Genomic DNA, 53277 nt, shown 5'->3' on the forward strand with positions numbered 1-53277 from the left:
CGGGCGGAGCCCTCCCTGCCGATGACCGTATCCCCCATTCGGGTGCGTTTGGACAGTATGAGCAGCCTTCCCCGGGGCACCGCGCGCCAGCTTCATGGATCGCGGCCGGTCTCCGGAATCGGGCGCGACAAAGGGACGAGGGCTTATGTCGACAGCAACCGGCGAGATGGAATTTGCGCGTGCAGAAGCAGGCTTCGACCCTGTCCATGGGCCGATCGAGCGCGCGGCAGGACGTTGGCCCCACGCCGTCGCCGCGCGTCTAGGCGAGCAGTCGCTGAGCTACGCCGAGTTGAACCGGCGGGCCAACCGCCTGGCGCGGCGGCTGCGCGCCTTGGGTGTCCGGGAGGACGTGTGCGTGGGCGTGCTGATGGAACGCTCGCTGGACCTGCCGGTGGCCTTGCTGGCGGTCTTGAAGGCGGGCGGGGCCTTCGTCCCGCTGGATCCCGGCTATCCCGAGGAGCGGCTGGCGTACATGCTCGCCGACACGGCCGCGCCGGTCGTCCTGACGCAGTCGTGGCTGCGCGAACGGGTGCCGGCCGACGGCCTGCGCCTCGAATGCGTGTGCGTCGACACGGTGTGGGACGCACTGGCGGCGCTGGCGACGACGGATCTCGATGGCGACGTCTCGGCCGAGCACCTGGCCTACATCATCTATACCTCCGGCTCCACCGGTCGTCCCAAAGGGGTCGAGGTATTGCACAGGGGGCTGGCCAACCATACCGCCTGGTTGCGCGACACCCTGGGCATGGGCCCCGACGACCGCATCCTCCAGTGCAACTCGATCAGTTTCGACGGGACGCTGGTGGAATTCTTCGGCCCGCTGCAGAGCGGCGCGACGGTGGTGCTGGCTGCTCCCAATCGCCAACTGGACCTGCCGTACCTGGCGGATCTGGTCGTGCAGGAGCAGGTGACGCTGTTGAACTGCGTGCCTACCCTGCTGCGCGGCCTGCTCGCCCAGCCCGCGCTGGCGGCGGGACGCGTGCGTTACGTGGCCTGCGGCGGCGAAGCGATGACGACGGAACTGGCCCGCCGCCTGCGCGCCGTCGTCCCGGGCGTGCGCCTGGGAAATTTCTACGGCCCCACCGAAACCACCCTCAACGCGACCTACTTTGAGGTGCCCCTCGAGCCGACGCCCGGTGCGATGGTGCCGATCGGTCGGCCCATTCGTAACGCATGGTGCGAGGTACTCGATGACAATCGCCGCAGCGTGCCGCCGGGTGTGGTCGGGGAGTTGTACCTGGGCGGTCCAGGCGTCGCTCGCGGCTACCGCAATCAGCCCGGCTTGACCGCCGAGCGCTTCATCGATCACCCCTCGCGTCCCGGCGTGCGCATGTATCGCACCGGCGACCGGGTGCTGCAAAGTGAGGACGGCCAGCTTCACTTCCTCGGCCGCACCGATACGCAGGTGAAGGTCCGGGGGTATCGGATCGAACTGAGCGAAGTGGAAACCGCGCTGACCGCGATCGAAGGGGTTGCCGAATGTGCCGTGGTGTTGCGCGAGGACGCCCCGGGACAACCCCGTCTGGTGGCCTACGCGTGCGGGCAGCACCTCACGGTCGACGCGCTGCGCGAATCGCTACGGCAGCGGTTGCCCGACCACATGATGCCCGCGGCGTTCGTGTTGCTGCAGAAGCTCCCCCTGTTGACCAGCGGCAAGATCGACCGCAACCGACTGCCGGAACCTTCGCGCGAATTCATCACCGAACGCGCCTTCGTCGCGCCGCGCGGCGAACTGGAACAGCAGCTGGCCGGGATCTGGCGGTCTCTCCTGGGTCTGGAGCGGGTTGGTCGCGACGATCGCTTCTTTGAGCTCGGTGGCGATTCCTTGACGGCGATGCGGACCGTCACCCGGATCGAAGCGCTGACCGGCGTCAGGCTCACGCTGCGGCAACTGGTCTCCGGCAGCCTGGGTACGCTGGCGGAACACGTGGTCGAGAGTTTGCCGGCCTCGCGCGGCGTGGGATTTCTGACCGCTCCGGGGTGAGCAGCCACGGCCCCGGGACGTACGCGAGGGCCAGGCACGTGCGGGGGTGGCGATCCATTTGCAGGAGCAGGCGCACGCTCCACAAGAATCCATCGCACGCGCTTCCCGGTGCCGCCGGCGAATCGATCGCTAGCTTCCCCGATGCTGGGGCAAGGCCAGTTTCCAGCGGATCGCGGCGCCACGCAGGGCGAACCCGACGGCCACGCCGACGGCGGAAGGCCACGGGGGCGCGATCCCCGACGCGTTCAAGCTGACGTAGAGCGTCGCCGCCACCAGCGCTGCGGTGACGTACAACTCGTGCCGCATCAGGATCGACGGCACGCCCACGGTGATGTCGCGGATGACGCCGCCGACGCAGGCGGTGATCACGCCCGCCGCCACCGACGACACCGGGGCGACGCCGAACTGCAGCGCCTTGCTGGCGCCGTACACCGCGTATGCGGCCAGCCCTGCCGCGTCGAACCACTCCAGGGCGCGTTCGGGCCACCAGCGCAGCGGGATCAGCCATGCGGCGACGGCCACGGCGAGGCAGATCAGCACCGGGGTGTGGTCGGTCATCCAGAACACGGGCGCGCCGATGAGCAGGTCGCGCAGGGTGCCGCCGCCGACGGCGGTGACCAGTCCGAAGAAGCACGCGCCGACGAAATCGTTGCGCTGGCGCACCGCGACCAGCACGCCTGACACCGCGAACACCGCAAGGCCGGCGGTGTCGAGCAACGGCAGCAGCGGGCCGAGGTTGTTCATCGGGGCATCCTATCGGGCCGACGTCGCGATGTCCTGCGGAGGTCCAAGCAGCCGTGGGCGTAGCATCGGGGGGCAACAGGAGTCCTGCCATGCCATCGATCACGGCCCTCCTCGGTGTCGAGCTGCCCGTCATCCAGGCGCCCATGGCGGGCGTGCAGGACGAGGCGCTTGCGATCGCCGTCGCCACGGCCGGTGGCCTGGGTTCGATGCCTTGCGCGCTGCTGGCCCCGGCCAGGCTGGAGACGGCGTTGCAGCGATTCGCGTCGCTGGACGTACCCGTGAACCTCAATTTCTTCTGCCATCAGATGGCGGAGCCTGATCCGGTCGAGGCGGCGCGATGGCGTGAGGCGCTGATGCCGTACTACGACGAGCTGGGAATCGAGCCCGCCGAACCCGGTACGGCCGGCGCACGGCGGCCTGTGGATGCCTCGACGGTCGAGCTGCTGGAGCGCTTCCGTCCACGCGTGGTCAGCTTCCACTTCGGGCTGCCGGCCCCGACGCTGCTGGCGCGGATCAAGGGGTGGGGCGCCACGGTGTTGGCATCGGCAACGACCCTGGAGGAAGGCCTCTGGCTCGAGCGCCACGGCGCGGACCTCGTAATCGCGCAGGGGGTCGAGGCGGGCGGGCACCGCGGCCATTTCCTTTCCGATGACGTGGGGCGACAGCCCGGGACGCGGGCACTTGTCGCCGCGCTGTCGAAGGCGGTGCGGCTGCCCATCATCGCCGCCGGCGGCATCGGCAGCCGGGCGGACGTGGAGGTGATGCTGGGCGCGGGCGCGGCCGGCATCCAGGCGGGCACGGCCTACCTGCTCTGTCCCGAGGCGACCACGACCGCCGTGCACCGACGCGCGCTCCAGGAGCACGGTCGGCCCGCGGCCATCACCAGGCTTTTCAGCGGTCGTCCCGCGCGCGGGCTGGTGAACCGGCTGATGCGCGACCTGGGGCCGATGTCGGAACTCGCCCCGCGGTTCCCGTGGGCTTCGCAGGCACTCGAACCGCTTCGGGCAGCAGCGCAGGCCGCCGGCGCGGATGACTTCACTCCGCTGTGGAGCGGCACCAGGCCGAACACCTTCCCGGGCTGTGACGCTGCCCGGATTACCCGCCTGCTGGCAGGCGTTGCCTGACGAGGGCTCCAGCGAAGCCTGCAGTCGGCCAGAAGCGCACATCGCCACCTGCCATGGCGCCGGCGGCCCGGATCTGTGGGCAGCGCCTTGCAGCCCGTGCCGATGCCGACGCCTGGTACGGGTCGATCACGTGGCGTCCTGCGCCGACAGCGCGCGCAGCAGGGCCGCGTGGTACAGCGGGTCCTTGTCGCGGAACACCGCCAGGCCTTCATCCAGGTCGAGGTTGAGGTAGGCCTCGGCGGCGTCCTCGCCGTCGTCCGCCTCGAAGATCAGCCGCAGGCGCGCCGGTTCACTGCGCAGGCGCGCGGGGTCGCTGTCCGTGCCGGCGATGGTCATGGCCACCTGCGCCACCATCGGGCCGGCGTCGTCCAGGCCGTAGGCGCTGGCGAGCAGGGCGAGGAAGGCGTCGCTGTCCTCGCCGACGCTGCGCAGGCAGCCGCCGCCCCAGTAGAGCGTGCGCTCGCTGTCGTCGAGCAGCTGCGGCGTCCAGGCCGGTTCCAGGTCCACGGCGAAGGCGCGCACGAGGCCGTGCACGCGGCCGCGGGCGATGACGGTCAGGCCGCCATCGTCGCGCCGGAAGGCGTCCTCGATCGGCAGACTGAGGTCGACGAAGTCCTCGTCGCGCTCGAGCACGCCGGCGCCGGGCTCGTCCTGCGGGGGCAGTGGCGAGTTCATCGGACGGTGGACGCTGGGTTCGCCCGCATCACAGGAAGCCGAGCATGCGCGGCCACAGCCAGGCGTTGGCCGCCAGCACCAGCAGGCCGATCACGGTCCAGCCCAGCGGGCCGATGCGCACGGGCTTGCCGGGCGGCGTAGGGGCGCCGGGATGCTCGTACGGGTCGTTGTCGCTCATGACGCCGGCCGCCTGCATTTCACTATGGCGGTGATTCCGATGCAGGCCATGGGAAGCGCACCGCCGCCAAGCCCCAGGATGCACAGGATCCGTCCCCAGCCGTGCGGATCGTCCACGCTGCGCCACAGGCCGAAGAGAAACAGCCCGCCGAGCAGCAGGCTCCAGCCCAGCACGATCCAGCCCAGGTAAAACCACAGCCGCGTCCAGCCGCTGCGCGGGTCTTCGGCACTGCCGCGCCAGGTGGGCGGCAGTGCACGCGATGGAATGGAATAGGGATCGGGCGCGTTCATTGCCTGTGCGGCGTTGGTGAGGCCCGACTCCCGCTGCGCGTGGCCCGGGTGCGCTGCGCTTACCCGGGTTACCGCTTGTCCCGCGGAGCCCGGGTTACCCGGCGGCCGCATCGGCAGCCCTTACCCGAACGTACTCAGCACACCCGCGATCGTCGCCGTCATGAACGTGGCGATCGAACCGCCGAGCACGGCGCGCATGCCGAAGCGGGCCAGGTCGTGGCGGCGTTCGGGGGCCAGGCCACCGATGCCGCCGATCTGGATCGCGATCGAGCTGAAGTTGGCGAAGCCGCACAGCGCGTAGGTGAGGATCAGGCGGGTATGGGCGCTGATCGCCGCGCCGCCTTCGCCGACCGGGACTTCCGACAGCTGCAGGTAGGCGACGAACTCGTTGAGCACGATCTTCTGGCCGATCAGGCCGCCGGCGATGACGGCGTCCTCCCACGGCACGCCGATCAGCCAGGCCACCGGCGAGAGCAGCACGCCCAGGATGCTGCCCAGGTTGATGGCGATCGGCGTGGCGCGGCCGGTGTTGATCCAGGCGGTGAAGTGGGTCGCGTCGGCGAGGCCGGCGATGATCCAGTTGAGCATCGCGATCAGGGCGATGAAGGCCAGCAGCATCGCGCCGATGTTCAGCGCCAGGCGCAGGCCGTCGGCGGCGCCGGCGGCGGCGGCGTCGATGATGTTGGCGGTGGTCTTCTCCACGTGCATCTTGACCGAGCCGCGGGTGAGCGGCTCGCCGGTTTCCGGGATCAGGATCTTGGCGATCAGCAGCGTGGCCGGCGCGGCCATGATCGACGCGGCGAGGAAGTGCTTGGCGTACACGGCCTGCGCGACGGTGTCGGGGCCGCCCAGCAGCTGGATGTAGGTGGCCATCACGCCGCCGGCGATGTGCGCCATGCCGCCGATCATCATGGTCAGCAGTTCGGACTCGGTCATCTTGGGGATGTACGGGCGCACGGTCAGCGGCGCCTCGGTCTGGCCGATGAAGACGCTGGCGCACACGCTGGTGGTTTCCGCGCCGGACACGCGCATGACCTTGGTGATAGCCCACGCCATGCCCTGCACGATCTTCTGCATGACGCCGACGTGGTACAGCACGCCCATGAAGGCGGCGAAGAAGATGACGGTGGGCAGGACCTGGAAGGCGAAGATGAAACCCAGCTTGCCCTGGTTGGTGAGCTCGCCGAAGATCATCTTCGAGCCTTCCATGGTGAAGCCGGAAATCGTCACGAAGCCCTTGGCCGCCGCGTCGAAGCCTTCACCGAACAGCGGGATCATCAGCACCGTGCCCACGCCAAGCATGGCCAGCGCCACGCGGCGGAGCAGCGCATCGTTGGCCCGCGCGTAGCGGCTGTGCGCGAGTACCAGCAGGCCCAGGCCGGCGATCAGCAACGACCACACCAGCGGGCGCCAGACCGGCGCGAAGCCGGGCAGGTTGGCTTCGATGGCGGGCACCTGCTTCGGCCCGAGCAGCACGGCGGAGGCAAAGGCCACCTGCAGCGCGATGCCGGTCAGGACCAGCCGCCAGTCGACCGCCTTCTTGTTGTTGGAGAACAGCCAGGCAATGCCGATGAGAACGGCCAGGCCAAACAGGCCGAAGCCTACGCGCGCGAATGCTTCCACAAAGTCCCCTATATGCCGTGGCGGCATGAAGTCGCGGCAGGGTAGCGTGCAGGCGCGGTGCCGTCACCCCGGCGCCTCGCGGCTGCGGCTGGCGGGGATGAAGGGCTCAGCGCGGGGAGCCTGGCGCGGTCGGGCGATGGCTTGACGCGGCGAGAGTCGCGCGGGCAGGGCGGGGGGGCCGCGAGGCGATCGTCGGGCCCGCGGCGATCGGAGGTCCGGGCCGGTGCGCCGGCCAGAAACGTCGCCGCCTCAGACGTCGCGGGCCACCGCGCGGTTGCGGCCTTCGCGCTTGGCCTGCTGCAGGCGCTGGTCGGCGCGGCGCAGCAGGCGCGACAGGTCGGCGCCCTCCTGCGGGTAGGTGGCCAGGCCGGCGCTCAGGCTCAGGCGGATCGCCTCGCTGCCGCGTTCGACCTCGAAGGGATGGTCGAGCAGCCGCCGGCGCAGGGATTCCACGCGTTCCCACGCCGTGCCGATCGGCTTGCGCATCACCAGCACGAACTCCTGGCCGCCGATGCGCACCAGGTTCTCGTTGGGCTCGATGGCGTCGCGCAGCGTGGCCACCACGTGGCGCAACGCGCGGTCGCCGGCGCGGTGGCCGGCTTCGTCGTTGACGCGCTTGAAGTTGTCCAGGTCGATCAGCGCCAGCGACAGGCTGCCGCCGTCGCGCTGCGCGGCGTCCATCAGGCGCGGGATGCGGTGCGCGAGCCAGATGCGGTTGGGCAGGCCGGTGAGGCCATCGGTGCCGGACATCTCCACCACGCGCTGCATGCGGTAGGTGACCATCGCGGTGATCATGGTCACGATCACGATCAGCACCAGCCGCTGGATCTGTGCGCCGGGCGTCACCGAGCCGTAGTCGAGCGAGATCAGCTCCTCCGGCGAGGACGCCATCGCGAACACGATCAGGATCAGCAGCCCGTACTCCACCAGGGCCAGCGCGCCGGCGAACAGGGTGACGCGGCCGTCGCTGCGCAGCGCGGTGAGCACGATCGCCATCAGGTAGCCGCACCAGACGACCATGCTGTTCAGGCCCGAGGGCAGGTGGTTGATCGCCAGCACGACCAGCACCAGGGTGGCGGCGGTCACGTCGAAGGCCGCACTGGCGAAGGGCAGCCAGCGATGCTGGCGGCGGCGCCGGGCGAGCACCAGCCAGACCTGGGCGAAGGCGTTGACGAACACCGCGCCGCCCAGGCCGATCATCGTCTCGGTGACCGTGCCGCCGGTGACCGCGTTGATCAGCGGCAGCAGCAACAGCAGCAGGGCGATCACCGCGCGCAGCTGGGCGACCAGCAGTTCGCCGCCGGAGCCCACCTCGAGCATGATCTCGTCGGGCTGCCGCAGCAGCAGGCGGGTGATGTCGCGGATCTGGCGGAGCAGGGCCTGCACGGAGACTCACCACGCGGAAGGGGCCGGGGCGGGTAGCATGCCAGCATCTTCACCAGGCCATTCCATCAGGCCCTTTCACCAGGACCCTCCCCATGATCTACCGTCGCCTTGGCGCTTCGGGCCTGCAACTGTCGGCCCTGTCCTTCGGAGCCTGGCTCACCTTCGGCGCCCAGGTGGGGCGCGGGACCTCGCGCGACCTGGTGGCCGCGGCCTGGGACCACGGCATCAACTTCTTCGACAACGCCGAGGGCTACGCCAACGGCGCCGCCGAACAGGTGATGGGCGACGTGATCGCCGACCTGCGCCTGCCGCGCGACGGCTTCTGCGTATCGAGCAAGGTGATGTTCGGCGCCGCGTCCGATCCGCGGCCCACGCAGAAGGGCCTGTCGCGCAAGCACGTCACCGACGCCTGCCACGACGCACTGCGCCGGCTGCGGGTGGATTACCTGGACCTCTATTACTGCCACCGCCCCGATCCGGACACGCCGGTGGAGGAAACCGTGTGGGCGATGGACACCCTGATCCGGCAGGGAAAAGTGCTGTACTGGGGCACGTCCGAGTGGCCGGCCGCCCTGATCCGCGAGGCGCACAAGGTCGCCCGCGCCAGCCACCTGCACGCGCCGACCATGGAGCAGCCGCAGTACAACCTGCTGCACCGCGAACGGGTGGAACTCGAATACGCACCGCTCTACAGCGAGTACGGCATGGGCACCACGACGTTCTCGCCGCTGGCCTCGGGCCTGCTCACCGGCAAGTACGCCGCCGTCCAAGAGGGCGCTGCCGAAAGTCCGGCGCGGCTGGAGCGCGAGGGCATGGGCTGGCTGCAGCGCATCGTGGTGGGCGACAGCGGCGATCGCCGGCTGGAGCGCGCGGCGAGGTTCGCCGCGACGGCGCGCGAGCTGGGCCACGCGCCGGCCACGCTGGCCATCGCCTGGTGCCTGCGCAATCCGCACGTCTCCAGCGTGATCCTCGGCGCCAGCCGCGTCGAGCAGCTGCTGCAGAACCTGGATGCCCTGACGCTGCTGCAGCGGGCCGACGAGACGCTGTGGGCGAAGGTGGAGGCGGCGGTGGGATAACTCCCGGCGGCGGGACGCGTCGGTGACTGTCGCGGCGCCGATTCGCCATCGCAGTGCGATCAGCCCGGGTCGTTGCCGCCGCCATCGCCGCAGTTGCCGATCGGGCGGCTGAAGCGGCCGATGATGTTAATCCTGGCAAGGTCCGTTCGTTGCCCGAGCAGCCGATGCCCGTGCTGCATGCCGCGTCGTCATCGGAAATTGCCCGACATCCGGCGGCTCGCGATGTCGTGGTTCCGGGCCCGCGCGCGAGCCCGGCCATGCGCCTCGCTTGACGGACAAATGAGAACGATTATCATCTGGAGCACACCCCGACCGAGCCACGTCCATGTCGCTGCGCCCGATCCTGCATGTCGCTTCCCGCCCGGCCCCGCCGGTCACCACGATGTCTTCCGCGGCACCGCAGCAGCCTTCGATCGAAAGCAACAAGCTGCTGCGCGGCACCCGCGAAGTGCTGATCCGGCACGGCGGTGAAACCTACCGACTGCGCCATACGCGCAACGACAAGCTGATCCTGACCAAGTGACTGTGACCAGGTGACTCTGACCAGGGGACTGTGACCAGGTGTTCCTGATCAAGGGATCCCGATCGAGGGATCCTGATGGAGCGCTTGTGTTGGAGTGCTCCTGGAAAGGCAGCACCTGTGCGACCGGCCGCCGCCGTGCGGTTGTCATCGCGCCATAGGGCGGGTCTTGACCCGCCACTCCGCGACGTCCGCCACCGGCGGGTCAAGACCCGCCCTATGAAATGCGCGCGTCGGCCGGCCTGTGGCCCGCCCGCCCGCGCATGCCCGCCACCAAAAACACAACGCCCCGCGACAGAGATGTCGCGGGGCGTTGTGTTGATGCGGACCAGGATCCTCGGGGCCCGGGCGACGCTGCGCCGCGTCGATCCGGGAGGACGCATCACAAACCGGGTTGCGTCAAAGCAATGTGTCCGACGGCGGTGGCGGGGCCGCTGGCGGTTCCGGCGGTGCGGGCGGTGCGGCGGGAGCCGGCGGCGGTGACGGCGGGGCGACCAGTGCGCGCGGCGTCGCATGCGCACGCGGTGCCGCCGGGGGCGCCGGCGGGGTGGGCGGCGCGGGCGGCGCGGCCAGCGCATGCGGTGCGGCGTGCGCGCCCGGCGCGGGTGGCGCGGGCGGTGGCGTCGGCGGCGTGGGCAGGCGAAGCATGCGGCGCTCCGGCATGGTCATCGTGGTCGTGGCGCGGCGACGATCGCGCAGGTATTCCACCGGCACGGCCGAGCCCGGCTTGTGCGTGTGGGCGGCCGACATCACTTCGCGTGGCGTGTTGACGTCCTTGCCGTCGAGCTTGAGGACCACGTCGCCTGGCTGCAGGCCGCCCATGCTGTCGGGCAGGCTCAACACCAGCACCCCGCGGTCGGTGCCGAAATAGCGGCCCAGGACGGGGTCGACCGAAGCCAGGTTGAGGCCGTTCCAGCGGAAGGCCTCCTCGAGCAGATCCATCCGGCAGTCTTCATCGCGGCAGGGTGCGCCGCGGTCGAGGCGGACGATCTCGCGATGGACGTCGGGGGCCACGCCGGCGGGCGCGACGCGCACCATCTTCGCCGACACCATCCGCTCGCCGTCGGCCGAGAAGCTCACCTGCGGCTCGCCGTGGAAAGACATCATCTGCTCGCCGTCATGGACCATCAGCATGTGTTCGCCCATGCGCGGGGTGACGTTGACCTTGGCCGCGCGTCCGTCGCGCAGGTAGCCGATCGCCACCGGCTTGCCGGCTTCGATCCGGCGCAGCCGGGCGCGGGCGTCGGCCAGCCGGGCCTGGCCGGTGGCACCGGCCAGGGACTTGCCGTTGATGGTGGTCAGGCGGTCGTCGGCGCGCAGCCCCGCGGCATGCGCGGCGCTGTCGGGCGTGACGGCGGCGATCTGCACGCCCTCGCCTTCGACGGGTTCCAGGATCACGCCCAGCACCGGGCCGCGCATCATCTGGCTTTCGATGACCATGTCCGGCTCCTGGCCCACGTGCTTGGACAGTTCGGCCACGCGCGCGGCGGCGCGATGCAGGTCGGCGCGGGCGGCTTCCAGTTCGGCTTCCTGGGCGGCGTCGGTGGAGGCCGCGTGGACCGACGCGCCGCCGACCGCCAGGACGATCGCGAGGGCCAGTGGGGCGATTACAGGCAGGCGTTTCATGTGGGGAGCTCCGCGTGGTGGCGTTCGAATGCGAGTTGCAGGGGACGTCTGAAAAAGGTGTTGGTCTAGTCGACGCTGACCAGGCCGGTGTCGAGCAGCATTCCCTGCGCGGCCAGCCAGCGTTGCGTGGATTCCAGTCCGGCCAAGTGCTCCAGCGCATCCACGCGCTGCTGCCACAACGCCACGCGCCGCGTGTCGTCCAGTCCGGGGCGCTGCAGTTCGGTGTCGAGCCGCGCGAGGGTGTCTTCCAGTTCGCCCGAGATGAACGCGCCGGCCGGGCTGCTGACGCGGTCATCGCGGGCCAGTGCGACCAGGGCCTGGAGTCGCTGCGAGCGCAGCCGCAGTTCCTCGAGCGTGTCGGCGGTCGACGGGACGGCCGGAACCTGTGCGATGCGGGCCAGGTCGAGGGTGGCGACCAGCTGGTCCGTGGCGCGGCGCGCGCGCTGGCGGTCCACTGCGGACGGTGCGATCTCCAGGCCGGGCAGCGCGCGCTGCGCCAGTTGCAGCTGGGTCGGCGCCGGGGCGTCGGCCGCACGGGAGGCCGGTGACGTCGTCGGCGTCCGGGCCTGCGTCGCGGGTGCGATCGTCGCTGCCGGCGTGTGCGCATCGACCGCGGTGGCAACGCGCGGGCCGGGCGTGGGCGTCGCCGGTGTCGCGCTGCCCCGCATCGCGTCGTTCAACATCGGCGCGACGATGACCAGGGCCAGCACGGCGGCGCTGGCGAGCCCGACCGCCCAGGTGCCGCGACGATCGCGGCGCGGGGCATCGGCCTGGCGCGCGCGTGCCTGCAGGGCCTGTTCGAAACGGCGCCGGCTGTCGGTGGGCGGCGCTTCCAGCGGCAGCTGCGCGAAGGCCTCCGCCCAGTCCATCGGGGCACCTTCGCCGCGGCGGGGATTGGAGGAATCAGGCATGTCGGATCTCCCACGCGGCGCCGCCGGCGGTGGCCGGGCGGGTCGCGTCGTGTTGCGTGTTCGTCGGTTCCAGCAGGCTGCGCAGGCGACGGCCGCCGCGCGCGAGCTGGGACTTGGAGAAGCTCGTCGTGCGTTGCATCAGCGCGGCGATCTCCTCGTGCGTGTAACCCTCGGCGTGGTAGAGCCAGAGCACCGAACGGGTCACTTCGGGCAGCTGTGCCAGCGCGCGCTGCAGCAGCGCGGCATCGGCCGCCGCGGCGGGCAGGGGGGCGTGGTCGGCCAGTTCGTGCTCGTCGTCCAGCGCCACCTCGGCGCCGTGCGAGCGCCGGCTGCGCAGGCGCATCAGCGCCTCGTTCACCGCGATCTGCCGCAGCCATGCCCAGAACAGCGATGCACCGCTGCCATCGGCGCGCGGGCCGCCGCGGAACTCGCCGATCCGGTTGAGCACCTTGAGCATGGTGTCCTGCAGCACGTCGGCGGCCTCCTCGCGAGCGCCCAGCATCCGCACGGCGAGGGTGAAAACCGGGCGCTCGAACCAGCGGTAGATCTGTTCGAAGGCCGCCGCTTCGCCGGCGCGCGCGCGGGCCAGCAGGCTCTCGGGGACATCGATGGCGAAGGCGGAGGTGGGCGTCATTACCCCTACAGGATGCACCCGGCGCCAAAAGGGTCGCAGTGCCGTCCGACCGGGTTCCGATCCGCGGTCGCCGGCGCCCGCGCGGGCCGGGGGCGGCGTCCTATACTCGGGCCATCAAGGGAAAGGGGAATGCCATGACGTTGGGGACAATGCTGGGCCTGGTGCTGCTGGTGGCAGGCGTGATCATCCTGTTCAAGGCCGTGCGGATGGTGCCGCAGGGCTTCGAGTGGACGGTGGAGGCCTTCGGCAAGTACACCCACACCCTGACGCCGGGCCTGCACTTCCTGGTGCCGATTTACCAGGGCGTCGGCCGCAAGATCAACATGATGGAGCAGGTGCTGGAAGTGCCCAGCCAGGACGTGATCACCAAGGACAACGCCGTGGTCAAGGTCGACGGCATCGTCTTCTTCTCGGTGCTGGATGCGGCCAAGGCCGCCTACGAGGTCGCGCAGCTGGAGGTGGCGGTCCTCAACCTGGTGATGACCAACATCCGTACCTCGATCGGTTCGCTGGACCTGGACGAGTCGCTGTCCAAGCGTGACGAGATCAACGCCAAGGTGTTGCTGGCGGTCGATGCGGCGACGCATCCGTGGGGCCTGAAGGTCAACCGCATCGAGCTCAAGGACATCCAGCCGCCCCGTGACCTGGTCGATTCGATGGCGCGCCAGATGAAGGCCGAGCGCGAAAAGCGCGCCAACATCCTCGAGGCCGAGGGCTTCCGCCAGGCGGCGATCCTCAAGGCCGAGGGCGAGAAACAGTCGGTGATCCTGGAAGCCGAAGGCAACAAGGAAGCCGCCTTCCGCGCCGCCGAGGCGCGCGAGCGCCTCGCCGAGGCCGAAGCCAAGGCGACCCAGCTGGTGTCCGAAGCGATCGCCAACGGCAACGTGCAGGCGATCAACTACTTCGTAGCCCAGAAGTACATCGAGGCGTTCAAGGCACTGGCCGAGGCGCCCAACCAGAAGTTCGTGATGATGCCGATGGAGTCGGCCGGCGTGATCGGCTCGCTGGCCGGCATCGCCGAGCTGGCGAAGGAAGCGCTGGGCCGGCCGGACCGCATGCCGCCGCCGGTGCCCGCCGCGCGGGGGAGCTGATCGATGCACTGGGACTTGCCAATGGTGGTGTGGGGCTCGGCGGCGCTGGCGCTGTTCGCGCTCGAGGCGCTCGTGCCCGGCGCATTCATGCTGTGGCTGGGGCTCGCGGCGGCCGTGGTGTTCGTGCTGGTGCTGGTGTTCGACCTGACGGTGCTGGCGCAGATCACGCTGTTCGTCGGACTGAGCTTCGCCTCGATCCTGGTGTACCGGCGCTGGTTCCGGCGCGCGCCGCAGGCGAGTGACCAGCCCACGCTCAATCGCCGCGCCGACGCACTGGTGGGCCGCGTGGTGCCGCTGGAGCGGGCGATCGTCGCCGGACACGGGCGGGTGCAGATCGCCGATGCGTACTGGGACGTCACCGGACCGGAGCTGCCGGCGGGTGCGCCCGTGCGGATCGTGGCCGCCCGCGGCATGACGCTGGTGGTGGATCCGGCGTGATCTGAAACCGCGCGCGCCCCGGGCCGTCGACCGCGGCGCGGGCGCCGGACGCGCGGATACGCCGGGACGCGGCGCCGGCCTTTCGTTCGCCGCCGTACGCCGCCGCGCGTCGCCGCCCGCCGCGGTCCAGCCCGACCGTAGCGGGCATAACCAGTCGTCATACGTCCCCGCCGCGGGACATCTGGAATAATGCCGGGCTTCCCCTCCCGCCCGGCCATTTCCCCATGACGCTCAAGACCGTCCTCAACGACACCCACCGTGCGCTCGGCGCCAAGATGGTCGACTTCGGCGGCTGGGACATGCCGATCCACTACGGGTCGCAGCTGGACGAGCACCACCTGGTGCGGCAATCCGCCGGTATGTTCGATGTCTCGCATATGACCGTGGTCGACCTGCGCGGCGAACGGGTACGCGAGTTCCTGCGCCACCTGGTCGCCAACTCGGTCGACAAGCTCAAGACCCCGGGCAAGGCGCTGTACACCTGCATGCTCAACCCGCAGGGCGGGGTGATCGACGACCTCATCATCTATTACCGCGCCGAGGACTATTTCCGTCTCGTCGTGAATGCGGCCACCCGCGAGAAGGACCTGGCCTGGATCAACCAGCAGGCGCAGGCCTTCGGCGTCGCCGTCACCGAGCGCCCCGACTACGGGATGATCGCCGTGCAGGGGCCGCAGGCCCGCGAGAAGGTGCTCGGCCTGCTGCGCGAGGAGGACCGCAAGGCGATCGGCAAGCTCGGCAAGTTCGTCGCCGGCGAGGCGACGACCACCGACGGCATCGAGGTGTTCGTCGCCCGCACCGGCTACACCGGTGAAGACGGCTTCGAAGTGATCGTGCCGGAGGCGCAGACGGTGGCCTTCTGGAACGCCCTGCTCGCCGCCGGCGTGAAGCCCGCCGGCCTGGGCGCGCGCGACACGTTGCGCCTGGAGGCCGGCATGAACCTCTACGGCCAGGACATGGACGACACGGTGACCCCATACGAGGCCGCACTGGCCTGGACGGTCGCGCTGGACGAAGGTCGCGACTTCATCGGCCGCGACGTCCTGGAACGGCAGAAGGCCGGCGGCGCGCCGCGCCAGATGATCGGCCTGGTGATGGACGACAAGGGCGTGCTGCGCCATGGCCAGCGCGTGATCACCGCGCACGGCGACGGCGAGATCCTCTCGGGCACGTTCTCGCCGACGCTGGGCAAGGGCATCGCCTTCGCGCGCGTGCCGGCCGGCGAGATTCCGCTCGGCGCCGCCGGCAACGTCCGCGTGGACATCCGCGGCCGCGAAGTGCCGGTGCGCGTCGTGAAGTTTCCGTTCGTCCGCGACGGCCAGCCGCAGGAAGGCATCTGACCCGCGGGATGCGCGGGGCTTGCTACCGCACGCCCGCACTTGGCTACACTTAACCCGTAATCCCCCTCACACGTTCGACCGCATATACGGAGCCCCCCATGAGCGAGATCCCCGGCGACCTCAAGTTCCTCAAGTCCCACGAATGGGCACGCGTCGAAGGCGACGGCAAGGTCACCATCGGCATCTCCGACCACGCCCAGGGCCTGCTTGGCGACCTGGTCTACGTGGAGCTGCCCAACGTCGGTGACCGCGTGGAAGCCGGTACCGCCTGCGCCGTGGTCGAGTCGGTCAAGGCCGCTTCGGACGTCTACGCGCCGGTCAGCGGCAAGGTCACGGCGGTGAACGCCGCGCTGACCGACAAGCCGGAGACGATCAACGAGGACGCCTACGGCGAAGGCTGGATCTACACCGTCGAACTGGAGGACGCCGAGCAGTTGAACGAGCTGCTGGGCCCGGACGACTACGCCGAGCTGCTCGAGGACGAGGATCACTGATCCCGCGCCGGCCTCGCGCCTCACCCGATGCACACACGACCCGCGCCGGAAACGGCGCGGGTTTTTTCTTGCCCGCGCATCGGGCGCGCATGCGCTGGTCGGCCGTCGGCGCCGTCGCCGCATGCCGCCGCAGCTCGCGCAGTTTTTGCGCAAATCGACTTGTGCGACGCGAAATCGGCGGTCCGGCCGGCGGAAATTTTCATCCGCCGCTCAGGGCCGCCGAGCGCCGCGCCGGGATGGGGTCGAGTGCATCGCGGTCGCCACCGACAATCGCGCGCTCGCTGCGAGGCTTTCGCAAAACACCTTTTTTTATGCAGTTTGATAATCGGCCGCGCGCGAGTGGCGGGCATGCGGACAAGTTCGGCGGCGCGCGGGGTCGCGGCATGGCGCGCACGCATCGTGCTCGGGCGCGCCGGGCGGGTGGAAAATAATTGCGCCGGAATGTTGACATGCACAAAAAGCGTGATTAGGTTTCGCCCAGCAGACGTTTCCTGCGGAAGAAAGTGAGTAAAGCGATCGCGACAACGCGCAGCATCGAACGGACCTCCGCCCGCAACATCAGAACGGTGGACGTTGGCGCTCTGTCCTCTGCGAAAACGCAACTCACCCTTACGCAAACGAGTGGTCGCACCCAGCCCGGTTCGCAGCGCGGATCGGGTTTTTGTTTGGGCGGCGATCACCGATGGCCGCCGCACGCCCCCGGGCGTGCTGGCGGACCTGCCCACCGGGGGCCTCCCGGTGGGACATCGAGCATCCGCTTTGGTGCGCCTGGCGCATCGGCGGTTGGTCGCGGGTTCGCCCGCGGCGGTTTCTGCACTGGGCAGTTGTTACCCCGAAAGACCGAGTACCACCACTGACGAGGAGCCATACCATGGCCATGAAGAAAGCTGCGAAGAAAAAGCCCGCCGCCAAGAAGGCTGCGAAGAAGGTTGCGAAGAAGACTGGCGCCAAGAAGGCTGCCAAGAAGGTCGCGAAGAAGGCTGGCGCCAAGAAGGCTGCCAAGAAGACCGTCAAGAAGGCCGCTGCCAAGCGTCCGGCGAAGAAGGTAGCCAAGAAGGCTGCGAAGAAGACCGCCAAGAAGACCGCGAAGAAGGCTGCCAAGAAGACGGCTCGCAAGGCGACCAAGAAGACCGCCGCGCGCAAGACCGCCAAGAAGGCCGCGACCAAGCGTCCGGCCAAGAAGGCTGCGAAGAAGACCGCGAAGAAGGCCGCCAAGAAGGCTGCCCGCAAGCCGGCCGCCCGCAAGCCGGCTGCCCGCAAGGCCACCAAGAAGCGCGCGTCGAAGAAGAACGCCGCCCAGGCCATGCCGGCCACCCCGGCGCCGATGATCTAAAAAAACTAGAAAGTCCCGGTTACCGAAAATAAGCTCTCTCCCCGCAGCCCAGGCGGGGGGAGAGTTTTTTTTTGGGCCGCATGGCGGGTGCCGGCCGGCCGTCGAACGCGTGTCGCGGACGGAAAGGCAGGGGCGGGCAGTCCCGCATTGCTCAGCCGTTGTCGAGCGCCTGGCAGGCGCGTCGTGGGCCGCCGGCCCCGCGGGTCGTCAAGCCGCCAGCGCGCCCACGTGCGCCACGCTGCTGTGCGCCAGCGCGGTCAGGTCGTAACCGCCTTCCAGCATCGACACGATCCGTCCCTGGGCGTGGCGGTCCGCGAGGCCGACCAGTTCGCGGGTGAGCCAGGCGTAGTCGTCGGCCTCGACCTGCAACTGGGCGAGCGGATCCAGGCGGTGCGCGTCGAAGCCCGCCGAAACCAGGATCATCTGCGGCCGGAAATCGTCCAGCACGGGCAGCAACCCGTCGCGCCAGGCCCCGCGGAAGGCATCGCCGCCGGCGCCGGGACGCAGCGCGGCATTGTGGACGTTGCCGACCCCGCGCTCGGACTCGTAACCGGTGTCGGGGTACAGCGGCATCTGGTGCGAGCTCAGGTACAGCACGCGCGGGTCGTTGGCGAAGATGGCCTGGGTGCCGTTGCCGTGGTGCACGTCGAAATCCACCACCGCCACGCGAGCGAGCCCGTGGGCGTCGAGTGCGTGGGCGGCGGCCACGGCGATGTTGTTGAACAGGCAGAAGCCCATCGCCACCTGTGCGGTGGCGTGGTGGCCGGGCGGCCGTACCGCGCAGAAGGCGCGACGCGCATCGGCCGCGGCGTCGCGGGTGGCCGCCATCACCGCATCGACCGCCGCCACGCCGGCGCCGGCGGCGCGCAGCGCGGCTTCGGCCGAATGGGGCGAGAGCACGGTGTCCGGGTCGAGCGCGATGAGCTGTTCGGCCTTCGTGTCCAGGACCATCTTCAGCAGCGCGTCGTCGTGCACGCGCAGCAGCTGGCCACGCGATGCGCGCGGCGCCTGCTGCCACGCCAGTTGGGGGAAGGCGTTGCCCAGCGCGTCGAGCACCGCCTGCAGGCGCGCAGGCCGCTCAGCGTGGGCCGGACCGGTGTCGTGCTGCAGGCAGGCGGGATGACTGAACAGTTGCACGGGATTGCTTCTAGCGCGCCGTGGGTGGACGTCGGGTCATGTCCGTCGCGCACCGGGCCATCGCGGGCAGGGCGGACATCGGCTCAGCGCCGCTCGTGGTTCCAGAGCACCTCGCCATGGCCGCTGGCGCGGGCCAGCACGCGGGCGAGGACGAACAGCAGGTCGGACAGGCGGTTGAGGTAGCGCACCGCTTCGGGGCGGACGGCATCGTGCCGCGCCAGGGTGACGGTCTCGCGCTCGGCGCGGCGCACCACGGTGCGCGCGATGTGGCAGCGGGCCGCGGCTTCGCCGCCGCCGGGCAGGATGAAGTCCTTCAGTGCCGGCAGCGGCTCGTTGAAGGCATCCAGTTCGGATTCCAGCCGCTCGATGTCGGCCTGGAAGATGGCGGCATGACCGGGGATGCACAGCTCGCCGCCCAGGTCGAACATCTGGTGCTGCACGCGGGTCAGCAGCGCGCGCACGTCGTCGGGAAGCTCGCTGGCCAGGACCAGGCCGATGCAGCTGTTGGCCTCGTCGACGGTGCCGTAAGCGGCGACGCGCGCCGAATCCTTGGCCACGCGGCTGCCGTCGCCCAGGCCGGTGGTGCCGTCGTCGCCGGTACGGGTGTAGATCTTGGAGAGGCGGTGGCCCATGCGTCCGTGGGGCGGGCGGCGGATGCCGCGCGCCCGCGTTCCTCAGACGGTCTGCGCGCGCAGCGCCGGCACCTTCTGGCGCAGCAGCGCGAAGCCGCCGAACAGCAGGGCCGAGTAGAACAGGGTGCCGAACAGCGTGCCCTTGAAGAACGGGATGCCGGCAGCGTAGGCCGCCATCAGGCCGGCGGCGTTCTGCGGGTACATCGAGCCGCCCAGCCAGGTGGCGAAGTTGGTGATCAGGAAGAACAGCACCGAGCCGGCCAGCGAGAAACCCAGCACGCGCGCGCCGTTGACCTTGCCGCGCATGCCGAAGGCCAGCACGGTGGACAGGGCGATGCAGGAATAGACCAGCCAGAAGCTGGCGCCGGCGAAATAGTCCCAATAGGCGCCGCCGTTGATCACGGCCAGCAGCACGTCGGACAGCAGCATCGCCGCCAGCGGGATGATGATGGCCAGGCTGCGCGAGGCGAAGTAGGCGCCACCGAACAGGGCCACGGCTTCCACCGGCGAGAAATTCCACGGATGCGGCACGACCCGGGTCAAGGCGGCGACGAGGATCATGACGCCCAGGATCAGCGGGCCGGGAGCGAACGAGGAAGCGAGCGGACGGTTCATGGGCGGCAGGACATCGGTGGCGGCCATCAGGGTCCGTTAGCATACCCCAATGACTGCGACCCCCCTTCCCGACGCAGCCCCGCTGCATGACGTGCTCATCATTGGCGGCGGGCTGGTGGGCGCCAGCCTCGCCATCGCGCTGCATCAGGCCGGACTCGACGTGGGCCTGGTGGAAGCCTCCGCGCCCGACGCGCTGCCCGCCGTCTTCGACGAACGCAACCTCAGCTTCTCCGAAGCCACCGTGCATGGGTTGACGGCGCTGGGGGTGCTCGATCGCCTGCGCAGCCCGGCGGGCGCGATCGAACGCATCCACGTCAGTCGCCAGGGCGATTTCGGGCGCACGCTGCTGGAGGCCGCGCGGCACGGCCGCAGCGAGTTCGGCCGCGTGGTGGTGGCGCGCGACTTCGGCCTGGCGCTGGAAGCGCGCTTGTCGGAAATGGCCGCACTGCGCCGCTACCGGCCCGCGCGCTTCGTCGGCCTCGATCCGCTCGAAGGTGCGGGACCGCGCGGCGTGCGTATCGTGGATGGCGGCGGCGAGCGCCGCCTGCGCGCGCAGGTGCTGGTGGCCGCCGACGGCACCGGCAGCGGCGTACGCCAGGCCCTGGGCATCGGCTGCGATCACCACGACTACGGCCAGACGCTGTTCGTCACGCGCCTGCGCACGCAGCGTCCGCCCGACGGCACCGCCTACGAGCGGCTGGGGCCCGACGGCCCGACCGCCCTGCTGCCGCGCGGCGACGGCCACTACGGCCTGGTGCACGGCGTCGAGCGGGCCTGCGCCGATGAGGTCGCCGCGCTGGACGACGCCGGTTTCCTGGCCCGCGTGCAGGCCCATTTCGGCTGGCGCGCCGGACGCTTCCTCGCCTGCGGTGCACGCAGCGCCTATCCGGTCGCCCGCTCGCTGGCGCAGTCGCTGATCGCTCCGCGCGCGGTGCTGGTGGGCAATGCGGCGCAGACCGTGCATCCGATCGGCGCGCAGGGCTTCAACCTGGGGCTGCGCGATGCGCTGACGCTGGCCGAGCTGCTGGCCCGGGCGCGCGCGGCCGATGCGCTGGCCGATTGCGGTGATGCGGCCCTGCTGGAGGAATACGCGCGGAGGCGCCACGACGACCGCGCGCGCACGGTTGCCTTTTCCGATGGGCTGGCGCGGATCAGCGCCAATCCCGCCGAAGGCCTGCGTCCACTGCGCAGCCTGGGGTTCTGGGCCGCCGACCGGGTGCCGTCGCTGCAGGCCTGGCTGGTCGGGGCGGCGATGGGCTATCGCGGTGACGTGCCGGCGCTGTGCCGCGCGCAGGACGCGTCATGAGCCGGCGCGAGACGAGCGACGTGCTGGTGGTGGGCGCGGGCGTGGTCGGTGCGGCCGCGGCGCTCGCGATGGCGCGTGACGGTCGCCAGGTGACGCTGGTGGAGGCCCGCGAACCCGCGCCCTGGCGCAGCGACACGCCCGACCTGCGCGTCTACGCCTTCGCGCCCGACAACGCGGCGCTGCTGGACGGCCTGGGCGTCTGGGACGCCGTGCGGACCGCACGCCTGCAGCCCTATCGCCGGATGACGGTGTGGGATGCAGCCGGCGGCGACACTTTGGATTTCGACGCGGACGCCTTCGGCCGCCGCGAGCTGGGCTGGATCGTCGAACACAACCTGCTGGTCGACCGCCTTTGGGCGGCGCTGCCCGCGGCCGGCGTGCGGGTGGTGTGCCCGGCGCAGGTGGTCGACCTGACGCAGGAGGAGGACCATGCCGTCGTCGAACTCGACAGCGGCGCGCGCCTGCGCACGCGCCTGGCCCTGGCCGCCGACGGCGGCGATTCGAAGCTGCGCACGCTGGCCGGCATCGAGACCTTCACCCACGACTATGGCCAGGACGGGCTGGTGGCGTTCGTCGAGCACGAACGTCCGCATGAGGGCACGTGCTGGCAGCGCTTCCTGCCGGGCGGACCGATCGCATTCCTGCCGTTCGGCGGCGACGGGCACCGCTCTTCGATCGTGTGGACGTTGCCGCAGGAAGAGGCGGCGCGCCTGCTGGCGGCGGACGACGCCGGCTTCCTGCGCGAACTGCAGGCGGCCTTCGCCGGTACCCTGGGCGCGCTCACGGCCGTGTCGCGGCGCGCCAGTTTCCCCCTGCGCCGGCAGCTGGCGCAGCAGCACGTGGCCGGCCGCGTGGCGGTCATCGGCGATGCCGCGCACGTGGTGCATCCGCTGGCGGGGCAGGGCGTCAACCTGGGCCTTCGCGATGTGCGCGCCCTGCGCGAGCGGCTGCAGGGAACGGCGCGCGACCTCCCCCGCGATCCGGGCGCACCCGCGCCGCTGGCGCGCTGGGCGCGCGGCCGGCGCAGCGAGAATGCCTTGGCGGCGTATTCCTTCGATGGCCTCAACCGCCTGTTCTCGAACGACGCGCTGCTTCCCACGCTGCTGCGCGGACACGCGCTGGGGCTGGTGGGCCGGCTGGCTCCGCTTCGACATGCCTTCTGGAAGCGCGCGGCCGGGCTTTAGGCGTGCACGAAGCGGGGCTCGAGAAGAACGGGCACAACCGGCAATGAAGTGGTGCCGCAGGAAACTCGCAGCCGGAAAAAAAAGAACGCCCGGCGTGGGGCCGGGCGAACACGTCGATCATGCAACGTGAGAGAGAGGTTGCGACGCGCTTACCAGTCGTTGACCTCGTCGCGGTCGAGACGGCCGTTGCGGTCGATGTCGACGGTGGCGAACTCGCGCGTGAGGTCGGCATTGGCGTTCACCTCGGCCTTGGTGAGCCAGCCGTCGTGGTTGGCGTCAAGGGCGGGGAAGTCCACGCCGTGCGCGTTCGGCGCCGGGTTGCCGTGGCTGGAGGTGACCCACACCGGTGCGCCGGTGGAGGCGGTGGCCTGCGGCAGCAGCTTCGCGCCGGCCGGCGGAGTGGGCGTCACGCCTGGCGAGGGCATCGGGTCGTAGTCAGCCATGGTCCTGGGTTCGGCGGGCGGCACAGGCTGCGCGGCCTGGTGCGCGCTGACATTGGCCGCTTCGGCGGCGAGCTGGGCGTTGGTCGCCTCGCTGGCGGCCTGGCCGGCTTCGATGGCGGCCGCGGTCGCGCTGCTGCCACCCTTGGCTTCGGCCTCGGCGCCCTGCGCCTTTGCGGCAGCCTGCTGGGCATCCTGTGCGGCGGCCTGGGCGTCGATCGATGCTTCGTGGGCGGCGCGCGCGTCACCCGTGCGCGCCTGGGCGGCGCTCTGCGCCGACTCGGCTTCGGCCTTGGCTTCTTCGGCCTGGGCGGTGGCTTCGTCCGCCTGTGCTTCGGCGGTGCGCACCGCCGGCACTTCGCCGGCCTTCTGTGCGTTGGCCGCGCCGACGACCGTCATGGCCGACACCAGCGCGAGCATGGATAGATAGTGCGACTTGCGCATCGTCCGTTCCTCCTGTGGGATCGACCGAACGCTAACGTCGGGGTGATCAAACCCGCGTAAACCCCGCCCGATATGCGGGAAGCGAGGGGGGTGGGGTTCACGCAGATGAGGATGGCGTGCACGAAGCGGGCGCGGCGCCCGACCGCGGACCCTCAGCGCCGTGCGCTGGCGAACACCGTGATCTCTTCACGGTCGTGATACAGCTGGCGCGCGCGCAGCACCGCCAACGGCCCGGCCTGGGCGCGGAAGAGATCCAGGCACAGCCGGGTTTCCTCCCAGCGCTTCTTCATCGGCAGCTTCAGGTTGAACACCGTGTGCCGGCACCAGCCTTCGCGCATCCAGGTGGCCATGCGTTCGGCCACGCGGCGCGGCTGCTCGACCATGTCGCAGACCATCCAGTCCAGCGCGGTGCGGGGTTGCCACTGGAATCCGTCGGCGCGCAGGTGGTCCACACGGCCGCTGTCGAGCAGGTGCTGGCGCAGCGGGCCGTTGTCGATGGCGGTGACGTGCAGTCCGTTGCGCACCAGCACCCACGTCCAGCCGCCGGGCGCGGCGCCCAGGTCGGCGCCACGCATGCCATCGCGCAGCAGGCGCGCGCGCTCGTCCTCGCGCAGCAGCGTGAGCAGCGCTTCCTCGAGCTTGAGCGCGGAACGGCTGGGGGCCTCGGCATGCATGCGCAGCCGGGGGATGCCCTGCGGCCAGGGTGAATCGTCCTGCGCGTCGCTGCGCGCCAGCACCAGGTGGTCGCCGTCGAGGAAGACCACGTGCAGTCGCGGCTTGCGGGCATCGTCGGCGCGGGCCAGCACACCGGCCTTGCGCAGGGCCGGACGCAGCGCGTTGCCGAAGCTTCGCGCCAGTCCCGCCAGCGGCTTGGCCGCATCCGAGTCCGGATGCTCGACCCACAGCTCGCCGTACAGCGCCGGTGGCAGGGCCGCGAGCGCGTCCACGATCGGCGTGATGCGGTCGCGCGGATCGAAGCCGCGCAGCTCCGCCAGGCGCAGCAGCTTCTGCCTGGCGAAGATCAGCGTGTCGAAGGGCAGGCTGCGCGAGAGTTCATCGGCCTGTTCGCAGAAGAACTCGACGAAGCCGGAATTGCGCTGGGTGCGCGCGTAGCCCGCCAGTCCCGCCAGCGCGGCGCGCTCGCTCAGTTCACCCGCCAGTTCCGGTTCGAAACCGGCACGGCAGGTGCAGAACAGGGCGTCGCCGCGGGCGTCGGGGGCAGTCATTTCGGGCCGTCTTCGTGGGGTGCCGGCGGACCGGCTTCAGTAGACCGGCGCACCGGCGGCGCCGTAGGCGGCGAGCACGGCGCAGGCGTCCTCGCGCAGGACGTCGCGGGTGACGGCGATGCCGCGGCGGGTGAGCTCGCCCATCCAGTCGGCGGGCAAGGGCCCTTCGTCGAACTCGGTCAGGCCCATCACGTCCTCGGCGCGGGCGCCGATCGCCAGGTGGTCGATGCCGGCCCAGACGGTGGCGCCGTAGCACTGGCAGCACGGCTGCGACGAGGTGGCCAGGGTGACCGGGCCGATGGGCCGGTCTTCGGCGTCGCGGTTGAGGCGTGCACGCTGGGTGCGCTGCTGCGCGAGCATGTAGGCCATGATCTCGGCGTGCGCCACCGAGCAGGCATGCGGCAGCACGCGGTTGACGCCGACGGCGATGATGCGGTCGTCCGGCCCGAACACGGCGGCCCCGAACGGGCCGCCCGTGCCCGCCTCGAAGTTCATCCGCGACAGGGCGATGGCCAGTGCGACCTTGTCCTCGACCCCCACGTAGGCACGCGCCGTGTCGACCGCTTCGTGCACCCAGACGGGCAGGGTGAGATGGACCTGGGCGTGGAGCATCAGCGCACGACCTCGCCACCGGCGCCAGCCGCCTGGCAGGTGCCGTTCACGCAGCTGCAGCCCGCGATCTCGGGAAACCCGCACACCGCGGCCATGCCGTTCTTCGCGCAGCGCGCCTGCACACCCTTGGGATCGGTGGGGCTGTTGACGTTGACGCAGGCCGGGTAGTGTCCGCAGCAGTTGCCCACGTCCTTCACCGTGCAGTCCGCATCGGTGCGGCACGACGTGTCGACCTTGACCTCGGCCGGGGCCTCGGGCTTGCGGTCGGCGACGCGTTCGGGCGGCAGCGGGCCACCGGTCTGGCGCGTATGCGTGGCGGGGGCCGGAGTCGCCGGGGCCGGTGTTGCCGCAGGCGCCGCCTCAACCGGCGCGGGGCGGGCGACGGGCGCCGCCTCGCTGTCGCCGGCCTTCGCCGTCGGGGATGACGGCGCCGGCGCGGCACAGGCCGCCAGTACGAACAGGGCCAACAAGAGCAGGACAGCCCTCAGGGCCGGGGACACGGTGGCGTGCAGGCGCGAACGCACGGCACGCCCGCTTGGCTGGGACGGTTTCATCGGCGATCTCCTCGTGGCGGGGAGCTCAAGTCTTGCCGGCCCAGGTGTCACGCAGGGTGACGCTGCGGTTGAACACCGGGGCGCCTTCACGATGGTCGTAGCGGTCGGCGACGAAATAGCCGATGCGCTCGAACTGGTAGGACTGCTCTGGCCCGGCCTGCGCCGCGGCCGGTTCGACATAGCCGGTGACGGTGCGGCGCGACAGTGGATTGAGGTAATCCTTGTAGCTCTTGCCGGCCTCGTCGGTATCCGGGTCGGCCACGGTGAAGAGGCGGTCGTACAGCCGGACTTCGGCGGCGACCGCGTGCTGCGCGCTCACCCAGTGGATCGTGCCCTTGATCTTGCGGTTGGCGCCATCCATGCCGGGGCGCGACTCCGGGTCCAGCGTGCAGCGCAGTTCCACCACGCGGCCGTCGGCGTCCTTGACCGCTTCGTCGCAACGCACGATGCCCGCACCGCGCAGGCGCACGTCGCCGCCCAGGGTGAGGCGCTTGAAGCCTGGCGGAGGTACTTCCTCGAAGTCCTCGCGTTCGATCCACAGCTCGCGCGAGAACGGCACCCGGCGCTCGCCCTGGCTGGCGTCCTTGGGGTGGTTGGAGAAGGTCAGCTGTTCTTCGTGTTGGTCCGGCAGGTTGGTCAGCACCAGCTTCAGCGGGTCGACCACCGCCATCCGGCGCGGTGCGTGCGCGTCCAGGTCGTCGCGCAGCGCGCCTTCCAGGATCGAGATGTCCAGCAGCGAGTTCTGCTTGCTGATGCCCACCCGGTCCACCATCAGGCGCAGGGCCGACGGCGTGTAGCCGCGGCGGCGGATGCCCTGCAGCGTCGGCATGCGCGGGTCGTCCCAGCCATCGACGAGGCCTTCGTTGACCATCGCCAGCAGCTTGCGCTTGCTCATCACCAGGAAGTTGAAGTTCAGGCGCGAGAACTCGATCTGGCGCGGCTTGGCGGCCTCGAAGGGCAGGCCCTTGCCGGTGAGCGGCGCGACCAGTTCCGGCGAGTGGGCCAAGTCGACACGGTCCACGCACCAGTCGTACAGCGGCCGGTGGTCCTCGAACTCCAGCGTGCACAGCGAGTGCGTGATGCCTTCCACCGCGTCGCTGAGCGAATGCGCGTAGTCGTACATCGGATAGATCGGCCAGTCGTTGCCGGTGTTCTGGTGCTCGACGTGCTTGATGCGGTAGAGCGCCGGGTCGCGCAGGTTGATGTTGCCCGAGCTCATGTCGATCTTCGCCCGCAGCGTGCGCGCGCCGTCGGGGAACTCGCCGGCGCGCATGCGGGTGAACAGGTCCAGGTTTTCCTCGACGCTGCGGTCGCGGAAGGGTGAATTGCGGCCGGGCTCGTTCAGGCTGCCGCGGTATTCGCGGACCTGCTCGGCGGTGAGGTCGCAGACGAAGGCGTCGCCCTGGCGGATCAGCTTCTGCGCGGCCAGGTAGAACACCTCGAAGTAGTCCGATGCGTGGCGCAGGTCGTGCCACTGGAAGCCCAGCCAGTGGACGTCGTCCTGGATGGCGCGCACGTACTCGGGGTCTTCCTTCGCCGGGTTGGTGTCGTCCAGGCGCAGGTTGCATTCGCCGCCGAACTCGCGGGCGACGCCGAAGTCCAGGCAGATCGCCTTGGCGTGGCCGATGTGCAGATAGCCGTTGGGCTCGGGCGGAAAGCGGGTGCGGATGGCCGCGTGCTTGCCGCTGGCCAGGTCCTCGCGGACGATCTGCCGGATGAAGTCCTGCCTGGCCGGGGTGCCGTCGGCGGAGGGAGGGAGGGTGGGGTCGGGCGATGCGGACATTCGGCAGCAGCAAGCGTGGGAGAACGGGGAGTTTAGCCCGCCGGCGCACCCGGCTCCCTTCGCGGCCACGCCCGATGGCGGGGACAGCCGCCGCGCCGGGCCGTAAGCTCGGCCCATTCCCGCCTCCAGGACCGCCATGGGCCTGCAAGACCTGATCCGCGACGTCCCCGACTTTCCCCGCCCTGGCGTGACTTTCAAGGACATCGGCCCGCTGCTGGCCGACCCGGCGGGCCTGGCGGCCTGCATCGCCGCACTGGCCAAGCCATGGCGGGACGCGCGGCTGGATGCGATCTGCGGGATCGAATCACGCGGCTTCATCTTCGGCGCGGCCATGGCGCAGGTGCTGGAAACCGGCTTCGTGCCGCTGCGCAAGGTGGGCAAGCTGCCGCCGCCGACCATCGGCGTGGATTACGACTTGGAATACGGCAGCGCCCGGCTGGAAGTAGGGGCGCAGGGGCTTCGACCCGGCGCCCGGGTGTTGCTGGTGGACGACGTACTGGCGACCGGCGGGACCCTGGCTGCCGGGCGCACCCTGCTGGAGCAGTTGCAGGTCGAGCTGGTGGGCGCCAGCGTGGTGATCGAGATCGACGCCCTGGGTGGCCGTGCCCGCTGGCCGGCGCCGCTGCCATTGCTGGCGCTGCTGCACTGCTGAGGCGGCGTATGCTGGGGCAAGCCCGGGCATTGGCCCGCGGCCATCCCGCTGGACCCTTGGAACACCCTGGGAGCTGCGCCATGAAAGTCGTCTATGAGGCCGCGAACCTGATCGACGCGCACCTGGTGCGCCACGCGCTGGAAGCCGAGGAGATCCCGGTCTTCCTGCGCGGCGAGCAGCTGCTGGGAGGCATGGGCGAACTGCCGCTGTTCGGCGTCGTGGCCGTGTGCGTGCCGGATGTCGTCTTCCCGCAGGCCCAGGCCATCGTGACCGCGCTGCCGCTGACCCAGGGCGAAGCCGGCGAAGCCGACGATGATCTGCTCCAGGGCCACGAGGGCTGGATGCCGGCGTAACAGGACGGCGTCAATGTTCCACCGACGGTGGGCCACGCACGCATCGGCTGCGTCACACTGGGCGCTTGTTCCCCGACGGATCGCCCGCCATGCCCCTGCTCGTCATCGGCAACAAGAACTACTCCTCCTGGTCACTGCGCCCGTGGTTGTTGCTGCGTCATTTCGGCGTGGCCTTCGACGAGTTGCGGCTGAACCTCGACACGCCGGAATTCTTCGAGCAGATCGGCCGCTGGTCCCCCACGCGCAGCGTGCCGGTCCTGCATGACGAGGGCCTGGTGCTGCCCGATTCGCTCGCCATCTGCGAGTACGCCAACGAGCGCTGGCTCGATGGCCGCGGCTGGCCCGCGGACCTGCGCGCCCGCGCCGTGGCGCGCGCCGCCGTGGCCGAGATGCATTCGGGGTTCCGCGCGCTGCGGCTGCAGTTGCCGATGAATTGCCGTCGCGTGCCCGACGGGTACCGCTGGGATGAAAAGGCGCAGGCCGACATCGACCGCATCCAGCAGCTGTGGGGCCAGTTGCGCCGGGAACACGGCCAGGGCGGCGATTTCCTGTGCGGTGCGTTCGGCATCGTCGATGCGATGTTCGCGCCGGTGGCGATGCGCTTCATCGGCTACGGCGTGCCGATGGACGCCACGGCACGGGCCTGGGTCGATGCGCTGACCGCCTTGCCGGCCCTGCGCGAATGGCGCGACGCGGCGGCGATCGAACCCGAGCGCATCGAAGCCACCGACGCCCTGGCTGCGACATGACCAACCGCGCCCCGCGCGGCGCGCTGGTGGCGATGGCCGTCGGCGCGGCGCTGATCAGCACCTCGGCGGTGTTCGTGAAGTGGACGAGCGTGGGGCCCACGGCATCGGCGTTCTGGCGCATGGGCCTGGCCGGCATCCTGCTGCTGGCCTGGCTGGCGCGGCCCAAGGTGCGCGCCGGCTGGAAGCCGTCGCGGCGGGTGCTCGGCCTGCTGTTGGCGGCGGCGGTGTTCTTCGCCATCGACCTGTGGATGTGGCACCGGAGCATCCTCTACGTCGGCGTGGGCCTGGCGACGTTGCTGGGTAATTTCCAGGTGTTCGCGCTGGCCGGCTACGGCGCACTGGTGCTCGGCGAGCGCGGCGGGTGGCGATTGTGGGCGGGGTTGCTGCTGGCGCTGGCCGGGCTGGCGCTGCTGCTGGCGCCGGGCTGGTCGGGCTTCGATGCGCGCTTCCGCCTGGGCATCGCCTTCGGACTGGGCACCGCAGTGGCCTACGGCGCGTTCCTGATCGCCTTCCGCGCGGGCCAGGCGCAACGCGGCAGCCTCAGCAACGAGGCGATGCTGTGGTGGCTATGCCTGTTCAGCGCAACGCTGCTGCTGGGGATGACCCTGTTGGGGGATGAAAAGCTGCGTCCGGCCGGAGCCGCGGACTGGGGCGCACTGCTGGCCTACGCGCTGATCGCGCAGGTCTTCGGTTGGCTGGTCATCGGCCGCGTCATGCCGAAGCTGCAGGCCGGCGTGCTTGGCCTGTGCCTGCTGCTGCAGCCCCTGCTGTCCTACGTGTGGGACTGGCTGCTGTTCGACGCCCACCTGGGTGCAGTCGAACTGTGTGGGTTGGGGTTGTCGCTGGCGGGCATTTTCCTGGGCCTGGCGCGCGCGCAGTCGACGCGCGAGGCGGGGGATGGGGCAGAGGCGAAGGCCGCGCCGGAGGTGGGGCTTCGGTCCGGAGCACCTGCCGACGGTCACCGCGACTGAATCCTTGCTGCCGCACCATCTGTCCGGATCCTGCAACAGAGAGTGCGTGATGCTGGGAATCGGAGCTTTCAAACAGCGCATGCCACGCCCGGACGAGGCGCTGGTCGGACGCGACGAGCCGATGTCGCTGCGCAATGTCCATCACGTGCTGCGCAGTCCCTTGCGCGATGCCTTTGTCGGCTTCGCATCCGTGCAGTTCGGGATGGGCTGCTTCTGGGGCGCCGAGCGCAGGTTCTGGGGCCTGCGCGGCGTGGAGAGCACGGCCGTCGGCTTCGCCGGCGGGTTCACCCCCAACGCCACTTACCAGGAGGTCTGCAGCGGCCTGACCGGGCACGCCGAAGTCGTGCAGGTGGTGTACGACGAGAACGTCCTGGAGATCGCCGAGCTGCTGCGCGTGTTCTGGGAGGGCCACGATCCCACCCAGGGGATGCGCCAGGGCGATGACGTCGGCACCCCGTATCGTTCGGTCATCCACTGCGACACCGGAGCGCAATACGATGCGGCGGTCGCCAGCCGCGACGCGTTCCAGCAGCGGCTGACTGCGGCCGGCTTCGGGCCCATCACCACCAGGATCGAATTTCCGGCGCCGCACTTCTACTTCGCCGAGGAGTACCACCAGCAGTACCTGGCCAAGAACCCGACGGGTCATTGCGGGCAGGTCGGGACTGGGGTGGACTGCCCGGTGGTCACGGCGGGCCGACGCCTTTGACGGTGGGCCGCACTCGCCAGCCTCCGGGTGGAATCTGCTTGCGCGAGGGCTTCTAGAGCCGCGTCACCGCACACACGTACACGACCTCGCAGGCGCCGCGTCCGGTGTCCTCGCGCGTGGTCGAACTGCGCCACTGCCAGCCATCGGTGGCCTGCACCTCCACCAGCCAGCCGTCGATGCGCACGCGATCGCCGGCCTCGACTGCTTCGAGTGCGTCGGCGACGCCGGCGTCGGCGGGAATCATGTGCATGTTGGCCGACGAGCGGCCGATGTCCTCATGCGGGATCGGTGGCGCGCCGGTGTAGCGGTAGTGATACCAGCGACCCGACTGGGTGATGTTCAAGCGATCGACGACGGAGTCCTCGCGCATCGCGCCCCAGCCCAGCGCGAAGTCGACGGGGGACAGCGCGGATTCGCGGTCGCCGTCGTAGTCGTGCCGCGACAGCACCTTGGCGTCGACGCTGAACCCGGCCAAGGGTCGCAGCGTGGCCGCAGGCAACCGGATCGGTTGCAGGTGGGCGGGGACCGGCGTCTGCAGCGGCGCCTCCAGGGGCGCCACCCGCGGTGGCAGCTCGCAGCCGCCGGCGGCACCTTGCGCAAGGGCCTGGCCGGCGTTGCCGCGGGGCGACAGCGGCGAATACCACCAGCCCGCCGCGGCCAGCGCGAGCAACACGATCAGCGTGCGCGGGTTGATCATGTTCCCGCCCTGGGCCGGGCTGGCGCCTTGCTTCTCTTTGTCCCCGCCAGTTCCGGCGGCGGCTGCAGCAGCCCCCGCGGCAGCGCGCGCAGTTCGGCGGCCAGTTCCATCATCAGCCCGGCCATTGCGGAACTGCGGCGCCAGACCAGCGCGATCTGCCGGAATGGCGGCTCGCCCCGGAAGGGCAGCAGCGCGATGTCCGCCGAAGTCGGCACCGGGGGCTGCACCGCGAGCATGGGCAGCAGGGTGATGCCCACGCCGGCGGCCACCATCTGGCGCAGTGTTTCCAGCGAGGTCGCGCGGAAACCGTCGCGTTCGTCGGCGCCGGCCATGCGGCATACGTCGAGCGCCTGGTCGCGCAGGCAGTGGCCCTCCTCGAGCAGCAGCAGGTGGCGGTTGTCGAGGTCCGCCACCCGCAGGGAAGCCTGGCGGGCCAGTTCATGGTGGCGCGGCACCGCGAGCAGGAAGGGCTCGTCGAACAGCGGTTCGACGTGCAGCTGGTCGTCGTGCACGGGCAGGGCCAGCAGGCCGGCGTCGAGCCGGCCGTCGCGCAGGCGGGCCAGGATCTGGTCGGTCTTCTCTTCCACCAGCAGCAGTTCCAGCCGGGGAAATCGCTTGCGCAGGCCCGGCACTACGTGCGGCAACAGATAAGGTCCCAGCGTCGGGAACAGGCCGAGCCGGACGGTACCGGCCTCCGGATCCTGGCTGCGCCGTGCAATTTGCGTCATCTGGTCGACGTCGGCGATCACCTTGCGCGCGCGCTCGGCAATGTCCCGGCCAACGGGCGTGAGCATCACCTTGCGCGGCGCGCGCTCCACCAGCGCCACGCCCAGTTCGTCCTCGAGCTTGCGGATCTGCGTCGACAGCGTGGGCTGGCTGACGAAGCTGGCCGTGGCCGCCCGGCCGAAGTGCTTGTGGTCGGCGAGGGCGACGAGGTAGCGGAGGTCGCGAAGGTTCATTCCGGAGTGGCAGTGGTGGTGGGGAGTCGGAGGCGCCTGATGGGGGAGGCGTCGGGTGACAGACGGCGCGCACGGTGGCGAACCAGGTCGCGCTGCCGCCCGCCGCCCCATCCTGGAGCTCCGTCCATTGATCGTCCCTATCGCGATCATAGAAACAATCCACTTCCATTATCAAACCCTCGGGCGCAGCATGCTCCCATCGCGCAGGGCGAACAGTCCGGCGCGCAGGCTTCCCACTCTTCCCCAAACCCCTCGACAGGAGTCGATCGATGCTTTCCGTAGGCGACAAGTTTCCCCAGTTCAAGGTCCAGGCCACCGTTTCCAACGATCTCAAGAACGCGTTCGTCGAGATCGACAACAACACCTACAAGGGCAAGTGGCTGGTGGTGTTCTTCTACCCGAAGGACTTCACCTTCGTCTGCCCGACCGAGATCGTCGGTTTCGCCAACCACAACCAGGCTTTCGTGGACCGCGATGCCCAGCTGCTGACCGGCTCGACCGACAGCGAGTTCGTGCACCACGCCTGGCGCACCCACCACAAGGACCTGAACAGCCTGCCGTTCCCGATGCTGGCCGACGTCAAGCGCGAACTGACCTCCGCGCTGGGCATCCTCGACAAGGAAGCCGGCGTCGCCCAGCGCGCCACCTTCATCGTCGATCCGGACGGCATCATCCGCTTCGTCTATGTGACCGACCTGTCGGTGGGCCGCAGCCCGGAAGAAGTGCTGCGCGTGCTCGACGCCCTGCAGACCGACGAGCTGTGTCCCTGCAACTGGCACCAGGGCGAAGACACGCTCAAGGTCGCCTGATCGCGGCCCGCGTCACCGCCAACGTCATTGCAGTTTCGTCCCGCTGTGCGGGGCCGGCCCTTCCCTCCGGCCCTTCTCTCTCTCCCTCCCAGCGGGACTTTGACAGCCGGGGTTCGCCCCGGCTGTCTCTCGGCGCCTTGCCGGCTTCCACATTCCCCACCGCGTTCACGGGGCGCCGATCGGCCCGGAGGTGGCGCACCGCGCCTGCCGCTGCCCGTCGCTACGATTCCGTGAACCGCCGCCCCGATTCCAGGAGATCTCCATGAGCCTGCCCGAACTGCGCAGCCAGATTCCCGACTACGCGAAGGACCTGCGCCTGAACCTCGAAAGCGTGCTGAGCGATGCCGGTTCGCCCGGTCTGGACGGCAAGCGCATCCGGGCCATCGCCCTGGCCTGCGCCATCGCCGGGCGTCACGCGCCGCTGGTCGCGGCGATCGAAAGCTTCGCCGCCGAGCAGCTTTCGCCCGAGGAGATCAACGGCGCGCGCGCCGCGGCCGCGATCATGGCGATGAACAACGTCTACTACCGCGCCACCCACCTCATCCAGAACGACGAGTACGGCAAGCTGCGCGCGGGCCTGCGCATGAACATCATGGGCAATCCGGGCATCGACAAGATGACCTTCGAACTGGCCTCGCTCGCCGTGTCGGCCATCAATGGCTGCGGTGCCTGCATGGACTCGCACGAGCGCACCCTGCGCCAGCACGACATCACCGCGCAGGGCGTGCAGAGCGCGCTGAAGATCGCTGCGGTGGTGCATGCCGTGGCGGTCACGCTGGAACAATCGGCGGCCTGACGGCGGCTGATGCCATGAGCGACGCGGCGCCCGCGACGGTATCGGCCCTGCTGCGCGGCGCGCGCACGCAGGTGGCCCACGAGGATGCCGACCTGCTGCTCGCGCATGTACTGGAGCGTCCGCGCGGCTGGCTGTTCGCCCATGGCGACGACCCGGTGCCTGCCGCCGCGGCCGCGGCGTTCGGACAGTTGCTGGCGCGACGCCTGCAGGGCGAACCGCTGGCGTACATCACTGGCCATCGCGGCTTCTGGCGCTTCGACCTGGCCGTGTCGCCGGCGACGCTGATTCCGCGCCCGGAAACCGAGCTGCTGGTGGAGCTGTCGCTGGCGCGCATGCCGCAGTCGGGGGCGCACGCGGTAGCGGACCTGGGCACCGGCAGCGGAGCCATCGCGCTGGCGCTGGCCTGCGAACGTCCCGACGTGCAGGTGATCGCCACGGACGTGAGTGACGCCGCGCTCGCGGTCGCCCGCGGCAATGCGCGGATGCTGGGCCTGTCCAAAGTCGACTTCCGGCAGGGCGACTGGTTCGAGCCCCTGCGAGGCGAGCGGCTGGCCCTGATCGCAAGCAATCCGCCCTACATCGCGCTGGGCGACGCCCACCTGGAGCAGGGCGACCTGCGCTTCGAGCCTGCCGGTGCGCTGTCCTCGGGCGCGGACGGGCTCGATGCGATCAGGGCCATCGCCGGACAGGCGCCCCGGCATCTGTTGGCCGGCGGCTGGCTGCTGGTCGAACACGGCTGGGAGCAGGGCGCCGCGGTCCGCGCGCTGCTGGCCGGGGCGGGGCTGCTCGAGGTCGCCACGCACCAGGACCTGGAAGCGCGCGACCGGGTCACCCTGGGTCGCGCCGCCAACTGACCGCAGCGGGACCCGCTCGGGCCTGCGCTAGAATTTCCTTCTGCATTCCAGCGGATGTCGCCATGCGCACGCTCTATCCGGACATCGAACCCTTCGACAGCGGCATCCTGCGGGTCGACGACCGCCACGCGCTGTACTACGAGCAGTGCGGCAACCCGCGTGGCAAGCCGGTGGTGATGCTGCACGGCGGACCGGGCGCGGGCTGCAGCAGCCGCATGCGCCGGTTCCACGATCCGTCGAAGTACCGCATCGTCCTGTTCGACCAGCGCGGCAGCGGCCGGTCGCTCCCGCACGCGGACCTGGTGGACAACACGACCTGGCACCTGGTGGCCGACATCGAGCAGTTGCGCGAGCACCTGGGCATCGACCGCTGGCAGGTGTTCGGCGGTTCCTGGGGCTCGACGCTGGCGCTGGCCTACGCGCAAGCCCACCCGCAGCAGGTGACCGAACTGGTCCTGCGCGGCATCTTCATGCTGCGTCGCTGGGAACTGGAATGGTTCTACCAGGAAGGCGCCTCGCGCCTGTTCCCGGATGCGTGGGAGCACTACGTCGGCGCGATCCCGACGGTCGAGCGCCACGACCTCATTTCGGCCTTCCACCGCCGCCTCACCAGCCAGGACGAAGCCACCCGCCTGGCCGCGGCGCGCGCCTGGAGCGTGTGGGAGGGCGCGACCAGCTTCCTGCACGTCGACGATGAATTCGTCGCCGGCCATGAGGATGCGGCCTTCGCGCTGGCCTTCGCCCGCATCGAGAACCACTACTTCGTCAACGGCGGTTTCTTCGAAGTCGAGGACCAGCTGCTGCGCGACGCGCACCGGCTGGCCGACATTCCCGGCGTGATCGTGCACGGGCGCTACGACGTGGTGTGCCCCGTCCAGAACGCCTGGGACCTGCACAAGGCCTGGCCACGCGCGGAACTGGTGATCACGCCCGCATCCGGGCATTCGGCCTTCGAGGCGGAGAACGTCGACGCGCTGGTCGCGGCGACGCAGCGCTACGCCTGAGCCACCGCCGCGACGCGGCCTACGGCGACAGGTCCGCTCGCGGCGTGCCGTCCGGATCGCGCTCGAGCATCCACAGGCCGGCCCAGAGCTTGAGGTCCAGCTCGAATCCTTCTGCCTGCCGGGCCATCAGCCAGGCCGGCGCCTGCGCGCGCGGCACGCTGTGGACCGTGATGCCTTCGCCGTCGACGCCGCCACCTTCGCCCACCCGGCGCAGCCCCGTGGCGCGGACGAACGCGATGCGCTCGCTGCTCATGCCCGCCGAGGTCGGACCGACCAGCAGCACCTCCACCTGGGCCGGATCCCAGCCGGTCTCCTCGATCAGTTCACGTCGCGCCGCCGTTTCCAGCGTGTCGTGGGCGTGATCGTCGCCGACCAGGCCGGCCGGCATTTCAATCGTCCGCGCGCCCAGGGGCACGCGGTACTGCTCGACGAAAAGCACCTGGTCATCGGGGGTCAGCGCAATGACGATCACCGCCATGCCCGTGCCATGCGTGCGCTCGGCGAATTCCCAATGACCGCGGCGGCGCATCCGCAGCCATTGGCCGTCATAAAGGGTTTCGGTGGGAAGGTCGCTGGCTTCGTGATCGATCTGGCTCATGTCCCGATGCTACCGCGTGCGGCGTTGCGGGACGTGTCAGCGCCCGGTCAGGCGACCGCCATCTCCAGGCCGGCCGCCGTATGCAGGCGGCGACGGGTCATCGGGCCGAAGCGCAGCGACTGGCACAGCGTGGCCAGCATTCCGCCGTCGGGATTGCCGCGGGTGAAGTGGCCATCCTCGAGCGGGGCGTCCAGCGCGACGGTGGTCAGGCGGCGCCACAGCAGCGCCTGCTCGCGGTGCTCGCGCAGCCTGGCCGCGACACCGGCCGCCCCGCGCAGGCGCAGGTAGGGCACCTCGTCCACGCGCGCCAGCAGGGCGTCGAGCGTTCCGAAATGCGCCAGCAAGGCCGCCGCCGTCTTGGCGCCCACGCCGGGCACGCCGGGGATGTTGTCGACCGCATCGCCCGTCAGTGCGAGGTAATCGGCGATCTGGACGGCCTCCACGCCGTGGCGGTCCTTCACCCCGCCGGCGCTCCAGCGCTGGTTGCGGGCGTAGTCCCATTGTTCGTCGGCTTCCACCAGCAGTTGCGACAGGTCCTTGTCGGCCGAGACGATCACGCCGCGGAACCCGTGCGCGCGCTGGCGGGCCAGGGCGCTGCCGATCAGGTCGTCCGCTTCGTACTGCTCGTGTGCCAGCACCGGCAGGCCCAGCGCGATGCACAGCATCTTGCAATGGGCGAACTGGCGCTTGAGTTCATCCGGCGCGCTCTCGCGGTTGGCCTTGTAGGCCGGGTAGAGCCCGTTGCGGAAGCACGAGTCCAGCGCTTCGTCGAACGCGATGGCGATGTGCTGCGGACGCGTGCGTTCGAGCAGTTCGAGCAGGAAACGCGCGAAGCCATGGACGGCGTTGGTGGGCCAGCCGTCCTCGTCGGTGAACTCGTTGGGCATCGAATGCCAGGCACGGAACACGTACATGCTCGCGTCCACCAGGTACAGCGGCTGCGTGGTGGCGCTGGTGTCGGGCGAGGTCACAACACCAGTTCCTGCAGCAGGGTGGCCGGATCAGGCCGCTCGCGTTCGGGCACCTCGAGCCGCGGGGTGCCGATATGGATGAAGCCGGCCACGTGCTCGTCGGCCTGCAGGCCCAGCCACTGGCCGACCTGCGGGTCGTAGGCGGGCCAGCCGGTCAGCCACTGCGCGCCGAATCCGGCGGCCTGGGCGGCCTGCAGCAGGGCGAAGCAGACGCAGCCCGCGCTCAGCAGGCGCTCGCTTTCTGGGATTTTCTCATCCGGTCCGAGCCGGGCGACGACGACCACCACCAGCGGGGCATGGGAGAACCGCATCCGGTCCTTCTCGACGGCCGCCTCGCCGGCGTCGGGGTCGCGCTCCAGTCCCCGTGCCGCGAGCCGCTCGCCCAGCGCCTGGCGCGTCGGACCGCTGATGGAAAGGAAGCGCCATGGCGTGCGCTTGCCGTGGTCGGGGACGCGCACGGCCGAGGCCAGCAACCGCAGGAGCGTGGCCCGGTCCGGGCCCGGTTCGCCCAGCTGTTTGGCCGGCACCGAGCGTCGTTGGTCCAGGGCCGCCAGGGCAGCCGGATCGGGTCTACAAAGGGAATGAGACATTAGTCACAGATCGTGTGATCGCCGCGCAAGCGGCCTCAAGTTCCTGCCTATGCTGCCATGGAGTCCAAGGGTTGGGCGGCGTCCCCCGGCGATTGCCTGTTAGACCACACTTTTGGGGAAGAGGTAGAAACCATGTTTGGTGAACATCCCGGAACTCCGTCCGGCTCGCGCCCCGACCCCGCGCGCGTGCTGGAAGAGATCAAGCGGCTGGCCGTCGAGCTGCTGGGCGCCGTGCCCAATGGCCTGTATGCGCCGGTCGAGCAGCAGCTGCACGAATCCAGCCTGCGTGCCGGCAGCGGACGCCACATCGAGATGCAGGCGCTGCTGAAGCTGCGCCAGCAGTCGGCCACGTACGTGATGCGCTTCCGCCAGCAGATCGCGCAGGGCTTCGACGATTTCCGTTCGCTGCGCATCCGCAGCCGCGGTGACCTGCCGCTGTCGCTGGTGGCCGAGAACCAGCTCGCCTTCCACCTGGCGGGCCAGCAGCTCGCCGACGCCATCGAATCGCGCTACGCCACGCCCCTGCAGGCGATGAGCCTGCGCCTGGACAAGCTGGCCGAATCGCTGCAGATGCAGGCCTCGTCCAATCCCATCGGCGCGGGCCGCCTCGCGGGCGCCTTCATCGAGACCTACCGCGACGCCCAGCTTCCGCATGACCTGCAGCCGCTCATGTTCCGCGCGTACGAGCAGGAGCTCGCCCGGGTGCTTGGCGAGCTGTACTCGCGCGTCAACGGCCTGCTGGGCAGTGCCGGCTACGGCGTCGGCGTCGCCCAGGGGCCGCGTCCTGTCCCGGAAAATGTCGTCGTCACCCGGCGCGACCAGGAGCACGACCTGGTGCCCGTGCGCGAACGGCCCCGGGTCGAAGACCCCGCGGTCGCCGCTGAAATCGCCCAGCTGCGCAGGCAGCTGCATGCCTGGCGCGAACAGGCTCCGCCGCACTCCGACGAACAGACACAGGGCACGATGCCGCGCCGCGAATTGCGCATGGAAGAAATCGTCAGCGTTGCTTCGCTGTTGCAGCCCGAGTCGCCGGACGTCTTCGTCCGCGCGCTGTCCGGGGAGGGTGGCAAGCTGTCCGAGGCCATCCGCATCCGCCTGCGCGACGGCGCCCGTCGCCTGGGCCACAGCCCGGAGCAGACCCGTCTGAGCGCGGAGCACGACGACGCGATCGATCTGGTGGGCCTGCTGTTCGAATCGCTGTTCCAGAGCTACGCGCTGCTGGACCATGCGCGCCGTCTGTACGGCCGGCTGGTCATGCCCTACGTCAAGGTGGCGATGAAGGACCAGGGACTGTTCGTCAAACGCGAACACCCCGCGCGCAGGCTGCTCGACGCCATCACCGAGGCCTGCGAAGGCAACTGCGCCGCCACGGCGCAGGATCGCGAACTCATCGAACGTTGCGCGGCGGTGTCCCAGCGCATCGTGGCCGACTACAACGAGGACCTGGCCGTCTTCGAGATGGCCCATGCCGAGCTGGAGGCGCTGCTGCAGCAGCACCGGCTGCGCGTGGAGCTGCAGGAGTCGCGTGCCGCCAAGGCCACCTTCGGCCGCGAGCGTCTCAATGAAGCGCGCACCCAGGCCGACAGCGTGCTGGGCTACATGTTCCACGAACCGATCACGCCCGAAGTCGGCGCCTTCCTGTCGCAGCCCTGGCGGCACCACCTAGTGCAGACGCTGCTGCGCGATGGTTCCGGCTCGACGCGCCACAACGAAACCCTCGCGCTGGGCGATGCCCTGCTGGATGCCGATCGCCTCGCCCGCAGCGGGCGCGATGGGCGCAAGCTGGCTGACCGGCTGATTGCGCTGGAAGCGGCGATCGTCTCCTGCCTGGCCAGTTCCGGCCTCGATGAGGATTCCGCGCGCCAGGGCCTGGCCGAGCTCGTCCGGGCGCTGGCCTATCCGGATACCCAGCGCGGCCCGCAGCCGCTGCCCGTCTCCAACGACGAGGATGCGGCCGGCGACGACGCCGCCGTCTGGCTGGCCGGTGGCACCGACACCATCGAGCACGATCCCGAAGTGGCCGCGCGCATGCGCCGCCTGCTGCCGGGCGAATGGCTGCGCCTGCTCGATCCGGCCGGACAGGCGCTCGCCGTCAAGGTGGCCTGGATCAGCCCGCTGACCGGTCGCTTCCTGCTGGTCAACCGCCGCGGCCTGCGGGTCCTGGTGGCGTCCGCCGCCGAGCTGTCGGCGCTGGCGCAGTCGGGCCGGCTGCAGGTTGGCGCCGAGCGCGCACCGACCGACGAAGCGATGCGCCACCTGCGCGACAAGCTCGCCAAGGCCGCCTGACAACCAATCGGCATGTCCACGCCGCGCGAGAGCCATCGCGCGGCGTGACGCCATTCGTTACGATGCCCGCGACTGTCCAGGAGCGAGCACGACATGACGGAAGCGGCGCCGACGCCTGCCACCAGCACGCCTGCCACGAGCACCAGTGGCACGAACGCGCCCCGTGCGAACCCGCCGGTGACGATCGCGATCGCGCGTGAGACCGCGCCGGGAGAGCGCCGCGTCGCGGCGACGCCCGAAACCTGCCGCAAGCTGGTGGCCCTTGGGCGCGCAGGTGCGCGTGGAACGTGGCGCCGGCCTGACCGCCAGTTTCACCGACGAGGCCTACGTCGCCGCCGGCGCCAGCCTCGCCGATTCGGCGCAGGCCGCCTTGCACGATGCCGACCTCGTGCTCTGCGTCGCCCCTCCCGCTGCCGAAGCGCTGGCGCACATGAAGGACGGCGCCACGCTGGTCGGCATGCTGTCCCCGCAGGCGGACGATGCGCGCGGGCAGGCGATCACCGCTCGCGGCCTGGTGGCCTTTCCGCTTGAACGCCTGCCGCGCACCACGCGTGCGCAGGCGATGGACATCCTCAGCTCGCAGGCCGGCATGGCCGGCTACAAGGCGACGCTGATCGCCGCGCAGCTTGCACCGCGCTTCTTCCCGATGCTCACCACCGCGGCCGGCACCATCCGTCCGTCGAAGGTGCTGATCGTCGGCGCCGGCGTCGCGGGCCTGCAGGCCATTGCCACCGCCAAGCGCCTGGGCGCGCAGGTCGAAGGCTTCGACGTGCGTCCGGAAACGCGCGAACAGATCGAATCGCTGGGCGGCAAGTTCCTGGACCTGGGCGTCAGCGCGGCCGGCGAGGGCGGCTACGCACGCGCGCTGACCGACGAGGAGCGCGCACTGCAGCAGCAACGCCTGGCCGACCACCTCAAGGGCATCGACGTGGTCGTGTGCACGGCCGCCGTGCCGGGTCGTCCGGCGCCGAAGATCCTCACCGCGGCGATGGTGGAGGGCATGAAGCCCGGCAGCGTCATCGTCGACCTGGCCGCCGAGACCGGTGGCAACTGCGAACTCACCCGGCCGGGCGAAACCGTGGACAGTCGCGGCGTGACCATCGCCGGTCCGCTCAACCTGGCGAGCCTGGGGGCGGTGCACGCCAGCGAGATGTATGCCCGCAACCTGCTCAATTTCGTGAGCCTGTTCGTCAAGGACGGTGCCATCACTTTTGACTGGAACGACGAACTGCTGGCCCGCACGGTGTGGCCGGAGCGCGCCACCGCGTGAGGCCGGCGCCGGTCGGCCGGCTCCGCGTCAGAGTGGCAGGCCCAGGTCGCGCAGGAAGCCTTCCACCGATCCGGTGTAGGCGTTGGCTTCACCCAGGCTGACATTGATCGCGCGGTGGCCCAATGGCTGCGCAAGCAGCTGCGCGCGGCCCCCCAGGGCGCGCGCACGCGCGACGAAGTCCGCGTTGGCCGGACACGAGCGGATCCGCAGGCTGGAACACACCGCCAGCACCGGCACGGTGCGCTGGCGCAACTGCTGCAGCGGCGAGGCGGCGGCCCAGTACTGCGGATCGTCACCGAAGGCCTCGTCGAACAGCGGCGCGTGCGGCCCGCGCATCTGGGCGACGGTATCGAGCGCGCCACTGTCGAGCAGCACCGTGCCCAGCCAGGGGCGGACACCGGCCGCGCGCGCAAGCTCCGGCGAGGCGGCCAGCAGGGCCACCAGGTGGCCGCCGGCGGAGTGGCCCATGAGGATGAATCGATCCGGCGACCCGCCGTGGCGCGCGATTGCGCGCTGGGAGACGGCTACGGCGCGGGCGACGTCGCGCGCCTGGGTCAGCGGGTCGGCCTCGGGCAGCATGCGGTAGTTGACGGACACGATGATCACGCCGCGCGGTGCCCAGCGCGCGACCTTGTTCCTGACCACTCCGGGCATGGCCTTGTCGCCGCGACGCCAGCCGCCGCCGTGCACCAGGACGATCACCGGTGCATGGCGCGCGCCATGCGGCACGTACAGGTCCATCCGCTGGTCCGGGTGGGCGCCGTAACTCAACCCGCGCACCACCGACACGGCCGGCGGCGCCGGATCCGGGACCACGCCCGGCCGGGCCTGCGTGGGCGCGCCCAGCAGGGCGCCGATCACCAGTGCCAGCGTCAGCCGCCGGCCCGCGCTCATCGGGATTCGCCGTCCCCAGGGGCGTGGCGTGGTGCATTGCGTTCCACCCAAGCCTCGCGTTCCTCGGGCGTCATGGCGTGCCATCGGGTGCGCAGTTCGCGCCGCTGCTCGGGCGTCATCGTGCGCATCTTCTCGAACAGCGCGCGGGCGTGCTCGCGCTGTTCGGGCTTCATCTGCCGCCAGTGATCGCGGCCGTGGTGGGCGCGCTGGCGTTGTTCGGGCGTCATCAGCTCCCAGCGGCGGGCGTGCTCCATCATCCGGGCGCGCGCGCCGGGCTGCGCGTTCCAGCGCTCGCGCAGGGGCGCGACCAGGCGTTCGCGCTCGGCCTGGCTGAGCTGCTCCCAGGCCGGGTAGGTTGGCGCCGGTGCGGAAGTGGGCGCGACGTTCGTCGCGGGCGCGGGCCGCTGGGCGAGCACGGGCAGCGACACGCACAGCAGCAGGACAAGCAGGCACAGCCGATTCATCGTCATCACTCCGTCACCGCCTCGCCACTGGAGGCGTCTTTGCCAGAACCATTGGTGTCGAACATCGCGCTGGCCTCGTCGGACTCGAGCCACACGTAGAGTTCGGGGGATTCATCGAGCGCGGCGTACGCGTCGTCGTAGTCGGGGCTGTCGAGCGGGCTGTCTCCCGGTGCGCTCGAACTGCCGCCGGCGATGACGGGTGCCGGCGCCGGCGACAGGCCCTTGTCGCCACCCGGCGGCCGGCCCTGCCACAGCGCTCCGAGTGCGACCAGCCCCACGGCGAAGGCGGCCGCGGTCGTCCATCCGCGGGCCCACGGCCGGGCCACCGCCGTCCGTCGTGGTCGCAGTTGCAGGCGCACCCGAGCGGGAGTCGCGGCGACGGCCTGGGCGTGGATGCTCCGCATGCGGGCGTCGAAATCCGCATCGGTGCTGGAGCGCGGATCGGAATGGGGGTCGCAAGCGCGGTAGTCGGTCATCATCTGAATTCCTCCAGGTGTCGCTGCAGCGCGATGCGTGCACGCGACAGATGGGTTTTGACTGCGCCTTCGCCGCAGCCCATGACGCGGGCCGTCGTGGCCACGTCCAGTTCCTCGAGCACGCGAAGGCTGAAGGCTTCGCGCTGGCGCCGCGGCAGCGACCGCAGCGCCTGCGCCAGCCGCGACCAGGCCTCGCGGCCATCGTGGTGACGCTGGGGGTCGGGAGCCGGATCGGCCCACTGCTCGCCCCATTCGACCGCGCCGGTGTCGCCCTGCGGCGCCAGCCAGCGCAAGCGGAACATGCCGCGCCGCTGCACGTCGACGATGCGGCTGCGCAGGATGCTCCAGAACAGCGGCGTCCATTCGGGTGCGGGACGGTCACGGTAATCGAGCATGCGGGTCATCGCGTCCTGCACGGCATCCTGCGCGTCGTCGCGATGGCGCAGCGCGCCTTCGGCGAAGCGGAAAGCGCGCGTGCCGATGTCGCCCAGGAAAAGCTCCAGCGTGGTCGCGACCCCCGCCGTGGCGGGAGGCGACGACGACCGGGCGGCGTGCGTGTCCATGCTGGCTAGCATGCGCCAGGCCCCTCAGTGCCGGCGATCCCAGCGGCGCTCGATGCGATCGCCGCGCCGGTCCCAGCGCGCCTGCGCCAGGTCGCCGCGGTGATCCAGACGGGCGTCGACGCGGTCTCCCTGGCGGTCCAGGCGCCGGGCCTGGCGTTCGCGGCCCTGCTGGTCGGCCCGCTGCGCACGCTGATCCAGGCGCGCATCGATGCGGTCGCCCCGGCGGTCCATGCGTGCCTCGACCCGAGCGCCGGTGCGATCCATGCGGTGGTCGACACGGTCGCCCACGTCGCCCGCCATCGCGCCGCCCGCGCCCAGCAGCCCGATCGCCAGGGCGAGGGCGCGGCATGAGAACTTTTCATATCCCTTCACGTCGTCTCTCCCGAGGCTGGGCCGCGGCCGTTGTGCCGTGCGATCACCCGTCCGCACAGGCAAACGCGCGGGGCGGCGCGGCGTTGACCGGCCACCCGTCGCAGGCGCCGCAAGCGTTCAGGGATCGTTATGATGGCGACGACTCGACCGGGAACGGGAAGCACGCATGTCGAACGGAATGGTGGCGCTGTACATCTTCATGCTGGCGGCGATCGCCGGCCACGTGATCATCTCGCGGGTGCCGGTGATCCTGCACACGCCACTGATGTCGGGCTCCAATTTCATCCACGGCATCGTGCTGATCGGCGCGATGGTCGTCCTCGGCCACGCCGATACCACGCTGGAGAAGGCGATCGGGTTCGTCGCCGTGCTGCTGGGTGCGGGCAACGCCGCCGGCGGCTACGTGGTTACCGAGCGCATGCTCGAGATGTTCAAGCCTTCGCAGAAGAAGGACGCGGGCCAGGGCGGGGGCAAGGCATGAGCCCGACGTTCGCGCAGGTCGCCGGCTGGATCGCCGCCGCCAGTTACCTGGTCGCCGCCACGCTGTTCCTGCTGGGCCTGCAGCGCATGGCCTCGCCGGTCACCGCGCGCAGCGGCATCCGCTGGGCCGGCCTGGGCATGGTGATCGCAACGGCGGCCACCTTCCTGCTGCCGGGCCTGCACAACCTGCCGCTGATCATCACCGCGCTGGTGATCGGCACGGTGATGGCCTGGGTATCGGGCAAGAAGGTCGCCATCACCGACATGCCGCAGATGGTCGCGCTGTACAACGGCATGGGTGGCGGTTCGGCCGCGGCCATCGGCGCCGTCGAGCTGCTGCGTTTCTCCGCCGAAGGCCGCCCGCCGTCCATGGTGACCCTGGTGCTGGGCGTGGTGGGCGCGCTGATCGGCGCGGTTTCGCTGTCGGGTTCGGTGATCGCCTGGGCCAAGCTCGATGGCCGCATGGACAAGCGCTACACCTTCCCCGGCCAGCAGCTCTTCAATGCCGCCGTGGCCATCGCCGCGGTCGTGCTGGGCGGCGTGGTGGTGCACGGCCTGGGCGTGCCGGCGATCGTCGCGTTCTTCATCGCCGCGCTGGCGCTGGGCGTGCTCATGACACTGCCGATCGGCGGCGCCGACATGCCGGTGGTGATTTCGCTGTACAACGCGCTGACCGGCCTGGCCGTGGCGTTCGAGGGCTTCGTGCTCGGCAACGAGGCGCTGATCATCGCCGGCACCATGGTCGGCGCCGCCGGCACGCTGCTGACGCAGCTGATGGCCAAGGCGATGAACCGGCCGATCAGCGGCGTGCTGTTCTCCAATTTCGGCGGCGGCGGGCAAATGCAGGAGATCGGCGGTTCGCAGAAGCCGATCGAGGCCGGAGACGTCGCCGCCATGATGGCCTATGCCGAGCGCGTGGTGATCGTGCCGGGCTATGGCCTCGCCGTCGCCCAGGCACAGCACAAGGTGTGGGAGCTCACCCAGAAGCTGATGGATCGCGGGGTGAAGGTGAAGTTCGCCATCCACCCGGTCGCGGGTCGCATGCCCGGTCACATGAACGTGCTGCTGGCCGAGGCGGGCGTGCCCTACGACCTGATCACCGACATGGACGACATCAATCCCGAGTTCGCCAACACCGACGTCTCGCTGGTGATCGGCGCCAACGACGTGGTCAACCCCGTCGCCAAGACCGACCCCGCCTCGCCGATCTACGGCATGCCGATCCTGGACGTGGTCAACTCGAAGAACACCATCGTCATCAAGCGCGGCAAGGGCACGGGCTTCGCGGGCATCGAGAACGCGCTGTTCTACGCCGACAACACGCGCATGCTGTTCGGCGACGGCGCGGGCATGGTCGCGGCGCTGGTGAGCGAGCTCAAGGCACTGGACGGCGGCGGCCACTGAAGCCGCCCGCCGCGGCCGCGGCGGGGAAGCGCGCGGATTGCGGCGGCCTCAGGAAACGGCGTGGCGCGCAGCCCGCGTCGTTCCCGCAATCGCGTTGCGCGGACGTACGTGGTTGGCGGCATGCGAACGCAGTCTTGCCACCTCGACCGGCAGGTGCCGTACCTGCGTCGTGGTCAGGCCGAAGGCATTCTTGAATGCCCGGCAGAAGGCGCTCTGGCTTTCGTAACCCAGGTGCTGGGTGATCAGGCACACGGGCATGGCGCTGTCGCGCACGAGCGACCAGGCCCGCTCCAGGCGCAGGCGGGCCGCATGTTCGGAAGGCGTCTCGCCAAAGACTTCGCGGTACATCCGGATCAGGTGCCACGGCGAGTAGTTCGCGCTGCGTGCAAGCTGCGCCAGTTCCAGCCGGGCTTCGGGGTCGCGTTCGATCAACTGGTGCGTGCGCAGCAGGCGCTGCAGGGTGAGGCGTCGTCGCTGCGGCGTGCGGCCGTTGCAGCGATCGACGAAGGGCTCCAGGTCGCGCTGCGCGTCGACCAGGGCGAGCGCAAACACACGCTGGGCGGACAGTCCTGCCGGCGGGTCCAGCGTGGCGAACGTCGCCGACCGCAGGCACTGCGCCATCCGCACCGCCGCGCGGCGGAGCGGCCGTGCGCAGGCCCACTGCCTGGCAAAAATGTCGCCGCAGGCGGGGGCGCCCGGCAGCGTGCGCAGCAGGGCGTTCCAGGCCGCGGGCGTGCCGGCCAGCAGCAGGCATAGCGCAGGCGCGCGGGTGCGGGCGGTCAGCAGGTCGCCGCGGGCTACCAGCATCCGGCCGGTCGGCAACGGCCACTGCGGAAGCGCGTCGTCCGGGGACCGGTAGGCGTCTGCGGGCGTCGCGATGTCCGGGGCCCCGCGCAGGGGGATCCAGACCGACATCCAGCCCGCCGGCAAATCGACCCGTAGCCCGCGCCCGCCCACATGGACCAGGTGCATGCGGTCCCGCGGCAGTCCGGCGAGGTCGAGCGTGCCCGAGCGCAGGCAGTGGAACTCGGGAAGCGGAACGGGGCGCGGGAATTCGGCGGGCATGGGGCCACGCTAGTCCCCGCATTGGTCGCGGGGGAGTTCCAGTTTTCACCGCTCCGATGGAGCCACTTCGACGACGGCCGACTCAGCGGCCGCGGCGGCCCGGCGTGGCGAGCGATGCGCAGATCACGCCGATCAGGGCGTGCATCGCGATGCTCGACAAGGTCCACGCCAGCGGCATGCGTCCGCCCGGGGGCGCGTTGGACAGGGGCACCACGACCCAGGTCATGAAGCCGTACAGGAGCAGGCCGTACGCCAGGCCGCAGGCCAGCGGCCGCTGGCGCAGCAGGGCCCACCGGCCGCTGGCCAGCCACCAGGCGGCGGCCATGCAGGTGGCGATGAAATAGTGGCAGGCCGCGCCCAGGGCCGCGCTGGCGGTGCCGCCCTGGTGGGCGGCTGCGCCCTGGATGCCGGCGGCGATGCTGTGCAGGATCCGGGTCGGGGCGACGTCCCAGCCCACGCCCCAGAAGGTGAACACGAACACCAGGTCCAGCGTGCCGACGACCACGCCGGCCAGCAGGACGGGCCACCAGGCGCGCGGCGGCGCCGAGGTCAGCGGAGGGTGGATCGACGCCATGGGCGGTTCCGGTCGTGGGCCAGGGCGCATCCTCGGCCGCCGTCGCGCGTGCCGACAGCGCCGCTTTCCCTCGCGATCAATGGAGCCACGATCCCGGCGTCAGCGGCGGACCATGACGGCGCGGGCGCCCAGGACCGCCGCCAGCGTGCCGAACACCGCAAACATCGGCAGGCAGGCGAGCGTCCAGGCGGTGGAAGCCTGCGCGGGTGCTGGCGCCGCCGAGAGCGGCACGACGACCCGCAGCATCACCAGATAGAGGACCAGGCCATAAAGCGGGCCCTGCCGCGCGGCATGCCGGCGCAGCGTGTCCAGCCGCTGCGCGGCCAGGGCATAGGCGCCCACGAACATGGTGCCGATCAGCCACATGAAACCCGCGCCGAGCGCGGCCGCCGGCCAGCCGCCGGCGAAGGCGTCGCGTCCCAGCGCGCCGGCCGCCACGCTCTGCAGCAGGCGGGGAACGCTGCTGCCCAGGGGCAGCCAGAACGCGAGGCAGAACAGGAAATCCGTCGTGGCGATGAGCAGGCCGCCCCAGGCGAGGGTGGCCGGGTCGAGACGTGCGCGCGCGGACGCGCGGTGGAGTTGTGCATGCATGGCGGATTCCCGGCGGTGGGCGCGAGCTGGCCACGATCGGCCTTGACGCCTGTCATCCTCGCGCCTGAAATGGCTGTGATCGAGCCCCGATCCGTTTCGAATCGATGGAGCCAATCCATGACCTCCCGGCGACGCCATGTTCCTTGAGCTCGACGGTCGCGGGTCGCGCCAGGCGCAACTGACGCGCGCGCTGAAAAACGCCGTGCTCAGCGGCCGCCTGGCCAGTGGCGCGCGCCTGCCGGCGACGCGGGTCGTGGCCGGCGAGCTGGGCCTGTCGCGCAACACGGTCCTGGCCAGCTACGAGGAGCTGGCCGCCGAGGGCTTCCTGCACGGCAAGGTCGGATCGGGCAGCTATGTCGCGCCGCTCAACGGCCATGTGGCCGTCGACGCGATCGCCGCGCAGGTGCCGGTTCCGGCGCCCGCTGCGGCGCGGATGTCGCAGTACGCGCATCGCGCCGTGGCGTCCTGTCGCCGCCCCATCGCCGGCGCGCAGTTCCACGACCTGCCGTTCAACCTGCAGTACGGGCTGCCGCTGACCAATCCGGCGCTCACGACGGCCTGGCGTCGCGAGCTGGCGCATGCCGCCGCCTATACGAGCCCCAATTACCCCGAAGCCGCCGGCCGGCTGGACCTGCGCACGGCGGTCTGCGATTACCTGGCGCGTCGTCGTGGCCTGCAGGCCGATCCCGAGGACGTCCTGATCGTCTCGGGCACGCAGGAAGCCGTGGCGCTGAGCGCCCGCGTGCTGCTGGACGCAGGCGACCGCGTGGTGATCGAAGACCCGCATTACGTCGCGCTGTGGCGCGCCTTCGTGGCGCATGGCGCGATGGTGGAAACCGTGCCGGTGGACGACGAGGGCCTGGTCTGCGACCGGCTTCCGGCGACGCCGCCGCGGCTGGTGTGCGTGACCCCGTCGCACCAGTTCCCGTTGGGCAGCGTGATGTCGCTGCCGCGGCGCCTGGCCCTGCTGCGGTACGCGCAGACGCACGAGACCTGGATCCTGGAGGACGACTACGACGGCGAATTCCGCTACGGCGGGGCGCCCATCGCCGCGCTGCGCTCGCTGGATGCGCACGATCGCACGCTGTATGTCGGCACCTTCTCGAAGACCCTGTTCCCCGCGCTGCGCATGGGTTACCTGGTGGTGCCGCGCGCGCTGCGCGAGGCTTTCCGCATCGCCAAGCAGTTGTCGACCTTCGGCAGTCCCGCCATCGAGCAGGCGGCGCTGGCACGTTTCATCGAGTCGCGCGGTTTCGAGCGGCACCTGCGCCGCGCCGCGCATACCCTGCGCGCCCGCCGCGCCGCCCTGATGGCGGGTCTGCGCGAGCACGCACAGGATCGGGTCGAGGTGCGCGACTCGCAGGCGGGCATGCACCTGGTGGCCTGGCTGCGCGGGTTCGACGACGCGCGGCTGGCGGCCCTGATCGAGGCGGCACGCCAGCGCGGCGTGGGCCTGCACGCCATCGGACCGTGCTACCTGGAGCCACCCGGACGCGTGGGCCTGCTGCTGGGCTACGGTGGTGTGTCGCCCAAGGAAATCACCCTGGCCATGGCGCGGCTGGGCGAGGCGCTGCGCAGCGTGTAACGCAGCGATTGGGCCGGGTTTGCCGCACGGACCGCCAGGCGCGGGCGCGGCGTGGCTTCTAGCGCGACGCGATGGCCGCCAGCACCAGCGATGCGCCGATCAGCAGCGCATCCCACGGGCCATTGGCCAGTTGCACGAGCGTCCACGCGTGGTGCGGGCCCAGGCGCAGCGCTGAATCCAGCGGCGAAAACCCCATGGCGTAGCCCAGTTGCACCGCGACGATCCACCAGTTGGCCACCACCACGATCACCGCGGTGGCGGCCACGGCCACCCAGTGGCGGCCCGGGCCGGCGGGCCAGCCGACCAGGCGCATGATCCAGATCACATCGAGCGCGCCGAGCAGCGCCATCCAGCTGTTCTGGCGTTCGTTGGCCGCGCACAGGATCACCCAGACCGCCGCGAAGCCCGCGCAGGCACCCAGCAGGCAGGCGGCGCGAAACGCGTGGGTCCACCGGGAGGGCGGAGGCGGGGTGCCGGGGTCGGAGGAGGCGGGAGGCATGAAGCGCGCAAGGATACCGGGTTGGGCGTCCGCGGGCGTCGGCAGGCAGGGGCGCGCGCATGAACGGCGACCGGACCGTGCGCGGCGACGCTGCATCCCACCCCGCCCAGGCATCCGCCGACGCCCGCGGCCCCCCGACCACGTAGAATTCCCGCCTTGCTCCAGTGCGGGTTCGCCCCGATCTTCCTGACATGTATTCCCGCAGCAGCGAACCGGTGCGCTTCGAGCGCGATTGCGACGTCGTCCTGGTCCCCCAGGGCGAGAAGGTGACCCTGCCTGCGGGCAGCGTCGGCTACATCACCCAGGCACTGGGGGGAAGCTGGACGGTGTTCGTCGAAGGCAATCTGTTCCGCATCGCCGGCGCCGACGCCGACGCCATCGGCAAGGAAGCCCCGCCGCCGCTGGAACTGCCCGAAGGCGCCGACGACGAAGCCGTCGAGCAGATGGTGTGGCGACAGCTGCGCACCTGCTTCGATCCGGAAATCCCGATCAACGTGGTCGACCTGGGCCTGGTGTACGAAGCGCGCGTGGAAGCCCATCCGGAGCATCCCGGGCAGCGCATCGTGCAGGTGCGCATGACCCTCACCGCGCCGGCGTGCGGCATGGGCGACATCCTCGTCGCCGACGTCACCGACAAGATCGAGATGATCCCCACCGTCGCCGAAGCCGACGTCGAGCTGGTCTTCGACCCGCCGTGGAACCGCAGCATGATGTCGGAAGTGGCGCGGCTGGAAACGGGAATGCTGTAAGCGGCCGCTGGCCGCTAGGCGCTAACCGCTAACCGCGCTGGCCGGGAGCGGTCCGCGCGGCCAGGCAAAGCCGCGCATCAGGCACCCGGTGCGACCGGAACCGCGTTCCGGTCAAGGACAGCGATGTTTCGCGCAGACCTGCCGCGTCCTCAGCGGATCCGGTGCTGCGCGATCAGCAGCGGCGCGTCCACCTTGGACGGTTTGACCAGCCAGTCCAGCGTGGCGCCGCGAAGGCCGGTGCGGGCGACCAGGGCCGAACGCCGGGTGCCCGTGCATTCGCCCAGTTCAACGCCCGAGGGCATCAGGCTGTGGATCTCGGCCTGGGTGATCGTGTCGCCGTTGCGATGCGCGCGCGCGTGGACCGAGGTCATCAGTTCGAGCGCGCGACCGGTCTGGCCCTCGTCGAGCGCCGCGACGGCGAGCACCACGTCCAGACGGTTGCTCAGGCTCCAGACGTCCTCGGCCAGCTGGCCGCGCGCCGCGGCGACATGCCCGCGCACCTTCACCCAGTCGCCGCGCGTGGCCGCGTTTTCCGCCAGGCCGGTTTCCGTCAGCGCGATGAGCCAGCCATAGCCGGCCTTGCGGACGTGCGGCAGCACGGCCAGGTAGAGCTTGTCGGACTCGGCCGCTTCGCCCACGCGCGTGAGCTGGGAGGCGACCCACAGGTCGACCAGCCAGCGGTCGGGATTGTTGTCGGGGGTCTTGGCCAGTTCGGTGCGTGCGTCGCGGATCTGCTTCTTCGCCGTATCGCGGTCGCCGGCCAGCAGTTCGATGACCGCCTCACCCAGATTGGCCTGCACCTGCATCGAAGGCTGGTGGCCGCAGGCCTTGAGTTGCGTGCGCGCGTTTTCCAGCCGGCCCTTCACCAGGTCCAGGTCCGCCTGCATGCACGCCAGCCGCGCGGCGGCGGCGGAGGGTTCCTCGCCCGCGGCCGGTTTGCCCACCAGGGCGATGGCCTGGGCGAGCGCCTTGCCGGCGGGCGTGTACTGGCCGCGCGACATCGCGACCACGGCGTCGAACTGGGCCACCCAGATCGCAAAGTCACCCTGCTGACCCGACGCGCGCAGGCTGGTGAGCCGGCGATCGGCGCTGTCGAAACGGCCGCGCAGGAAGTCCTCGTTGAGCAGGTCGAGCTCGAGCACGTAACGCGAATCGTCGTTGCCCAGGGTGAGCGCCGTGGCCAGGGCCTGCTCGAGCCGCGCGCGATAGGCGTCCATGTCGCCTTCGCGATAGTGGCGATAGGCCACGGTGCGCAGGATCTCGACTTCGAGCTGCCGGTAGCCGCGTTCGCGCGCCTGCACCAGCAGGGTGTCCAGGCGCGTACTGGGTGCGTTGCCCGGCTTCTCGGTTTCCAGCAGGAAGCGCGCGTACAGCGCGTCCATGTCGTCGCCGGCGAGTTCGAACTGCTGCGCGGCGCGCTCGTAGGCCTGGAAATCGGCCTTTTCCTGCAGTTCGAACGTGTCGGCCTGCGCCATGAGCAGCATCGATTCGCCGCGTTCCTGTTCCCAGCCCTTGCCGGCGGCGGCCGCCAGGGCTTCGGCATCGCGCGCGGTGTCGCGGGCCCGCGCCGGGTCGCCCATCGCCATGTAGATCGAGGCCAGGTGCAGCAGGCGCTGCAGCCGGTAGCCCACCGGTTCGCTCTCCCACTGCGGCAGGTTGAGGATGGCCAGGGCCTCCTGCAGCTTGCCGGCGTGCATGAGCGTGCGTGCCTGGTTGATCAGGTAGAGGGTCTTGGCCGGGTACTGGCGGGCGAGGGCGCCGAATGCGGCGGCGGCATTGGCCTGGCGCAGCGGGTCACGCGCGCTCTCCTCGGCCTTGAGCAGGGCCATGACTTCCTTTGGCGCCGGCTGAAGCAGTTCGCCGGCGGTGCGGGTCTGCTCGATGGCGGCCGAG

Annotated in this window: 58 protein-coding genes and 1 pseudogene (1 of these 59 only partly in view); 27 read left to right on the top strand and 32 right to left on the bottom strand. The window is 70.5% G+C overall.

All coding sequences use genetic code 11. From position 1 onward, the window contains the following. Window positions 1-145 precede the first annotated feature (145 nt). Complete coding sequence (locus I8J32_RS07940; protein WP_200610441.1) at window positions 146-1984, top strand: non-ribosomal peptide synthetase; 1839 nt, start codon at window positions 146-148, stop codon at window positions 1982-1984. A gap of 129 nt (window positions 1985-2113) precedes the next feature. On the opposite strand, the gene I8J32_RS07945 is transcribed toward I8J32_RS07940, so the two are convergent. Further along, window positions 2114-2728 (bottom strand): trimeric intracellular cation channel family protein, encoded by a 615-nt coding sequence (locus I8J32_RS07945; protein ID WP_200610442.1) that lies wholly within the window; start codon window positions 2726-2728, stop codon window positions 2114-2116. An 89-nt stretch (window positions 2729-2817) separates the two neighbouring features. On the opposite strand from I8J32_RS07945, the gene I8J32_RS07950 reads away from it, so the two are divergent. Continuing rightward, window positions 2818-3852 (top strand): NAD(P)H-dependent flavin oxidoreductase, encoded by a 1035-nt coding sequence (locus tag I8J32_RS07950; protein WP_200610443.1) that lies wholly within the window; start codon window positions 2818-2820, stop codon window positions 3850-3852. Between the two features lie 126 nt (window positions 3853-3978). On the opposite strand, the gene I8J32_RS07955 is transcribed toward I8J32_RS07950, so the two are convergent. The 5 genes from I8J32_RS07955 to I8J32_RS07980 form a co-directional block, all read right to left on the bottom strand. Further along, window positions 3979-4527 carry a hypothetical protein gene (locus I8J32_RS07955; RefSeq protein ID WP_200610444.1) on the bottom strand — a complete coding sequence of 183 codons (549 nt, stop codon included), beginning with the start codon at window positions 4525-4527 and terminating at the stop codon, window positions 3979-3981. A gap of 28 nt (window positions 4528-4555) precedes the next feature. After that, the gene (locus tag I8J32_RS07960) at window positions 4556-4705 is read right to left on the bottom strand and encodes a hypothetical protein (RefSeq protein ID WP_200610445.1); all 150 of its coding nucleotides are present in this window, start codon (window positions 4703-4705) and stop codon (window positions 4556-4558) included. Further along, the gene (locus tag I8J32_RS07965; RefSeq protein WP_200610447.1) at window positions 4702-4995 is read right to left on the bottom strand and encodes a hypothetical protein; all 294 of its coding nucleotides are present in this window, start codon (window positions 4993-4995) and stop codon (window positions 4702-4704) included. Before I8J32_RS07965 ends, I8J32_RS07960 begins: the two co-directional genes overlap by 4 nt. A gap of 120 nt (window positions 4996-5115) precedes the next feature. Beyond that, entirely contained in the window at window positions 5116-6645 is a 1530-nt protein-coding gene (locus I8J32_RS07970; RefSeq protein ID WP_407060999.1) for a NupC/NupG family nucleoside CNT transporter, read from the bottom strand. Window positions 6646-6867: 222 nt separating this feature from the next. Next, complete coding sequence (locus I8J32_RS07980) at window positions 6868-8004, bottom strand: GGDEF domain-containing protein (RefSeq protein WP_200610449.1); 1137 nt, start codon at window positions 8002-8004, stop codon at window positions 6868-6870. A gap of 92 nt (window positions 8005-8096) precedes the next feature. On the opposite strand from I8J32_RS07980, the gene I8J32_RS07985 reads away from it, so the two are divergent. Continuing rightward, the gene (locus I8J32_RS07985; protein ID WP_200610450.1) at window positions 8097-9080 is read left to right on the top strand and encodes an aldo/keto reductase; all 984 of its coding nucleotides are present in this window, start codon (window positions 8097-8099) and stop codon (window positions 9078-9080) included. Between the two features lie 382 nt (window positions 9081-9462). Then, a complete protein-coding gene (hemP, locus tag I8J32_RS07990; protein WP_245156500.1) occupies window positions 9463-9603 on the top strand; it encodes a hemin uptake protein HemP in 141 nt (46 codons plus the stop codon). A gap of 396 nt (window positions 9604-9999) precedes the next feature. On the opposite strand, the gene I8J32_RS07995 is transcribed toward hemP, so the two are convergent. From I8J32_RS07995 to I8J32_RS08005, 3 genes are all read right to left on the bottom strand, one after another. Then, window positions 10000-11226 (bottom strand): PDZ domain-containing protein, encoded by a 1227-nt coding sequence (locus I8J32_RS07995; RefSeq protein ID WP_200610452.1) that lies wholly within the window; start codon window positions 11224-11226, stop codon window positions 10000-10002. Between the two features lie 65 nt (window positions 11227-11291). Beyond that, window positions 11292-12137 (bottom strand): hypothetical protein, encoded by an 846-nt coding sequence (locus I8J32_RS08000; protein ID WP_200610453.1) that lies wholly within the window; start codon window positions 12135-12137, stop codon window positions 11292-11294. Further along, window positions 12130-12771, bottom strand: coding sequence for an RNA polymerase sigma factor (locus tag I8J32_RS08005; RefSeq protein ID WP_200610454.1), 642 nt, complete (start codon window positions 12769-12771; stop codon window positions 12130-12132). Before I8J32_RS08005 ends, I8J32_RS08000 begins: the two co-directional genes overlap by 8 nt. A 134-nt stretch (window positions 12772-12905) precedes the next feature. On the opposite strand from I8J32_RS08005, the gene I8J32_RS08010 reads away from it, so the two are divergent. The 4 genes from I8J32_RS08010 (at window position 12906) to gcvH (ending at window position 16134) form a co-directional block, all read left to right on the top strand. Then, on the top strand, window positions 12906-13862 hold the full coding sequence (locus tag I8J32_RS08010; RefSeq protein WP_200610455.1) for an SPFH domain-containing protein: 957 nt from the start codon (window positions 12906-12908) through the stop codon (window positions 13860-13862). Between the two features lie 3 nt (window positions 13863-13865). Next, window positions 13866-14300 carry an NfeD family protein gene (locus tag I8J32_RS08015; protein WP_200610457.1) on the top strand — a complete coding sequence of 145 codons (435 nt, stop codon included), beginning with the start codon at window positions 13866-13868 and terminating at the stop codon, window positions 14298-14300. A 224-nt stretch (window positions 14301-14524) separates the two neighbouring features. Further along, window positions 14525-15640: a glycine cleavage system aminomethyltransferase GcvT gene (gene gcvT / locus I8J32_RS08020; protein WP_200610459.1), complete on the top strand. Its 1116-nt coding sequence runs from the start codon at window positions 14525-14527 to the stop codon at window positions 15638-15640. Between the two features lie 98 nt (window positions 15641-15738). Then, on the top strand, window positions 15739-16134 hold the full coding sequence (gene gcvH, locus I8J32_RS08025; RefSeq protein ID WP_200610461.1) for a glycine cleavage system protein GcvH: 396 nt from the start codon (window positions 15739-15741) through the stop codon (window positions 16132-16134). Window positions 16135-16154: 20 nt separating this feature from the next. Here gcvH and I8J32_RS08030 read toward each other — a convergent pair whose 3' ends face one another. Continuing rightward, complete coding sequence (locus I8J32_RS08030; RefSeq protein ID WP_200610463.1) at window positions 16155-16814, bottom strand: hypothetical protein; 660 nt, start codon at window positions 16812-16814, stop codon at window positions 16155-16157. A 191-nt stretch (window positions 16815-17005) separates the two neighbouring features. Between I8J32_RS08030 and I8J32_RS08035 the strand changes: the two genes are divergently transcribed. Next, window positions 17006-17467: a histone gene (locus I8J32_RS08035; RefSeq protein ID WP_407061020.1), complete on the top strand. Its 462-nt coding sequence runs from the start codon at window positions 17006-17008 to the stop codon at window positions 17465-17467. Window positions 17468-17674: 207 nt separating this feature from the next. On the opposite strand, the gene I8J32_RS08040 is transcribed toward I8J32_RS08035, so the two are convergent. The 3 genes from I8J32_RS08040 to I8J32_RS08050 form a co-directional block, all read right to left on the bottom strand. Next, entirely contained in the window at window positions 17675-18604 is a 930-nt protein-coding gene (locus I8J32_RS08040; RefSeq protein WP_200610467.1) for a histone deacetylase family protein, read from the bottom strand. An 83-nt stretch (window positions 18605-18687) separates the two neighbouring features. Continuing rightward, window positions 18688-19236, bottom strand: coding sequence for a cob(I)yrinic acid a,c-diamide adenosyltransferase (locus I8J32_RS08045; protein ID WP_200610468.1), 549 nt, complete (start codon window positions 19234-19236; stop codon window positions 18688-18690). Between the two features lie 42 nt (window positions 19237-19278). Further along, a complete protein-coding gene (locus I8J32_RS08050; protein ID WP_207526862.1) occupies window positions 19279-19851 on the bottom strand; it encodes a DUF6580 family putative transport protein in 573 nt (190 codons plus the stop codon). A 49-nt stretch (window positions 19852-19900) separates the two neighbouring features. Here I8J32_RS08050 and ubiH point away from each other — a divergent pair, with 49 nt between their 5' ends. Together ubiH and I8J32_RS08060 are read left to right on the top strand one after the other, a co-directional pair. Beyond that, window positions 19901-21157, top strand: a complete 1257-nt coding sequence (gene ubiH, locus I8J32_RS08055; RefSeq protein ID WP_200610470.1) for a 2-octaprenyl-6-methoxyphenyl hydroxylase — start codon at window positions 19901-19903, stop codon at window positions 21155-21157. Further along, window positions 21154-22341 (top strand): FAD-dependent oxidoreductase, encoded by a 1188-nt coding sequence (locus tag I8J32_RS08060; RefSeq protein WP_200610471.1) that lies wholly within the window; start codon window positions 21154-21156, stop codon window positions 22339-22341. Before ubiH ends, I8J32_RS08060 begins: the two co-directional genes overlap by 4 nt. 149 nt (window positions 22342-22490) lie before the next feature. On the opposite strand, the gene I8J32_RS08065 is transcribed toward I8J32_RS08060, so the two are convergent. The 5 genes from I8J32_RS08065 to I8J32_RS08085 form a co-directional block, all read right to left on the bottom strand. Beyond that, a complete protein-coding gene (locus tag I8J32_RS08065; protein ID WP_200610472.1) occupies window positions 22491-23225 on the bottom strand; it encodes an EF-hand domain-containing protein in 735 nt (244 codons plus the stop codon). A gap of 152 nt (window positions 23226-23377) precedes the next feature. After that, entirely contained in the window at window positions 23378-24451 is a 1074-nt protein-coding gene (gene rlmM / locus I8J32_RS08070) for a 23S rRNA (cytidine(2498)-2'-O)-methyltransferase RlmM (RefSeq protein ID WP_200610473.1), read from the bottom strand. A 36-nt stretch (window positions 24452-24487) separates the two neighbouring features. Continuing rightward, window positions 24488-25063: a nucleoside deaminase gene (locus I8J32_RS08075; RefSeq protein ID WP_200610474.1), complete on the bottom strand. Its 576-nt coding sequence runs from the start codon at window positions 25061-25063 to the stop codon at window positions 24488-24490. Continuing rightward, entirely contained in the window at window positions 25063-25350 is a 288-nt protein-coding gene (locus I8J32_RS08080) for a hypothetical protein (protein WP_245156501.1), read from the bottom strand. Before I8J32_RS08080 ends, I8J32_RS08075 begins: the two co-directional genes overlap by 1 nt. A 292-nt stretch (window positions 25351-25642) precedes the next feature. Continuing rightward, window positions 25643-27400: a glutamine--tRNA ligase/YqeY domain fusion protein gene (locus I8J32_RS08085; RefSeq protein WP_200610475.1), complete on the bottom strand. Its 1758-nt coding sequence runs from the start codon at window positions 27398-27400 to the stop codon at window positions 25643-25645. 136 nt (window positions 27401-27536) lie between these two features. Here I8J32_RS08085 and I8J32_RS08090 point away from each other — a divergent pair, with 136 nt between their 5' ends. From I8J32_RS08090 to msrA, 5 genes are all read left to right on the top strand, one after another. Beyond that, window positions 27537-28052, top strand: coding sequence for an adenine phosphoribosyltransferase (locus I8J32_RS08090; protein WP_200610477.1), 516 nt, complete (start codon window positions 27537-27539; stop codon window positions 28050-28052). An 80-nt stretch (window positions 28053-28132) separates the two neighbouring features. Then, complete coding sequence (locus I8J32_RS08095; protein WP_200610479.1) at window positions 28133-28405, top strand: putative signal transducing protein; 273 nt, start codon at window positions 28133-28135, stop codon at window positions 28403-28405. Window positions 28406-28494: 89 nt separating this feature from the next. Next, the gene (locus I8J32_RS08100; protein ID WP_200610481.1) at window positions 28495-29154 is read left to right on the top strand and encodes a glutathione S-transferase family protein; all 660 of its coding nucleotides are present in this window, start codon (window positions 28495-28497) and stop codon (window positions 29152-29154) included. Next, window positions 29151-30125 carry a DMT family transporter gene (locus I8J32_RS08105; RefSeq protein ID WP_200610491.1) on the top strand — a complete coding sequence of 325 codons (975 nt, stop codon included), beginning with the start codon at window positions 29151-29153 and terminating at the stop codon, window positions 30123-30125. Before I8J32_RS08100 ends, I8J32_RS08105 begins: the two co-directional genes overlap by 4 nt. Before the next feature lie 49 nt (window positions 30126-30174). Continuing rightward, complete coding sequence (gene msrA, locus I8J32_RS08110; protein WP_200610494.1) at window positions 30175-30834, top strand: peptide-methionine (S)-S-oxide reductase MsrA; 660 nt, start codon at window positions 30175-30177, stop codon at window positions 30832-30834. A 52-nt stretch (window positions 30835-30886) separates the two neighbouring features. Here the strand turns inward: msrA and I8J32_RS08115 are convergent, their stop codons facing one another. Beyond that, window positions 30887-31531, bottom strand: a complete 645-nt coding sequence (locus tag I8J32_RS08115) for a hypothetical protein (RefSeq protein WP_200610497.1) — start codon at window positions 31529-31531, stop codon at window positions 30887-30889. Next, window positions 31528-32490, bottom strand: a complete 963-nt coding sequence (locus I8J32_RS08120) for a LysR substrate-binding domain-containing protein (protein WP_200610506.1) — start codon at window positions 32488-32490, stop codon at window positions 31528-31530. Before I8J32_RS08120 ends, I8J32_RS08115 begins: the two co-directional genes overlap by 4 nt. A 269-nt stretch (window positions 32491-32759) precedes the next feature. Between I8J32_RS08120 and I8J32_RS08125 the strand changes: the two genes are divergently transcribed. The 4 genes from I8J32_RS08125 (at window position 32760) to pip (ending at window position 35953) form a co-directional block, all read left to right on the top strand. Next, window positions 32760-33299: a peroxiredoxin gene (locus I8J32_RS08125; RefSeq protein ID WP_200610509.1), complete on the top strand. Its 540-nt coding sequence runs from the start codon at window positions 32760-32762 to the stop codon at window positions 33297-33299. Window positions 33300-33561: 262 nt separating this feature from the next. Further along, entirely contained in the window at window positions 33562-34095 is a 534-nt protein-coding gene (locus tag I8J32_RS08130; protein ID WP_200610520.1) for a carboxymuconolactone decarboxylase family protein, read from the top strand. A 14-nt stretch (window positions 34096-34109) separates the two neighbouring features. Further along, complete coding sequence (prmC, locus tag I8J32_RS08135) at window positions 34110-34949, top strand: peptide chain release factor N(5)-glutamine methyltransferase (protein ID WP_200610530.1); 840 nt, start codon at window positions 34110-34112, stop codon at window positions 34947-34949. A gap of 62 nt (window positions 34950-35011) precedes the next feature. Further along, window positions 35012-35953, top strand: a complete 942-nt coding sequence (gene pip / locus I8J32_RS08140; protein ID WP_200610532.1) for a prolyl aminopeptidase — start codon at window positions 35012-35014, stop codon at window positions 35951-35953. A 19-nt stretch (window positions 35954-35972) separates the two neighbouring features. Here the strand turns inward: pip and I8J32_RS08145 are convergent, their stop codons facing one another. Genes I8J32_RS08145 through I8J32_RS08155 form a run of 3 tightly spaced genes read right to left on the bottom strand, consistent with a single transcriptional unit; the run spans window position 35973 to window position 38112 of the window. Then, window positions 35973-36551 (bottom strand): NUDIX hydrolase, encoded by a 579-nt coding sequence (locus tag I8J32_RS08145; protein ID WP_200610534.1) that lies wholly within the window; start codon window positions 36549-36551, stop codon window positions 35973-35975. A 47-nt stretch (window positions 36552-36598) separates the two neighbouring features. Next, window positions 36599-37465 (bottom strand): 5'-3' exonuclease, encoded by an 867-nt coding sequence (locus I8J32_RS08150; RefSeq protein ID WP_200613014.1) that lies wholly within the window; start codon window positions 37463-37465, stop codon window positions 36599-36601. Between the two features lie 53 nt (window positions 37466-37518). Beyond that, complete coding sequence (locus tag I8J32_RS08155; RefSeq protein ID WP_200610537.1) at window positions 37519-38112, bottom strand: nitroreductase family protein; 594 nt, start codon at window positions 38110-38112, stop codon at window positions 37519-37521. A 132-nt stretch (window positions 38113-38244) separates the two neighbouring features. Between I8J32_RS08155 and I8J32_RS08160 the strand changes: the two genes are divergently transcribed. Beyond that, window positions 38245-40398 (top strand): DUF1631 family protein, encoded by a 2154-nt coding sequence (locus tag I8J32_RS08160; protein ID WP_200610539.1) that lies wholly within the window; start codon window positions 38245-38247, stop codon window positions 40396-40398. 177 nt (window positions 40399-40575) lie between these two features. Then, window positions 40576-41668, top strand: a pseudogene (locus I8J32_RS08165) (NAD(P) transhydrogenase subunit alpha). A gap of 27 nt (window positions 41669-41695) precedes the next feature. On the opposite strand, the gene I8J32_RS08170 reads toward I8J32_RS08165, so the two are convergent. The 4 genes from I8J32_RS08170 to I8J32_RS08185 are packed head-to-tail and all read right to left on the bottom strand — an operon-like array spanning window position 41696 to window position 44077. Next, complete coding sequence (locus I8J32_RS08170; RefSeq protein WP_200610544.1) at window positions 41696-42562, bottom strand: alpha/beta hydrolase; 867 nt, start codon at window positions 42560-42562, stop codon at window positions 41696-41698. Then, the gene (locus tag I8J32_RS08175; protein WP_200610547.1) at window positions 42559-43026 is read right to left on the bottom strand and encodes a DUF3106 domain-containing protein; all 468 of its coding nucleotides are present in this window, start codon (window positions 43024-43026) and stop codon (window positions 42559-42561) included. The genes I8J32_RS08170 and I8J32_RS08175 overlap by 4 nt, the downstream gene beginning before the upstream one ends. Before the next feature lie 5 nt (window positions 43027-43031). Continuing rightward, window positions 43032-43502, bottom strand: coding sequence for a hypothetical protein (locus I8J32_RS08180; protein ID WP_200610552.1), 471 nt, complete (start codon window positions 43500-43502; stop codon window positions 43032-43034). Beyond that, window positions 43502-44077: an RNA polymerase sigma factor gene (locus I8J32_RS08185; RefSeq protein ID WP_200610554.1), complete on the bottom strand. Its 576-nt coding sequence runs from the start codon at window positions 44075-44077 to the stop codon at window positions 43502-43504. The genes I8J32_RS08180 and I8J32_RS08185 overlap by 1 nt, the downstream gene beginning before the upstream one ends. A 15-nt stretch (window positions 44078-44092) precedes the next feature. Between I8J32_RS08185 and I8J32_RS08190 the strand changes: the two genes are divergently transcribed. The 3 genes from I8J32_RS08190 (at window position 44093) to I8J32_RS08200 (ending at window position 46321) form a co-directional block, all read left to right on the top strand. After that, window positions 44093-44416, top strand: coding sequence for a hypothetical protein (locus I8J32_RS08190; RefSeq protein WP_200610557.1), 324 nt, complete (start codon window positions 44093-44095; stop codon window positions 44414-44416). Between the two features lie 187 nt (window positions 44417-44603). Further along, window positions 44604-44918: an NAD(P) transhydrogenase subunit alpha gene (locus I8J32_RS08195; protein ID WP_200610559.1), complete on the top strand. Its 315-nt coding sequence runs from the start codon at window positions 44604-44606 to the stop codon at window positions 44916-44918. Continuing rightward, window positions 44915-46321: an NAD(P)(+) transhydrogenase (Re/Si-specific) subunit beta gene (locus tag I8J32_RS08200; protein WP_200610562.1), complete on the top strand. Its 1407-nt coding sequence runs from the start codon at window positions 44915-44917 to the stop codon at window positions 46319-46321. Before I8J32_RS08195 ends, I8J32_RS08200 begins: the two co-directional genes overlap by 4 nt. A 48-nt stretch (window positions 46322-46369) precedes the next feature. On the opposite strand, the gene I8J32_RS08205 is transcribed toward I8J32_RS08200, so the two are convergent. From I8J32_RS08205 to I8J32_RS08215, 3 genes are all read right to left on the bottom strand, one after another. Further along, window positions 46370-47386 (bottom strand): helix-turn-helix transcriptional regulator, encoded by a 1017-nt coding sequence (locus I8J32_RS08205; RefSeq protein ID WP_200610565.1) that lies wholly within the window; start codon window positions 47384-47386, stop codon window positions 46370-46372. Window positions 47387-47468: 82 nt separating this feature from the next. Further along, window positions 47469-47960 (bottom strand): hypothetical protein, encoded by a 492-nt coding sequence (locus I8J32_RS08210; protein WP_200610567.1) that lies wholly within the window; start codon window positions 47958-47960, stop codon window positions 47469-47471. A gap of 99 nt (window positions 47961-48059) precedes the next feature. Then, window positions 48060-48551: a hypothetical protein gene (locus tag I8J32_RS08215; RefSeq protein WP_200610570.1), complete on the bottom strand. Its 492-nt coding sequence runs from the start codon at window positions 48549-48551 to the stop codon at window positions 48060-48062. Between the two features lie 136 nt (window positions 48552-48687). Here I8J32_RS08215 and pdxR point away from each other — a divergent pair, with 136 nt between their 5' ends. Beyond that, window positions 48688-50136 (top strand): MocR-like pyridoxine biosynthesis transcription factor PdxR, encoded by a 1449-nt coding sequence (pdxR, locus tag I8J32_RS08220; protein ID WP_207526863.1) that lies wholly within the window; start codon window positions 48688-48690, stop codon window positions 50134-50136. Between the two features lie 58 nt (window positions 50137-50194). On the opposite strand, the gene I8J32_RS08225 is transcribed toward pdxR, so the two are convergent. After that, window positions 50195-50635 carry a hypothetical protein gene (locus tag I8J32_RS08225; protein WP_200610582.1) on the bottom strand — a complete coding sequence of 147 codons (441 nt, stop codon included), beginning with the start codon at window positions 50633-50635 and terminating at the stop codon, window positions 50195-50197. Between the two features lie 191 nt (window positions 50636-50826). On the opposite strand from I8J32_RS08225, the gene sufT reads away from it, so the two are divergent. After that, on the top strand, window positions 50827-51384 hold the full coding sequence (gene sufT / locus I8J32_RS08230) for a putative Fe-S cluster assembly protein SufT (protein WP_200610585.1): 558 nt from the start codon (window positions 50827-50829) through the stop codon (window positions 51382-51384). A gap of 149 nt (window positions 51385-51533) precedes the next feature. On the opposite strand, the gene I8J32_RS08235 is transcribed toward sufT, so the two are convergent. After that, window positions 51534-53277, bottom strand: the 3' portion of a protein-coding gene (locus I8J32_RS08235; RefSeq protein ID WP_200610594.1) for a winged helix-turn-helix domain-containing protein. It continues 1223 nt past the right edge of the window; only the last 1744 of its 2967 coding nucleotides appear in the window; its start codon lies off the right edge, out of view — the gene reads right to left on this strand; it ends in the stop codon at window positions 51534-51536.

Source organism: Lysobacter solisilvae (assembly GCF_016613535.2).
GTDB classification, from domain to species: Bacteria; Pseudomonadota; Gammaproteobacteria; order Xanthomonadales; family Xanthomonadaceae; genus Agrilutibacter; species Agrilutibacter solisilvae.

What these genes read in the sequence shown, in the direction of transcription:
- I8J32_RS07940 (WP_200610441.1), top strand. Translation starts at nt 146, where the DNA reads ATGTCGACAGCAACCGGCGAGATGGAATTTGCGCGTGCAGAAGCAGGC.
- I8J32_RS07945 (WP_200610442.1), bottom strand. Translation starts at nt 2,728, where the DNA reads ATGAACAACCTCGGCCCGCTGCTGCCGTTGCTCGACACCGCCGGCCTT.
- I8J32_RS07950 (WP_200610443.1), top strand. Translation starts at nt 2,818, where the DNA reads ATGCCATCGATCACGGCCCTCCTCGGTGTCGAGCTGCCCGTCATCCAG.
- I8J32_RS07955 (WP_200610444.1), bottom strand. Translation starts at nt 4,527, where the DNA reads ATGAACTCGCCACTGCCCCCGCAGGACGAGCCCGGCGCCGGCGTGCTC.
- I8J32_RS07960 (WP_200610445.1), bottom strand. Translation starts at nt 4,705, where the DNA reads ATGAGCGACAACGACCCGTACGAGCATCCCGGCGCCCCTACGCCGCCC.
- I8J32_RS07965 (WP_200610447.1), bottom strand. Translation starts at nt 4,995, where the DNA reads ATGAACGCGCCCGATCCCTATTCCATTCCATCGCGTGCACTGCCGCCC.
- I8J32_RS07970 (WP_407060999.1), bottom strand. Translation starts at nt 6,645, where the DNA reads ATGCCGCCACGGCATATAGGGGACTTTGTGGAAGCATTCGCGCGCGTA.
- I8J32_RS07985 (WP_200610450.1), top strand. Translation starts at nt 8,097, where the DNA reads ATGATCTACCGTCGCCTTGGCGCTTCGGGCCTGCAACTGTCGGCCCTG.
- hemP (WP_245156500.1), top strand. Translation starts at nt 9,463, where the DNA reads ATGTCTTCCGCGGCACCGCAGCAGCCTTCGATCGAAAGCAACAAGCTG.
- I8J32_RS07995 (WP_200610452.1), bottom strand. Translation starts at nt 11,226, where the DNA reads ATGAAACGCCTGCCTGTAATCGCCCCACTGGCCCTCGCGATCGTCCTG.
- I8J32_RS08000 (WP_200610453.1), bottom strand. Translation starts at nt 12,137, where the DNA reads ATGCCTGATTCCTCCAATCCCCGCCGCGGCGAAGGTGCCCCGATGGAC.
- I8J32_RS08005 (WP_200610454.1), bottom strand. Translation starts at nt 12,771, where the DNA reads ATGACGCCCACCTCCGCCTTCGCCATCGATGTCCCCGAGAGCCTGCTG.
- I8J32_RS08010 (WP_200610455.1), top strand. Translation starts at nt 12,906, where the DNA reads ATGACGTTGGGGACAATGCTGGGCCTGGTGCTGCTGGTGGCAGGCGTG.
- I8J32_RS08015 (WP_200610457.1), top strand. Translation starts at nt 13,866, where the DNA reads ATGCACTGGGACTTGCCAATGGTGGTGTGGGGCTCGGCGGCGCTGGCG.
- gcvT (WP_200610459.1), top strand. Translation starts at nt 14,525, where the DNA reads ATGACGCTCAAGACCGTCCTCAACGACACCCACCGTGCGCTCGGCGCC.
- gcvH (WP_200610461.1), top strand. Translation starts at nt 15,739, where the DNA reads ATGAGCGAGATCCCCGGCGACCTCAAGTTCCTCAAGTCCCACGAATGG.
- I8J32_RS08035 (WP_407061020.1), top strand. Translation starts at nt 17,006, where the DNA reads ATGGCCATGAAGAAAGCTGCGAAGAAAAAGCCCGCCGCCAAGAAGGCT.
- I8J32_RS08045 (WP_200610468.1), bottom strand. Translation starts at nt 19,236, where the DNA reads ATGGGCCACCGCCTCTCCAAGATCTACACCCGTACCGGCGACGACGGC.
- I8J32_RS08050 (WP_207526862.1), bottom strand. Translation starts at nt 19,851, where the DNA reads ATGAACCGTCCGCTCGCTTCCTCGTTCGCTCCCGGCCCGCTGATCCTG.
- ubiH (WP_200610470.1), top strand. Translation starts at nt 19,901, where the DNA reads ATGACTGCGACCCCCCTTCCCGACGCAGCCCCGCTGCATGACGTGCTC.
- I8J32_RS08060 (WP_200610471.1), top strand. Translation starts at nt 21,154, where the DNA reads ATGAGCCGGCGCGAGACGAGCGACGTGCTGGTGGTGGGCGCGGGCGTG.
- I8J32_RS08065 (WP_200610472.1), bottom strand. Translation starts at nt 23,225, where the DNA reads ATGCGCAAGTCGCACTATCTATCCATGCTCGCGCTGGTGTCGGCCATG.
- rlmM (WP_200610473.1), bottom strand. Translation starts at nt 24,451, where the DNA reads ATGACTGCCCCCGACGCCCGCGGCGACGCCCTGTTCTGCACCTGCCGT.
- I8J32_RS08075 (WP_200610474.1), bottom strand. Translation starts at nt 25,063, where the DNA reads ATGCTCCACGCCCAGGTCCATCTCACCCTGCCCGTCTGGGTGCACGAA.
- I8J32_RS08085 (WP_200610475.1), bottom strand. Translation starts at nt 27,400, where the DNA reads ATGTCCGCATCGCCCGACCCCACCCTCCCTCCCTCCGCCGACGGCACC.
- I8J32_RS08090 (WP_200610477.1), top strand. Translation starts at nt 27,537, where the DNA reads ATGGGCCTGCAAGACCTGATCCGCGACGTCCCCGACTTTCCCCGCCCT.
- I8J32_RS08095 (WP_200610479.1), top strand. Translation starts at nt 28,133, where the DNA reads ATGAAAGTCGTCTATGAGGCCGCGAACCTGATCGACGCGCACCTGGTG.
- I8J32_RS08100 (WP_200610481.1), top strand. Translation starts at nt 28,495, where the DNA reads ATGCCCCTGCTCGTCATCGGCAACAAGAACTACTCCTCCTGGTCACTG.
- I8J32_RS08105 (WP_200610491.1), top strand. Translation starts at nt 29,151, where the DNA reads ATGACCAACCGCGCCCCGCGCGGCGCGCTGGTGGCGATGGCCGTCGGC.
- msrA (WP_200610494.1), top strand. Translation starts at nt 30,175, where the DNA reads ATGCTGGGAATCGGAGCTTTCAAACAGCGCATGCCACGCCCGGACGAG.
- I8J32_RS08115 (WP_200610497.1), bottom strand. Translation starts at nt 31,531, where the DNA reads ATGATCAACCCGCGCACGCTGATCGTGTTGCTCGCGCTGGCCGCGGCG.
- I8J32_RS08120 (WP_200610506.1), bottom strand. Translation starts at nt 32,490, where the DNA reads ATGAACCTTCGCGACCTCCGCTACCTCGTCGCCCTCGCCGACCACAAG.
- I8J32_RS08125 (WP_200610509.1), top strand. Translation starts at nt 32,760, where the DNA reads ATGCTTTCCGTAGGCGACAAGTTTCCCCAGTTCAAGGTCCAGGCCACC.
- I8J32_RS08130 (WP_200610520.1), top strand. Translation starts at nt 33,562, where the DNA reads ATGAGCCTGCCCGAACTGCGCAGCCAGATTCCCGACTACGCGAAGGAC.
- prmC (WP_200610530.1), top strand. Translation starts at nt 34,110, where the DNA reads ATGAGCGACGCGGCGCCCGCGACGGTATCGGCCCTGCTGCGCGGCGCG.
- pip (WP_200610532.1), top strand. Translation starts at nt 35,012, where the DNA reads ATGCGCACGCTCTATCCGGACATCGAACCCTTCGACAGCGGCATCCTG.
- I8J32_RS08145 (WP_200610534.1), bottom strand. Translation starts at nt 36,551, where the DNA reads ATGAGCCAGATCGATCACGAAGCCAGCGACCTTCCCACCGAAACCCTT.
- I8J32_RS08150 (WP_200613014.1), bottom strand. Translation starts at nt 37,465, where the DNA reads ATGTACGTGTTCCGTGCCTGGCATTCGATGCCCAACGAGTTCACCGAC.
- I8J32_RS08155 (WP_200610537.1), bottom strand. Translation starts at nt 38,112, where the DNA reads ATGTCTCATTCCCTTTGTAGACCCGATCCGGCTGCCCTGGCGGCCCTG.
- I8J32_RS08160 (WP_200610539.1), top strand. Translation starts at nt 38,245, where the DNA reads ATGTTTGGTGAACATCCCGGAACTCCGTCCGGCTCGCGCCCCGACCCC.
- I8J32_RS08170 (WP_200610544.1), bottom strand. Translation starts at nt 42,562, where the DNA reads ATGAGCGCGGGCCGGCGGCTGACGCTGGCACTGGTGATCGGCGCCCTG.
- I8J32_RS08175 (WP_200610547.1), bottom strand. Translation starts at nt 43,026, where the DNA reads ATGAATCGGCTGTGCCTGCTTGTCCTGCTGCTGTGCGTGTCGCTGCCC.
- I8J32_RS08180 (WP_200610552.1), bottom strand. Translation starts at nt 43,502, where the DNA reads ATGACCGACTACCGCGCTTGCGACCCCCATTCCGATCCGCGCTCCAGC.
- I8J32_RS08185 (WP_200610554.1), bottom strand. Translation starts at nt 44,077, where the DNA reads ATGCTAGCCAGCATGGACACGCACGCCGCCCGGTCGTCGTCGCCTCCC.
- I8J32_RS08195 (WP_200610559.1), top strand. Translation starts at nt 44,604, where the DNA reads ATGTCGAACGGAATGGTGGCGCTGTACATCTTCATGCTGGCGGCGATC.
- I8J32_RS08200 (WP_200610562.1), top strand. Translation starts at nt 44,915, where the DNA reads ATGAGCCCGACGTTCGCGCAGGTCGCCGGCTGGATCGCCGCCGCCAGT.
- I8J32_RS08205 (WP_200610565.1), bottom strand. Translation starts at nt 47,386, where the DNA reads ATGCCCGCCGAATTCCCGCGCCCCGTTCCGCTTCCCGAGTTCCACTGC.
- I8J32_RS08210 (WP_200610567.1), bottom strand. Translation starts at nt 47,960, where the DNA reads ATGGCGTCGATCCACCCTCCGCTGACCTCGGCGCCGCCGCGCGCCTGG.
- I8J32_RS08215 (WP_200610570.1), bottom strand. Translation starts at nt 48,551, where the DNA reads ATGCATGCACAACTCCACCGCGCGTCCGCGCGCGCACGTCTCGACCCG.
- pdxR (WP_207526863.1), top strand. Translation starts at nt 48,688, where the DNA reads ATGTTCCTTGAGCTCGACGGTCGCGGGTCGCGCCAGGCGCAACTGACG.
- I8J32_RS08225 (WP_200610582.1), bottom strand. Translation starts at nt 50,635, where the DNA reads ATGCCTCCCGCCTCCTCCGACCCCGGCACCCCGCCTCCGCCCTCCCGG.
- sufT (WP_200610585.1), top strand. Translation starts at nt 50,827, where the DNA reads ATGTATTCCCGCAGCAGCGAACCGGTGCGCTTCGAGCGCGATTGCGAC.